The organism is Streptomyces sp. NPDC004561 (genome assembly GCF_053602155.1).
Genome location: NZ_JBSGDB010000015.1, coordinates 1 through 45,211, shown reverse-complemented (window position 1 = coordinate 45,211; position 45,211 = coordinate 1). Strand labels below are relative to the sequence as shown.

The 45,211-nt window shown below is 69.8% G+C and carries 43 protein-coding genes, 1 tRNA gene and 3 pseudogenes; 22 read left to right on the top strand and 25 right to left on the bottom strand.

The window, feature by feature from the left end:
- Together ACWEN3_RS03880 and ACWEN3_RS03875 are read right to left on the bottom strand one after the other, a co-directional pair.
- Window positions 1-270, bottom strand: a 270-nt coding sequence (locus ACWEN3_RS03880) for a zinc ribbon domain-containing protein (protein ID WP_452965280.1), incomplete at its 3' end; no start/stop codon positions are given.
- A gap of 337 nt (window positions 271-607) precedes the next feature.
- Window positions 608-1,144 carry a cysteine hydrolase family protein gene (locus ACWEN3_RS03875; RefSeq protein WP_452965278.1) on the bottom strand — a complete coding sequence of 179 codons (537 nt, stop codon included), beginning with the start codon at window positions 1,142-1,144 and terminating at the stop codon, window positions 608-610.
- Window positions 1,145-1,940: 796 nt separating this feature from the next.
- Between ACWEN3_RS03875 and ACWEN3_RS03870 the strand changes: the two genes are divergently transcribed.
- The gene (locus tag ACWEN3_RS03870) at window positions 1,941-2,327 is read left to right on the top strand and encodes a hypothetical protein (RefSeq protein ID WP_452965286.1); all 387 of its coding nucleotides are present in this window, start codon (window positions 1,941-1,943) and stop codon (window positions 2,325-2,327) included.
- 154 nt (window positions 2,328-2,481) lie between these two features.
- On the opposite strand, the gene tnpA is transcribed toward ACWEN3_RS03870, so the two are convergent.
- The gene (gene tnpA, locus ACWEN3_RS03865; protein WP_452965276.1) at window positions 2,482-2,910 is read right to left on the bottom strand and encodes an IS200/IS605 family transposase; all 429 of its coding nucleotides are present in this window, start codon (window positions 2,908-2,910) and stop codon (window positions 2,482-2,484) included.
- Window positions 2,911-2,959: 49 nt separating this feature from the next.
- Between tnpA and ACWEN3_RS03860 the strand changes: the two genes are divergently transcribed.
- Window positions 2,960-4,159: an RNA-guided endonuclease InsQ/TnpB family protein gene (locus tag ACWEN3_RS03860; RefSeq protein WP_452965273.1), complete on the top strand. Its 1,200-nt coding sequence runs from the start codon at window positions 2,960-2,962 to the stop codon at window positions 4,157-4,159.
- A gap of 440 nt (window positions 4,160-4,599) precedes the next feature.
- Here the strand turns inward: ACWEN3_RS03860 and ACWEN3_RS03855 are convergent, their stop codons facing one another.
- From ACWEN3_RS03855 to ACWEN3_RS03835, 5 genes are all read right to left on the bottom strand, one after another.
- Entirely contained in the window at window positions 4,600-5,292 is a 693-nt protein-coding gene (locus tag ACWEN3_RS03855; RefSeq protein ID WP_452965270.1) for a hypothetical protein, read from the bottom strand.
- Window positions 5,293-5,328: 36 nt separating this feature from the next.
- A complete protein-coding gene (locus ACWEN3_RS03850) occupies window positions 5,329-7,272 on the bottom strand; it encodes a hypothetical protein (RefSeq protein ID WP_452965268.1) in 1,944 nt (647 codons plus the stop codon).
- 362 nt (window positions 7,273-7,634) lie between these two features.
- A complete protein-coding gene (locus tag ACWEN3_RS03845) occupies window positions 7,635-7,847 on the bottom strand; it encodes a hypothetical protein (RefSeq protein WP_452965266.1) in 213 nt (70 codons plus the stop codon).
- Between the two features lie 872 nt (window positions 7,848-8,719).
- Entirely contained in the window at window positions 8,720-8,959 is a 240-nt protein-coding gene (locus tag ACWEN3_RS03840; protein WP_452965263.1) for a hypothetical protein, read from the bottom strand.
- A gap of 387 nt (window positions 8,960-9,346) precedes the next feature.
- On the bottom strand, window positions 9,347-9,955 hold the full coding sequence (locus ACWEN3_RS03835; protein ID WP_452965261.1) for a transcriptional regulator: 609 nt from the start codon (window positions 9,953-9,955) through the stop codon (window positions 9,347-9,349).
- A 191-nt stretch (window positions 9,956-10,146) separates the two neighbouring features.
- Between ACWEN3_RS03835 and ACWEN3_RS03830 the strand changes: the two genes are divergently transcribed.
- From ACWEN3_RS03830 to ACWEN3_RS03820, 3 genes are all read left to right on the top strand, one after another.
- Complete coding sequence (locus ACWEN3_RS03830; RefSeq protein WP_452965259.1) at window positions 10,147-10,368, top strand: helix-turn-helix domain-containing protein; 222 nt, start codon at window positions 10,147-10,149, stop codon at window positions 10,366-10,368.
- Window positions 10,369-10,568: 200 nt separating this feature from the next.
- Window positions 10,569-11,168 (top strand): RNA polymerase sigma factor, encoded by a 600-nt coding sequence (locus ACWEN3_RS03825; protein ID WP_452965256.1) that lies wholly within the window; start codon window positions 10,569-10,571, stop codon window positions 11,166-11,168.
- Window positions 11,165-12,331 (top strand): BN159_2729 family protein, encoded by a 1,167-nt coding sequence (locus ACWEN3_RS03820; RefSeq protein WP_452965254.1) that lies wholly within the window; start codon window positions 11,165-11,167, stop codon window positions 12,329-12,331. Before ACWEN3_RS03825 ends, ACWEN3_RS03820 begins: the two co-directional genes overlap by 4 nt.
- A gap of 40 nt (window positions 12,332-12,371) precedes the next feature.
- Here ACWEN3_RS03820 and ACWEN3_RS03815 read toward each other — a convergent pair whose 3' ends face one another.
- Entirely contained in the window at window positions 12,372-12,506 is a 135-nt protein-coding gene (locus ACWEN3_RS03815) for a hypothetical protein (protein ID WP_452965251.1), read from the bottom strand.
- 453 nt (window positions 12,507-12,959) lie between these two features.
- Here ACWEN3_RS03815 and ACWEN3_RS03810 point away from each other — a divergent pair.
- Window positions 12,960-13,344 (top strand): annotated as a pseudogene (locus ACWEN3_RS03810) (VOC family protein).
- 418 nt (window positions 13,345-13,762) lie between these two features.
- Window positions 13,763-14,134 (top strand): helix-turn-helix domain-containing protein, encoded by a 372-nt coding sequence (locus ACWEN3_RS03805; RefSeq protein WP_452965248.1) that lies wholly within the window; start codon window positions 13,763-13,765, stop codon window positions 14,132-14,134.
- Window positions 14,135-14,169: 35 nt separating this feature from the next.
- Here ACWEN3_RS03805 and ACWEN3_RS03800 read toward each other — a convergent pair whose 3' ends face one another.
- The 4 genes from ACWEN3_RS03800 to ACWEN3_RS03785 form a co-directional block, all read right to left on the bottom strand.
- Window positions 14,170-14,421, bottom strand: coding sequence for a hypothetical protein (locus ACWEN3_RS03800; protein ID WP_452965246.1), 252 nt, complete (start codon window positions 14,419-14,421; stop codon window positions 14,170-14,172).
- A 41-nt stretch (window positions 14,422-14,462) separates the two neighbouring features.
- Window positions 14,463-15,194, bottom strand: coding sequence for an IS3 family transposase (locus ACWEN3_RS03795; RefSeq protein WP_452965245.1), 732 nt, complete (start codon window positions 15,192-15,194; stop codon window positions 14,463-14,465).
- Window positions 15,195-15,202: 8 nt separating this feature from the next.
- A complete protein-coding gene (locus ACWEN3_RS03790; protein ID WP_452965243.1) occupies window positions 15,203-15,460 on the bottom strand; it encodes a transposase in 258 nt (85 codons plus the stop codon).
- Window positions 15,461-15,785: 325 nt separating this feature from the next.
- Window positions 15,786-15,998 carry a hypothetical protein gene (locus tag ACWEN3_RS03785; RefSeq protein WP_452965241.1) on the bottom strand — a complete coding sequence of 71 codons (213 nt, stop codon included), beginning with the start codon at window positions 15,996-15,998 and terminating at the stop codon, window positions 15,786-15,788.
- 1,188 nt (window positions 15,999-17,186) lie between these two features.
- Here ACWEN3_RS03785 and ACWEN3_RS03780 point away from each other — a divergent pair.
- Together ACWEN3_RS03780 and ACWEN3_RS03775 are read left to right on the top strand one after the other, a co-directional pair.
- A complete protein-coding gene (locus ACWEN3_RS03780) occupies window positions 17,187-17,516 on the top strand; it encodes a hypothetical protein (protein WP_452965238.1) in 330 nt (109 codons plus the stop codon).
- A 267-nt stretch (window positions 17,517-17,783) separates the two neighbouring features.
- On the top strand, window positions 17,784-18,281 hold the full coding sequence (locus ACWEN3_RS03775) for a hypothetical protein (RefSeq protein WP_452965235.1): 498 nt from the start codon (window positions 17,784-17,786) through the stop codon (window positions 18,279-18,281).
- Here ACWEN3_RS03775 and ACWEN3_RS03770 read toward each other — a convergent pair.
- Window positions 18,260-19,141 carry a hypothetical protein gene (locus ACWEN3_RS03770; protein ID WP_452965233.1) on the bottom strand — a complete coding sequence of 294 codons (882 nt, stop codon included), beginning with the start codon at window positions 19,139-19,141 and terminating at the stop codon, window positions 18,260-18,262. The two genes, ACWEN3_RS03775 and ACWEN3_RS03770, sit on opposite strands and share 22 nt — an antisense overlap.
- Before the next feature lie 735 nt (window positions 19,142-19,876).
- On the opposite strand from ACWEN3_RS03770, the gene ACWEN3_RS03765 reads away from it, so the two are divergent.
- From ACWEN3_RS03765 to ACWEN3_RS03755, 3 genes are all read left to right on the top strand, one after another.
- Window positions 19,877-20,902, top strand: coding sequence for a NucA/NucB deoxyribonuclease domain-containing protein (locus ACWEN3_RS03765; RefSeq protein WP_452965231.1), 1,026 nt, complete (start codon window positions 19,877-19,879; stop codon window positions 20,900-20,902).
- Between the two features lie 90 nt (window positions 20,903-20,992).
- Window positions 20,993-21,571, top strand: coding sequence for a hypothetical protein (locus tag ACWEN3_RS03760; protein WP_452965228.1), 579 nt, complete (start codon window positions 20,993-20,995; stop codon window positions 21,569-21,571).
- Window positions 21,572-21,799: 228 nt separating this feature from the next.
- The gene (locus ACWEN3_RS03755) at window positions 21,800-22,378 is read left to right on the top strand and encodes a GNAT family N-acetyltransferase (protein ID WP_452965226.1); all 579 of its coding nucleotides are present in this window, start codon (window positions 21,800-21,802) and stop codon (window positions 22,376-22,378) included.
- Between the two features lie 207 nt (window positions 22,379-22,585).
- Here the strand turns inward: ACWEN3_RS03755 and ACWEN3_RS03750 are convergent, their stop codons facing one another.
- The 3 genes from ACWEN3_RS03750 to ACWEN3_RS03740 all read right to left on the bottom strand — a co-directional run bounded on the left by ACWEN3_RS03750 (window position 22,586) and on the right by ACWEN3_RS03740 (window position 27,040).
- Window positions 22,586-22,729, bottom strand: a complete 144-nt coding sequence (locus ACWEN3_RS03750; protein WP_452965224.1) for a hypothetical protein — start codon at window positions 22,727-22,729, stop codon at window positions 22,586-22,588.
- 50 nt (window positions 22,730-22,779) lie between these two features.
- The gene (locus ACWEN3_RS03745) at window positions 22,780-23,157 is read right to left on the bottom strand and encodes a VOC family protein (protein ID WP_452965222.1); all 378 of its coding nucleotides are present in this window, start codon (window positions 23,155-23,157) and stop codon (window positions 22,780-22,782) included.
- Between the two features lie 100 nt (window positions 23,158-23,257).
- Window positions 23,258-27,040, bottom strand: coding sequence for an nSTAND1 domain-containing NTPase (locus ACWEN3_RS03740; protein WP_452965220.1), 3,783 nt, complete (start codon window positions 27,038-27,040; stop codon window positions 23,258-23,260).
- A 489-nt stretch (window positions 27,041-27,529) separates the two neighbouring features.
- Between ACWEN3_RS03740 and ACWEN3_RS03735 the strand changes: the two genes are divergently transcribed.
- Both ACWEN3_RS03735 and ACWEN3_RS03730 read left to right on the top strand, forming a co-directional pair.
- A complete protein-coding gene (locus ACWEN3_RS03735) occupies window positions 27,530-28,759 on the top strand; it encodes a GH25 family lysozyme (RefSeq protein ID WP_452965218.1) in 1,230 nt (409 codons plus the stop codon).
- 74 nt (window positions 28,760-28,833) lie between these two features.
- The gene (locus ACWEN3_RS03730) at window positions 28,834-29,190 is read left to right on the top strand and encodes a peptidoglycan-binding domain-containing protein (RefSeq protein WP_452965216.1); all 357 of its coding nucleotides are present in this window, start codon (window positions 28,834-28,836) and stop codon (window positions 29,188-29,190) included.
- A gap of 439 nt (window positions 29,191-29,629) precedes the next feature.
- Here the strand turns inward: ACWEN3_RS03730 and ACWEN3_RS03725 are convergent, their stop codons facing one another.
- The gene (locus ACWEN3_RS03725; protein ID WP_452965213.1) at window positions 29,630-30,301 is read right to left on the bottom strand and encodes an MBL fold metallo-hydrolase; all 672 of its coding nucleotides are present in this window, start codon (window positions 30,299-30,301) and stop codon (window positions 29,630-29,632) included.
- A gap of 76 nt (window positions 30,302-30,377) precedes the next feature.
- Here ACWEN3_RS03725 and ACWEN3_RS03720 point away from each other — a divergent pair, with 76 nt between their 5' ends.
- Window positions 30,378-30,803 carry a MarR family winged helix-turn-helix transcriptional regulator gene (locus ACWEN3_RS03720; RefSeq protein ID WP_452965211.1) on the top strand — a complete coding sequence of 142 codons (426 nt, stop codon included), beginning with the start codon at window positions 30,378-30,380 and terminating at the stop codon, window positions 30,801-30,803.
- A gap of 328 nt (window positions 30,804-31,131) precedes the next feature.
- On the opposite strand, the gene ACWEN3_RS03715 is transcribed toward ACWEN3_RS03720, so the two are convergent.
- Window positions 31,132-31,518 carry a barstar family protein gene (locus ACWEN3_RS03715; protein WP_452965285.1) on the bottom strand — a complete coding sequence of 129 codons (387 nt, stop codon included), beginning with the start codon at window positions 31,516-31,518 and terminating at the stop codon, window positions 31,132-31,134.
- A 48-nt stretch (window positions 31,519-31,566) separates the two neighbouring features.
- Window positions 31,567-31,647, bottom strand: a pseudogene (locus ACWEN3_RS03710) (transposase family protein); the annotation flags it as partial.
- A gap of 912 nt (window positions 31,648-32,559) precedes the next feature.
- On the opposite strand from ACWEN3_RS03710, the gene ACWEN3_RS03705 reads away from it, so the two are divergent.
- The gene (locus ACWEN3_RS03705) at window positions 32,560-32,820 is read left to right on the top strand and encodes a hypothetical protein (RefSeq protein WP_452965209.1); all 261 of its coding nucleotides are present in this window, start codon (window positions 32,560-32,562) and stop codon (window positions 32,818-32,820) included.
- A gap of 293 nt (window positions 32,821-33,113) precedes the next feature.
- On the opposite strand, the gene ACWEN3_RS03700 is transcribed toward ACWEN3_RS03705, so the two are convergent.
- Window positions 33,114-36,035, bottom strand: coding sequence for a BTAD domain-containing putative transcriptional regulator (locus ACWEN3_RS03700; protein ID WP_452965208.1), 2,922 nt, complete (start codon window positions 36,033-36,035; stop codon window positions 33,114-33,116).
- Between the two features lie 419 nt (window positions 36,036-36,454).
- Between ACWEN3_RS03700 and ACWEN3_RS03695 the strand changes: the two genes are divergently transcribed.
- Window positions 36,455-36,970, top strand: a complete 516-nt coding sequence (locus tag ACWEN3_RS03695) for a hypothetical protein (protein ID WP_452965206.1) — start codon at window positions 36,455-36,457, stop codon at window positions 36,968-36,970.
- A gap of 348 nt (window positions 36,971-37,318) precedes the next feature.
- Here the strand turns inward: ACWEN3_RS03695 and ACWEN3_RS03690 are convergent.
- Window positions 37,319-37,631 (bottom strand): annotated as a pseudogene (locus ACWEN3_RS03690) (AraC family transcriptional regulator); the annotation flags it as partial.
- A 212-nt stretch (window positions 37,632-37,843) separates the two neighbouring features.
- Here ACWEN3_RS03690 and ACWEN3_RS03685 point away from each other — a divergent pair.
- On the top strand, window positions 37,844-38,911 hold the full coding sequence (locus ACWEN3_RS03685; protein WP_452965203.1) for a DNA polymerase III subunit beta family protein: 1,068 nt from the start codon (window positions 37,844-37,846) through the stop codon (window positions 38,909-38,911).
- A 195-nt stretch (window positions 38,912-39,106) separates the two neighbouring features.
- Window positions 39,107-39,175, top strand: a tRNA-Ser gene (locus tag ACWEN3_RS03680).
- Between the two features lie 223 nt (window positions 39,176-39,398).
- Here ACWEN3_RS03680 and ACWEN3_RS03675 read toward each other — a convergent pair.
- Together ACWEN3_RS03675 and ACWEN3_RS03670 are read right to left on the bottom strand one after the other, a co-directional pair.
- The gene (locus ACWEN3_RS03675; protein WP_452965201.1) at window positions 39,399-39,845 is read right to left on the bottom strand and encodes a M91 family zinc metallopeptidase; all 447 of its coding nucleotides are present in this window, start codon (window positions 39,843-39,845) and stop codon (window positions 39,399-39,401) included.
- 318 nt (window positions 39,846-40,163) lie between these two features.
- The gene (locus ACWEN3_RS03670) at window positions 40,164-40,727 is read right to left on the bottom strand and encodes a hypothetical protein (protein WP_452965198.1); all 564 of its coding nucleotides are present in this window, start codon (window positions 40,725-40,727) and stop codon (window positions 40,164-40,166) included.
- A gap of 516 nt (window positions 40,728-41,243) precedes the next feature.
- On the opposite strand from ACWEN3_RS03670, the gene ACWEN3_RS03665 reads away from it, so the two are divergent.
- Both ACWEN3_RS03665 and ACWEN3_RS03660 read left to right on the top strand, forming a co-directional pair.
- Window positions 41,244-41,579, top strand: a complete 336-nt coding sequence (locus ACWEN3_RS03665) for a hypothetical protein (RefSeq protein WP_452965288.1) — start codon at window positions 41,244-41,246, stop codon at window positions 41,577-41,579.
- 149 nt (window positions 41,580-41,728) lie between these two features.
- On the top strand, window positions 41,729-42,364 hold the full coding sequence (locus tag ACWEN3_RS03660) for a hypothetical protein (RefSeq protein WP_452965196.1): 636 nt from the start codon (window positions 41,729-41,731) through the stop codon (window positions 42,362-42,364).
- A 103-nt stretch (window positions 42,365-42,467) separates the two neighbouring features.
- On the opposite strand, the gene ACWEN3_RS03655 is transcribed toward ACWEN3_RS03660, so the two are convergent.
- Window positions 42,468-43,601, bottom strand: a complete 1,134-nt coding sequence (locus ACWEN3_RS03655) for an RNA-guided endonuclease InsQ/TnpB family protein (protein WP_452965193.1) — start codon at window positions 43,599-43,601, stop codon at window positions 42,468-42,470.
- A 393-nt stretch (window positions 43,602-43,994) separates the two neighbouring features.
- Between ACWEN3_RS03655 and ACWEN3_RS03650 the strand changes: the two genes are divergently transcribed.
- Window positions 43,995-45,211: RNA-guided endonuclease InsQ/TnpB family protein (locus tag ACWEN3_RS03650; protein WP_452965282.1), on the top strand; the 1,217-nt coding region annotated here is incomplete at its 3' end.

Genomic DNA, 45,211 nt, shown 5'->3' with positions numbered 1-45,211 from the left:
GGCCCGTAGAACGTTGATGGCGCCCACGGTGTCCGCGTGCGCGTGGTGGCCGCACGAGACGCAGCGGAAGGTCTCCTGTGTGGGCCGGCTCTCCTTGGCGGTGTGTCCGCACGCGGGGCACCGCCGGAGGTGTTGCGGGGATCCACGGCCATCACGGCCCGGCTTCTCGGGGTCCGGCTTGGGATCGGGGGCCTTGCTCATGTTGCGGATCTCGAGGGCTTCGTGCGCGACGAAGTCGTGCCGGCGCACCAGATCAAGCGCGAAGGACACATCGTTGCCCAGAGCCCCTCTTCCGCCTTCTGGGGCACCGGGGAAATGCGCGAGGTGACGGAATCCGCGGGGCGGGTCAGCGACCGGTACGGCCGCCGCGCGGCTGGGAACACGGGACCTCTTCAGGGTCTCGGGGCGCATGTGCGCAGTGCGGGCGCGGGCCGGCCGTTCGGCCCCGGCAGCCTGACGCCGCCGTGCCCCTGCATCGGGCCGGCCGCGCACCCCGGCAGCCGGCCGTACGTCTGCCCGACGGCCGCACGGCTCTCTCGCAGCGTTGGCGGCGCCCCTGGCCGGCTGCGGTGGAGGCACCTGCCCAGGTGACGTCGCGGTGCGGGAGTCATGTCCACAGTTCCCGGCTCGTGCACACGCGTGCACCCATGTTCGTCTCCATCATGCGCAGTGCCGCCTCTGCGAGATCCTCGTGGATGTGTGCCACGGCATCTCGGGGGACGATCACTTCCAGGTGGCGGATGTGGGCGTCGAGTGCGGAGTAGAGCACGCACTGCTCGGTCACCTGGCCACACAGCACCAACTGCTGGATTCCCCGCTGCTGGAGCAGATACGTCAGAGGAGTCTCGTAGAAGATGGAGTGCCTGGCCTTGAGCACGAAAAGGGAGTCGGCGTCGGGTCGCAGCGGCTCGACGAGATCCGCATGGGAACCTGCCAGAGCCTGCTCCAGCAGCTCGCCATGGTGCGAACGCCACTCTCCGAAGTTGTCGTTGACATAGATGACCGGTGCTCCGTGGCATCGCGCACGGCGCAGCAGATCGGTCAGTACGGGCACGACCCTCCGCGCCGAGGGAAGCAGCAGCTCAGCGTCCCGGTGATCGTAAGTGTTGATCATGTCGATGACGGTCAGCGCGGTCTTGCTCATACCGCCAGCGTTCCACTTCCGGGCCTGCACGAAGTCACCCGAACGGGGCTGCCGCCACCACCGCCGCGGCTTACCCCGGCAAGAAAAATGGGGGGACTGACCGGACGGAGTCCGACCGACCGCGACGAGAGCGGATCGAAGACTCCCTGCTGAACGACCCGGCGAGGCGGTCACCGGACGCCGATTCCCGTAGGCGACGGCGGCCCGGGAGCCCAGCTCGGCAACCTGTTCATCCGTCCCAACCTCCAGCAGGATCTCCAAGAGCTGGGCCACTCCCCTTGGGCTGTCGAAGGGAGATGTGGGACGCGGGAACGCGGCGAGCAGGGCGGCAACCTGTTTATCCGCACCGGCCGTCATCGACGCCTGGGGTTCGTGAGTCCGCGCGACGGCCGACGGTTCCGGGCTGCTGCGCGGCGGCCGCCTTCCCGCCATCGCGCAGTCCCTCAGACCTGGCGGCCACGCCACCGGGCACAGGTTCCATGGCGCAGCGCCGGTGCGCTTGCACTGCGATGCGCGCCCGAAGCGGGCTCCCCGGGGGCGGCGAAGACAGCTGCCACCGACGCTACGAGCAGGGCGAGCCCCTCGAGGACCGGGCGTGCAACCCGGGTGCGGTCGAACCGCACGCCGAGGGGCTCGGCGGTTGGCCGGCGCACGCTCCCGCCGCGCCCCGTCGACGCGCTCGGCCGCGCGACCGCCGTACCGGCCCGAGCTGGCGGCCTGCCGTCGCCCGTCAGACAGACTGCGGGTTGGTCGGGTTCGGCCCGTGGCAGGTGATGGGAGGCGCGAGTGCGTCATGATGACCACCGTGGACACCGAGACACTCATCGACGCCTGGCGGCGTCTGCTCACCGGCTCTGGCAAGTCATGGGTGCTGTTCGAACACGGCACCTGCGTGGTGCTTGAACACCCCACCGATGAACCCACCGAGCAGGCCATCGGCATCCTCCGCGAGTTCGGCCCCGTGCACGTCGCGACCTCGGCCGGCGACTTTCGTGTGCTCGAACTCAACACGGGGGAGGGATGGTTGGTGACGAGCCACCATCCGGACGTCGTCACCTTCGTGCCTCGCGACGATCCCGAGGACCCTTCGCACCTGGCCGTCGGCATCCTGGGCAGGTCCCGCCGCGACCGCGACGGCACGGAACTCCGGGTCGTCCATGCCGAGGCGGCGCCCCGCTCCTGAAGCGGGTGTCGCAGGAGCGAGTCCTGCCGAGGCCGCACCACAAAAGGCCGGTTCCCTGATCTTGCAGGGTATCCCCGGTTTTAGCCGGGGAGGGAATGCATCCTCGGGCCGGAGGCGCGCAGCGCCGGAGTTCGCTCCGTCTCCGGGGTGGCGGTCAGACGGGTCGCTTCTGGCTCTCGATGTACTGACGGATCACGGTCAGTGGCGCGCCGCCGCACGAGCCCGCGAAGTAGGAGCGGGACCAAAACACTGACCCCATCCCGATCCGGTTGATGCGGCCGGTGTACTCGGCCCGCAGATAGCGTGAGCTGACGCCTTTGAGGCTGTTGATCAGCTTCGAGAGGGCGACCTTCGGTGGGTAGTGCACGAGTAGATGCACGTGATCGGCTTCACCGTTGAACTCCCGTAGTTCTACCTCGAACTTGCCGCACACCTCCCGCATGATCTCTTCGCACCGCTTCAGCATGGCGTCATCAAAGACACCGCGACGGTACTTCGTGACGAACACCAAATGGGCGTGAAGGTTGTATGCAACGTGACGGCCTGTGCGAATGTTGGGGTTTGGGCTCCAGCGTGGTGACATATGCCAAGCGTAGTAGGATCTTGGATCTGACCAGGAAGGGGGTGGGCCGGTGATCCGTGCGTACAAGTTCCTCATGCGGCCCACCGTGGGCCAGCAGGGCGCGCTTGCCGAGATGCTGCGTGATCACTGCTCGCTCTACAACGGAGCGTTGCAGGAACGCCGGGACGCCTACCGGCACAGCTCGAAGACGAGCATCAAGTACGGGCAGCAGTCCGCGCAGCTCAAGGACATCCGGTCTTTCGACCCCGAACGTCAGGGACGCTGGTCGTTCTCGTCCCAGCAGACGACGTTGCGCCGGCTGGACAAGGCGTTCGCCGCGTTCTTTGGACGCGTGAAGGCCGGGGAAGCTCCCGGCTATCCGCGGTTCCGTTCGGGCAAGCGGTTCGACATCGTGGACTTTCCGAAGGACGGCGACGGCTGCCGCTGGGATGCCACCCCGCACGATCCCGTCACCCGCGTGCGCCTCCAGGGTGTCGGGCACGTCAGGGTGCACCAGCACCGGCCGGTCGTCGGAAAGGTCAAGACGATCTCGGTGAAGCGCGAAGGGCGCCGCTGGTACGTCATCCTGACCGCTGAGCAGACCCAGCCCGAACGGCTTGCGACGACCGGCAGTGTGGTCGGAGTCGACATGGGCATAGCCAACTTCCTCGCCGACTCGAACGGCGAGTTCGTACCCAATCCCCGTCACGGAGCAAGAGCCGCCGCGAGGCTGGAAGCCGCACAGCAGGCCCTGTCCCGGTGCAAGCGTGGCTCGAAGCGACGCCGCAAGGCCGTGGAGAGGGTTGCCCGGCTACACCGCAAGGTACGTCGTCAGCGCCTGGACCACGCGCACAAGACCGCGCTTGGTCTGATCCGTGAGCACGACTTCATCGCGCACGAAGACCTCAAGATCCGCAACATGAGCAAGTCCCCGGCCCCCAAGCCGGACCCCGACCAGCCGGGCAACTGGCTACCGAACGGGGCCACGGCGAAGGCTGGGCTCAACCGCTCGATCGCTGATGCCGGATGGGGGGTGTTCCTCGCGATCCTGGCCGCCAAGGCGGAAGGAGCCGGACGGCAAGTGATAGCGGTGGACCCCCGCAACACCTCCCGGCGGTGCCCCGAATGCAGGCACACCGCCAAGGAGAACCGGCCCACCCAGGAACAGTTCCACTGTGTCTCGTGCGGCCACAACGCGCACGCGGACACGGTGGCCGCGATCAACGTTCTACGGGCCGGGCTGGTCCGTCGCAACGCCAACCCGGCTTAGCGAGAAGCCCCCTCGTTTACGAGGGGGAGGAGTCACCTTCACACCACTGAGCCGCTGCAACCGACGCGATCACCTTCTACCGGGAACGGAGGGAAAAACAGCGCCCTGCGTTCCCTGCCAGGTGCATCACACGCACCTGTGGCCCGCGTCGCAGCCCCTGGTGACGGTGGGGGTATGTAGTGCACCGGCCAGGAGCAGACTGACCATCCGCTCGGCAAGATCCGCGGAGACCGGCCGCCGGCGCACGAGCACGCGGAGCCGGAGTGACCCGGCGAGCGCGTCCACCAGGGGAGCCTGCTGTCCCGATTCCTGTGGCCGCCTGGCGCACGAGTGGACGAACATGGGCCGGGGCGGGCCGCCGTCCGTCCGTGCGCCAGGCGGTCACGCGGGCGGCCGTCGCCTGCGGGGACGCAGGCCGCAGTCAGGGGCGGGGGAGCAGGTCAGCGGACGTAGCGGTGCATCGTCACGGTCGGCATGAAGTCGGTCAGGGGGTCGTTGGCGCCGCTGGTGCGCGGTGCGCGTGCCGCCTCACGGTCGAGGACGGTTTTGACCTGCCGGGCGAGCTCGTCGGCCTGACGTGTGATCTGGTCCATCGGCAGGTGGGACGCCCTGAGAGCGTCCACCTGGCGGTTGATGCTGCTCAGTTCGCTGCGCGCCTGGCGGCTCAGGCTGAACTGCCGGGGTGTGGCCACGATGAATTGGTAGGCGGCGGAGACGGTCTGGCACGCCGGGCAGTGTTCGTTGACGGACCTGCTGATGTTGGTGGCGTTGATCAGGCGCGCGTTCCGGCCGGCCGTGGTGAGGATCTGGTAGGAGAGGGCGACGGAGCGGCAGGGGTTGTTCAGGGAGCATCCCGCCGAGACCGCGGTGGCCCGGTTGTTGGCCGTCACGGCGACGGAGGGGCCGTATTCGTGGATCACGAAGGATTTGTCGAACTGGTTCACGTGAGTCCTGTCTGCGTGGCTGAACGCGGCGTCGACAGCGATGGCGACGTCGTGGGAGATGCCGGAACGGCCGGGGGTGGCGCGGGCCGCGGTGGTGACGGCCGTCAGGGCCAGGCCGGCCGTGACGACGGCGCCGAGGCGGACGGCCGTCTTGGTGGCCTTGGGGGTGGGCGGCTTGCGATGGTGCATGGTCTTCTCCTGCAAAGGGTGCGGTGGTGCGTGGTGTCAGGAATGGCTCGGGGGCGGCGGCGCGGTCGCCGAGGGTGAGGGCGAGGTGGGGGGAGGCTGCGAGGGCGAGGGTGAGGGGGAGTGGGAGGGGGGTTCGGAGGGGGTCTGGCTCGGGGAGGCGCTGGGTGCGGGACTGGTGGGAGTGGTGCCGGCCGACGTGGTGGGGCCGGGGCCCGGTGTGCCGGTGTCGGGCGCCGGGGCCGCCGGGGATGTGGCGGACGGTGTGGCCGCGGGGGTGAGCCGGCTGCTCGCGGTGGGGTGGGGGACTTGCGCAGGGCCGCTCTGCCCCGGGGTGGCGCCGGCGAAGCGGCGGGGGGCCGGGTGTGTCGCCGCGGGGCGTGTGGGGGTGGGGGACGGGGTGCGCGGTGTGGGTTTGCCCGGTTGCAGGGCGGGGGTGACCGGGGCCGCTTCCGGAAGCGGCTGGGGGGTCAGGCCCTGCACCCAGGCCATGGCGAGGACGGCACAGCCCGCGGTGGCCGCGGCGGCCAGCGCCAGACGCACCACCGGCCTTCCTTCACTCGCCCTCGCCGCAGCGCGCCACAGGCGGGCTGCCAGCCGGGCGACGAGGTAGGCGCCTCCCGCCATCGGGCACAGCAGCATGAGCGTGCCGATCACTCCGACCAGCCCGGCCGCCGTGTGCCCGTCGGTGAACGCCGCGAGCGTTCCCAGGCATTGGTCGTGCAGGCCGCGCGCCGCGGTGGCCAGCAGGCGCGGCAGGTTCCACAGGGCGTACGCCGCCTCGGCGAGCAGCAGCGGGACCATGGTCAGGACCCACACCGTCACGATGGTTCGTGCGGAGCGTTTGAGGTCCGCGACCTGCGCGGCGGCCTGGTGGTGCCCGGGCAGCAGGCTCAGCAGGATCGGTTTGACCTTGCCGTACAGGTCGGGGACGCCGGCCAGGTCGCCCAGGATGTAGTAGCCGTCCAGCCGCACCGCCGGTACGAGCTGTTCGAGGACTTCGAAGTGTGCGAGGTACACCGCGGCGAGCAGGAAGGACTGGCCGGTGAGCAGGTAGGTCGCGGTGAGGGCCAGCATGAAGATGACGTTGAAGTAGACGCCGCCCAGTCCGGTGCGCAGGCGGCCGCCTTTCCCGATCCGGTACACGTCGGTGACGTCCGTGTACATGGACGGCCAGATCAGGAAGATGCCGCATCCGATCTTCCCGGGCACTGCTCCGCTGTACCGGCAGGCCGACGCGTGCCCGAACTCGTGGAAGACGAGGGAGGCCACGGTCAGCCCGAAGATGATGAGCATCCACAGCGGCTGTTCGAGCACCTGCAGCACGGGGGTCATGGCGCCGTGGACGGCGAAGAGCCAGACGTCCATGACGACGACGCCCGCCAGCGTCAGCACCACCACCAGGGGCCGGTGCAGCCAAGCGAGCGCGGCGGCGATGCGGGCCACGTGCCCCTCATGGAAGATCACTTTGTGGCCGCGCAGGGCCAGCAGCAGATCGGAGCGGGGAGCGAGGACCTCGCCGGGCTGGTCTCCGAAGGGGACGGTGATGCCGAGCGGGGTGAGCTTGTGCTCCACCAGGTAGACGATGTTCTCCGTGGTGACTTCGGCCCCGTAGCGGCCGCTGACCCGGTGGGAGATCGCCTCGGCGTCGCGGGCGCCGTCGACGCTGCTGACGACGAGGTACAGCAGGCGTGACAGCTGGATCACCTGTCCGTCGCCGCGGCGGACGATGTACCGGCGCTCGTTGAAGCCCGACCCCTTGTACTCACCGAGGGTCTGCAGACCCTGGCTCAGTTGCGGCACGGGCGCGGCGCTCGGGGACGGCGGGATGCCGGCCGTCGTGGCGGGTGCCGGGGGCGCGAGGGGATGGGGCGCGCGGGGATGGGGCGCGAAGGCGGCGGCCGCCTGCCCGGGGGAATGCCCGGGGTGTGGAGCGTGGGCCTGCAGCGTGCTGAGGCTGCTGTTGTCTTCGGACGCCGGCATGGTCTTCTCCTGGGCGCATCTGACGGTTGGACACATGTGCGCGGTGTGCGGCGGATGCCGGTGGGGGTGTCGTTGCATTCCGGCAGCCGCCCAAGAGGGCACGACCCCATGGGGGCGGTCACGGGCGGCGGGTGCGCGGTGAGGTGAGGTGCGAGGAGAGCGGTCCCGGCGCAGACGGCTCGGACACCGAGGCTGGTGCGGCCGGGAGCACACTCGTGGCGTCCACTGCCAACTGCACGGGCAGCGACGGATCTTGGCGCGCCATGAGGGGGAGCGGGCGTGGCGCGACGAGTATCTGCGAGGTGAGTCAGACAGGGCCGGGTCCGCCCGCTCCGCCGGCCCGGCCCTGCCTGGTCCGGGTGTTACTGCTGCACGCTGATGCTCTGCGTGGCCTCGGACTGGGCGACCGCGTACGGCGAGCACTGGTTCAGCGCGGCCGACTCGTTGTGCGCGTCCACGTGCGCCACCTTCTTCGTGACGGTGGTCACCTTGGCGAAGTTGAACGAGAACTTGCCGAGCGCCTCGCGCCCCGGCAGCAGCTCCGCGGTCTCGGCCTCAAGCTGGTCCATGTTCATGAAAAGACTCCTTTCATCCTTCAAGTGGTGTGTGAACAAAACGAGTTCCGGTGGGTTGCGTCCCAACATCTCGTCGGGCCGCTGTCCGGCCTCGTTTCGGCCCTGCCGGCGCGTCCGGCTGACTGTGAGTGAGCAGCTGGTTGTCCGCGCGGCCGCGCCGCAGGATCGGTGGACGGCGAAAATCCCCTTCCTCCGCAGTCGGGTCATGCGGGAAACCCGTCTGCGGAGTCGGGGCAACGGCGGAACTGGGGGAGAGCCGCCGCCGTCCAAAGTCTCCGAACAATTCGTCCGGAGGCTCCGGACAGTAGCCGAAACCTCAGGAAAAGCGCAAACAATCCAAATACGACATTCGTTCAAAGTCGCACTGCTGTTCACTCGCGCGGCATCACCAGGGCCGGCTGCGACGGTGCGGCACCGCGCAGTCGTGGACCAATGGCGGCGGGAGGCGCACCGGTACGGCCAACTGGGCGCGCACGGACCGGCGTGCGGGGAGCGCGGGCATGCGGCGTGCGGGCGCGCGCCTGACGGAAGGAATGGCGCCGTCCTCGCCAACGGATGCCCGGCCTGCGCGCATTGAATAGGTGGCGTTCGCGCGCGTCTGCGGGCGGCGTGCGCGCAGGCGACCACCGCCGGGCCCGGTGCATCGGCGCGGTGTCCTGCACCGGTTGCTCCGGTCCTGTTCAACAGGCCCCGGACATGGGCGGTTTCGCCTGTCCATTGCCCGCGGAGGGCACGGCGCGGAACCAATCCCGAGGGTGGAGGCATGCGTTCGGCGGATACGGGCCGGTCGCCCAGGGCGAGCATCGCCGGGAAGGGCCGGTTACCGCACAATAAAGGGGAGATGAATCGCGTTCGTCGGCCGCACGCGGAACTCAGCTGACGGTCAGTCTGTAGACCGTCAACTCGATTCCTTCGACATGGACATGGAAATCCGGCGGGTCCGTGCCGAGCGTGGGAACGGCGTCGTTGACGGTCTGGAGTTCTGCGGCGCTGAGAACGGCGGCAGCAGCCTTGATCATGTCGGTGAACGTCTTCTCCGGTACCTGCCGGAGTACGTCACCGGAAAGCAGAACAACTGCCTCGCCGGTGCTGCTGCGCACGACAGCGGTCATGGGGGCTCCTTGTACGACAAGCACCTGCTACCCCTCTCGGCGTGGCCTTTCCGACCCGCTGGATGCCGGCACGGCAGGAGGATATCCCTCGCTCTTCCTGTGACCGTGAGTCGTGGTGCAGGCAGTGGATTTCGGGAAGATTCCGCCGAGCTTAGCGGGAGAGTCATTGCCGAGTGGACGGACCTGGAGGGTGTGCATGTGCTCGAATCCCGCGGCCGCAGGTCCGGTGGTACGGCCGGCGAAAGGTGCGCGGCGACCCGCCGGGCCGCCGCGCCGGCCCCCCCCGCCGCAGCACTGGGCCGCCGGCAGAGGCTGGAGCGGATGACGCCCACCGGCCTGCTCGTCGGGCGATGCCGGATCGGCCGGTGACGTCCCTCCTCGGGCACTTCAGTTCATGCCGCGACGGCCGGCATGCGGTGATCCGCGGAAATGGATTCTGGCGGGAGCGGTGTCATCTGCGTGTACGCCACGTGCGCTTGTTTTCCTGCACGGCCCTGGATCTTGGGCCGCATCGATTTCCGCCTGGAGTTCGATCGCGTGGACGATGCTCCCGGTCAGTGTCCTGCGGATGATGGGATCGGTGATTCTCCACGCGGTCATGGCCTCGTCCGGCGAGAGCGTCATCGGGTTCGGCCTCCGTCGTGGTGACTGAGGCCCTCGCTGCTCGGGGATGAGACCGCTCTCCACCAGAATCCCCCGATGATCAAGGTTGAGGACCGTCGCCCACGTCGTCAATTGCGAGGGCAGCGGCAAGGTTTTGCCGTCCAGCGTCCGGCTGATGGTGGTCAGGCTCAGACCGGTCGCGGCCGCCAGTTGCGCCCGGCCGCCCTGCCGCCGACGGACGTCGTATCCGGCTTCCGTCGCAGCACTCGTGAGATACGCGCCGACCCGCTGCGCCTGAGCCTGTCGTTTGACCCGGCTTTCGTGGGGGGAATCTTTCGCACTCCGCATGGTCGGAGGGTAGCGCGCAAGCATGTTGTCCCATGCTAGTTGCACGCGTGCACCTTTGCAGGTCAAAACCTAGATCGGCATTTCTGCAGGCCACATCCCGAATCTCGTATCTGTGTGCGAATCAAAATACTCTTGCGTCACTCATGCCTGGCAACTTGCATATGTTGCGCGCGTGTGGGTTAGCCACACGGGCTGCACGTTGCTGAGGGGGTCTTTCGACCATGCTTCGCCTCCACATGACCACGCTCCTGGTAAAGGCCAGGGAGCTCGGTGACGAAAGCGTCGCCGACATGGCGCAGCGCACCGGTATCAGCAGGTCGACCTTCCACCGGCTTGCGACCGGCACGAAACAGCCGAGCCTGACCACACTCTGGACGCTGCGCGACGCCTACAGCGTCCGGCTCGACGCGCTCGTGTACGACGACCCGGAGACGATGCGGCGCAGCAGCCTTCCCTGACGGCAGCGTGTGCCCGCCCAGGACCGGCACCGCCCGCGGCACGGGGACCGCAACCGGCACGCGGCCGGCCGAGAACCGGCCCGGCCCGCTCGCCGGGTCCGCGGCCCGGAGGCGGCCTGCGCACCACCCCCTCAGTTCTGCCCCCAGCCCCACCTCACTTCTGTCCACTCACTTCTGTCCACGCATGATCGGGAGCACCCTTGACCACGCAGGCTCACGACGCTGCCTCCGACGGCAGCGCCACGGGCGAACTGGCCCTCATCACCCGTGCCCAGCAGGGCGATCGCGAGGCGTTCGCCGAGCTGTACCGGATGCACCACGGCGTCATCGCCACGCTCGTCCGCCAGCGCCTCAGATCGAATTCCGCCCTGGCCGAAGACCTCACCGCGGACGTCTTCATGAAGGCATGGGCCAAGATCTCCACCTTCACATGGAACGGTACGTCGATCCGTGCCTGGCTGTGCACCATCGCACGCAACGCGGTCACCGACCACTTCAAGACCGCCACGACACGCCACCTCACCTTCGTCGGCCAGATCACCCAGGTGGGAGACGCCTGGGCCCCTTTGGTGGGCAACCCCGAAGATACTGTTCTCTCCTCGCTCGAACTCGACGACCTGCATCACGCCCTGTCCGAGATCACCCCCCGTCAGCAGGTCGTCATCCGGCTGCGGTTCCTGGGCGAGATGTCCGTCCGCGAGACCGCCCGCACCATGGGCACCACCGACGCCGCCGTCAAAACGCTCCAGTGGCGCGCGCTCGACTCCCTCCGCAAGGCCTACGTGGGAGCTGTGGCATGACCATCGCCTACGGCAAGGGCACGGACGTCGAACAGGAACTCACCGCGCGGCTCAGCGAACTCGTCCACGCCTTCATCGCCGATCTGCACGCACAGGGCCGCCTGGTGGAGACCGGCGGGGCCGACGCCCTCAGACGACTCAGGGAACAGGACCGGACGCAGCACGGTCTGCCGCAGGCGGAACCCGGCGACGCCGAGGCCACCGAGCCCGCTGCGCATCCCGCAGCGGGCGCCCCAGCCCTGTGGGAGGCGATCGTCGCGCCCCGCGCCGGCGACGACACGCCCGGCGTGCCCAAGACGCCCCGCCCGCTGCGCATCATTGACGTGTCCGAGTTTCGCGAGGCCGCTGCACATCCCGCACTGGGCGCCCCCGCGCTGTGGGAGGCGATCGTCGCGCCCCGCGTGGGCGAGGACATGCCCGGCGTGCCCGAGAGGCCCCGCCCGCTGCGCATCCTTGACGTGTCCGAGCTTCCCCCCACGAGCGCGAACGTGCTCGACTCGTGCGACGCACCGGCCGGCACGCCCGACCCGGCCGACCTGGCCGGCACGCCCGATCCGCCCGATCCGGCCTCCGCCCAGCAGGCCGTCGCGCTCGGACCGGTCACCGGACAGAGCACCGGCGCCCAGGATCCGCGCACGGCCGACGGGGACCAGGCGCAGCACCCGGCCGCCGTCACAGCGGCCAGGCTGCGGGCCGAGAACGCGGGCCGGCTCGAGGTCACACAGATCACCTCGGATCACGAACGCGTCAGCGTCCACATCCACGCCCTGTCGCTGGGCGACTGGGAGTACTGGCTGAACGCGATCGGTGCACCCCTGAACGCGCCGACCCACCGCAGCGGATGGGTCCAGACCGCCACCGGGCACCTCGACGGTGTGGAGGTCCATCTCACCGCGGACGTCGTGCCCCGCCTCCTGGAGGAGGCGGCGCAGAGGGCCACCGAACCCTTCTGCCTGGGGGGCCGCATCTACGACCTCGCCCTCGGCCACACCGACCGCCTTGGTCAGACCTGGCACTACCACGGCCAGCGCCAAGAGGACGACACCCCCCTGTTCACCCTGGGCGGTACCAGCGGCCCGCCCTATTCGCTCACCTCCATCGTGATGGCCAACGGGCCCCTCACCCCCGCCACCGTGAACCCCGACAACCCCGAAACCTGCTGAGCGCGTCGCATCGCGGGCCGTCCCCTGCAGCCACGGGTCCTCAGGCAAGAAGGTCCCAACTGCCGTGCAGCGACAGCCGGCCGCGCAGCGTCTCGGCAAGCGCCGGCCGGCCCTCGCGCGGGGCGAGCAGTGTGCGGGCGTGCGCCCGCGCCTCGGTCAGCGGCATCAACCGCACGGCAGACGACGGCTGCCCAGGCCGCAAGGGGCCATCCCGGCTGCCGGGAGGGCAGTCGTCGGGCGCGCTCTCGTCAGGTCGTGCTCGCCGTCGCAAGGTTGGGGGGACTGCCGACTTCAGCCGGGAGAGCACTTCAACGGCGCCGGCTCGGCATGCATGCGGGCTACGGCGGCGCGTCGCCGAAGGCGAGGGTCCGGGTCCACCGCGGGGGCGGGGCGCGGGGCGGCCAGGGTCCTCGCCGACCGGCACGACCGCCTCGCCCGGGGCTGAACCGCCTGGCCGTCCACGCCGAGGACACTCCACCGTCGAGAGCCCGGTCATCGATGGGCCCCGCGCGGGTGGAGCCTGATGTTGCCGGCGTCGTCGGTGAACTCCTCGGGCCGGAAATGCGATCGCGTGGCGCGTCGAGCTCCCGCGCACGGCCGAGGATCAACTCCCGTGTTGGCTCAGCATATTGGCGCACAGGGCGTCCCGCGTCAGCGAGCTGAAGCCGCCGACGTCGGGCGGCTCGCCGCGTTCTGGAGCGAGGGATTCGGTTGCGTCGAACTCGGCCGTGAGGACGACGGACGCATCGAGATCGGGCCGACCGAGGCCGGCTTCGGGCGGCCCGCAGCCCACGCTCGTCCTCAACCCTGGCAGCGACCCGCGGCCGGGCCAGCTGCACCTGCACATCGACGTCGACGCCACCGACCGTGACAGGAGGCCGAGTTGGAGCGGCTGCTCGCGCTCGGTGCGTCCCGCCGACGTCGGCCGGACCGGCACCGAGAACTGGCGGGCCCTGGCCGACCTGGACGGCAACGAATCCTGGCCCGTGCACGCCCGGCTCCGGCCCCCGTGATCGTATGCGTGGGTGGCGTCAAGCCGCTCGGCCGTTCGCGTGCGGCCGGGGTGCTCGTCGGTCAGCGCTTGAGTTGCGCCCTGTTCATCGACGAGCGGCCGCGGATGCCGCGGCGGCGGACCTGTGCGTGGAGCCGGCCGCGGGTGGGGCGGTCGGCACCCAGGCGGGGACGCCGGCCGGCCGTGCGCTGGAGGACATGACGCGGGGTGGAGGCGCGGTTCGTGGTACGGGACTCGCTGGCGGATGTGCTCTTTGCGCACGATGCCGGCTGCAGTGGTCCGCAGGTGTCGGCCATGACGCGCAGCCGGAGGGCAGCCTAGCGCAGGGCGCCGATGGAAAAGAAGGTGCAGAACGCCCCGGCGGTAGGGCCGTTAGACTCATTGACAGGCGGTCACTCCCTCTCCACAGGAAGCCCGGCGTGCCCAACACACTGCAGGAAATGATCAAGCACAAGTTGGACCAGAACGGCTGGTCCTACAGCGATGTAGCGCGCCGCGGTGGCATCTCCCGTTCGACGGTCCACCATCTGGCGACGTCGGCGCGGCTGGCGCAGATGCCCCAGCAGACCACGCTGGAGGGCTTGGCCAAGGGATTGGGCATCCCGGTGGCGCCGGTGCAGCGGGCCGCCGCCGAGGCCGCGGGCGTCAACCTGTATTTCGAGGACACACCCGAGGCCGCGGATCCCGAGGTGGCGATCCTCATCGCGAGCGTGCACAAGCTGAACCCGACGGACCGCCGTCATGTGGCCGTACTCGTCGAGTCGTTGCTACAGGCGGACGGCACCCGGTAGGAAAGGCGAGCGCTGCGGTCGCACGTCGGGGCCCGTCACTTCGGGTGCGGAAGCGGTGGAAGGGTTCGTGCCGTGCTGATCCAGTCGATGACCGCGTGCACGGTGGCGCAGTCGAGTTCGGCCAGTTGGAAGACGGCCTGGACGTCAACGGCAGCGAGGGGAACGCACAGCCTGTCCAGGGCGCCGTACAGGCGCAGTCGGTGGGCGTGGGCGGTGGAGGTGTCCTGCCCCGCATGAATGCCGGGTCCGAGGCCGCTGATGGCGGGCAGAGGTGGTGTCGTTTCCAATGGGTCCGCCTTGGTGTGGGTGGGCTGGTTGGTCCGGCGGCTCAGGCCTGCCGGGTGAAGCGGTCGAAGGCCTGCCCGAGCCGGTCCTCGAGGGAGTGTGTGTCCGGCCAGGGCGACGCGCCCCGCAGTTCGCGGTGGATGGTGTCCCAGAAGGACCCGACGACCGCGTGGTCGTACCAGTCCGCCACTGTTCCGCAGACGGGCGCGCATTCGAGTACGCCGGCCCGCTCGGTGAAGGAGCAGGCCAGCAGGCCCTTGTACGCGGTCCCGGCGGCCGGTTCGGCGTGGGCGGCGCGGGTGATGGCGGCCATGAGGGCGTGGTGGACGAGGATGCGGTGTGCTGTCGCGGCGGTGCTCCAGCCGATCAGGCAGCGCGATGCGGTGTCCAGGACGACGGCCGTGTACAGGGGGCCCTGGAGTGTGGTGAAGGCGAGGACGTCGACGGTCCAGCACCGGCTGGGCGTGCGGGCGCCTTCCCGCGGGGCCTGTTCGTGCAGCCGTCCCGCTCTGCCGCGGATCCCGGCCCCCTTCATGATGAGCTCCACGGTGGCGTGGCTGATGTCGATGCCGTAGCGGTGGCCGAGTTCCTGCCTCACCCTGCGGTATCCGTAGGCGGAGCCGGACTCCTGGTGGATGTCGAGGATCAGGCGGGTCAGCCAGGCCCGGCGCAGTGCTCGCGGGGAGGGGACGCGGGTGCGCCAGGCGTAGTAGCCGGACTCCGAGACGTTGAGGAGTGCGGCGATCCTGCGTGCCGGGAAACCCTGCGACGCCATGCGGTGGATCACCTCGTAACGTCTTTTGGGGGCATCATCCGCCGCATCGTGGCGATGACTTCGCGGCACTGGAGGACTTCCTGTTCCAGTTCGTCGATGCGGGTGCGGGCCTGTGCCAGGTCCGACCCGGAGGCACGGGAGCGCCGCCAGCGGTAGACGGTCTGCGGGGAGACACCCAGTTGCCGTGCCACTTCCTTCGCCGGGTGCCCTTCGGAGACCAGTTGCTCTGCGCGGGTGCGCAGCGCTGCGGGGTGAGGACTGCTCACGGGATCCCACTCGTTCATGCCGATGCCGGGGGACGGGTGAAAGGGCCTGCGCGGGGGCCGGTCCACTGCCCGGCGTCTGCGGTGGAGGCCGCCGGGAGTCGGCCGTCCACCCGGCGTTCGCGAACCGACTCGCACCGAGGGGTGTGTCTTCCCCCAACTGACAGGCGCCGCAAGGACCCTGGCACCGGCGCAGGCATTGACCGTCCAGTACCTGCACGACACCAGCCGCCGGCCGTGTCCACCACCCCGGCATGCTGTGTGAGCCTCGATCCTTGTGGCGCCGCAGGGGCACGCCCGAGGGCCTGCCCCTGCGCCAGGGGCCGTGCTACTGCCGGACGCTGATGGCCTGGGAGGCCTGGGACTGGGCGAGCGCGAACGGCGAGTTCTGGTTCACCGCCATCGACTCGTTGTGGGCGTCGACGTGCGCGATCTTCTTCGACACGGTCGTCATCTTGGCGAAGCTGAACGAGAACTTGCCCAGCGCCTCGCGGCCGGGCAGCAGTTCGGCGGTCTCGGCCTCAAGCAGGTCGTTGTTCATCAGGAAGCCTTTCGTGAATGAAGGGATGTACGCGAAACAGGAGCCGGGCCAGGCGGCAAGCGGACCAACTGCTGCCGTCGGCTGTGCTCCACCCCCGGTCGACGCCGCCGGCCACCGGGCCGCCGGCCACCGCAGGAGCCGTAGACCGGGTGCGACGGCGTCGCACGGATCCCGGACGGAGGCTGACGCCCTGGGCGGTCGGGTCGGGAACGCGCAGGCATGCGCCAACCCCGCCGTCCGGAGTCTCTGGACGATTCGTCCAGAGAGCTTGGACGGTAGCCGAAAAGAATCAGTCAACGCAAACCGTCTATTTCCGACATTCGTTCATAAGCGCGCGTCTGTTCCATTCCTGGACCCTGGGCTTCAACTGCACGCCCCATACCGCGCGTTGCGGCCGCCGCCGCTCCCCCTGTCGGCTGTCGACGGCGTGCACAGGTACGAGTCCGGCACCGACGGGCCGGTCGCCCCCCTTGCCTTGCCGAGGCGTCGAGAACGCTCCCGTCCGGGAAGCGGCAGTCGCAGCCGGCCGCGGACAGTGTCATGAGGGCTTCGGCGGGCCCCGGTTGATCTCCACTCGAGGGCGCGCCGCTGCACGCCGCCGCCGAAGTTCCCCTTCGGGAGCCCCGACTGGCGGCCCTGGACTGTCATCTCCCCTGTGCCGGACGGCGCGCCGCACCGCCCGGGAGATGCCCCGGGCGACCCTCGCCTCTGCGCGGCCGCCGTGCGGCCGGCAGAAGGCGACACGCAAGGAGTTCGGCGTGGCCTTTCGTCCGCGGACAGCCGGCAGGCGTCTTTCAGTGAGAAATGCACTCCGCAAAAGTCGGGGCAGCGCCGAAACCCGCCTCAGCGGCTTCTCCGTCAGGTCGCCGCACGTTTTCTCATGGCGCGACTCCGAAAAACACAGGGCATTTCAAGCGGTGTATTCACACCGCCGGGCTCAATCTGTCGCCCACTTGCGAACTGGCCTCGCCGACCAGCAAGTTCACCTGGTCGGGTGCCTTTTCCAGGCGTGGCGCAGATTTCCGCAAAGGGTCCGGTGCGATACCGCTGAGCTGCCATTTCCGGTATCTCGCCTGGAGCGCCGATGATTTGCCGGGGACTTGGTCCGCAATGAATTGGGAGTTATTTGATGTAGCGTCAGGCTCAGCACCAGGGCGAAACCGGCCCTGATGTCTGAAAGGAGATCAGGTGAAGACCATTGCTAAGGCAGTAGCGGGCACGCTTTTGGCGGCCGGCGCTGTCATGGCGCCTCTCTCGATGGAGGCATCCGCTGCCCCGGCGGCGGTTTCTGTGGCGGCGGTGGCGCCCTCGTTCCACTCCGCGCCCTCGTACCACTCGGGCTACGACTACGGCTACGGCTACCGCAACGGCGGTGACCTGCGGCGGTACTGCGACGACGACCGCTACGACGGCTGGCGTCACCGCAACCACTGCCGCGACGACCGCTGGGACCGCTGGGGCCAGTACAGGCACGGCCACCACCACCGTGGCTCCTACTGGGACTGGGACTGCGACTGACGTCGTCAGCCCGGACGACATCCGCGCCGCCCGCGGTCAGGAACCCTGACCGCGGGCGGCCGCGTTGTGACAGGGGAGGAACACACCGGCGCGGTCCGGCCGGGGGCATACCTTGCGGAAGGCGTACACGGTGCAGCAGGAGCAGCCGGCCGCGGGCAGTTGCCACAACCGCTACGAGCACGGGGAGCCGCTGGAGGACCATGACGTGCGTGGAGCCCGCCGGCGTGGGGGAGGATCCGTTCCGATGCCGTTGCAGGGGGACCACCGATGGATCTCGATGAGTTCGCCAGGCGGTTTCGGGCGGACGTCCGGCCGCAGCTCGACTGGGCGCGGCTGGCCGGGGCGCAGGCCGAGGCCGGGGTGGAGACCCTGGACGGGGACGCGGGCAGGCGGCGGCTGGCGGAGCTGTTCACCGTCTGGTACGCCGATGGGACCGGGACCGCGAGCAGGTGGGACGCCCCGGGGAGCCGACCGCTGCGCGTTGCGACGGCCGAGCGGAGCCTGCCCACTTGGCCCGAGGACCGAAGGCGCGCCGTCGCCTCGCTGAAGCGGTCCTTCGCGGCGGGACGCGGGCCTTTGGCGCTCACCCTCCCGGCCTACCGGGTGGGCGAGGGCCGCCACGTCTTGCTCGACGGGAATCACCGCGCGGTGGCCGCACACCTGACGGCCGGTCGGGACGTACGGCTGACGTTGTGGTCACTGTCCGGGCCCGTGTGCGAGGGCATCCTGCCGGATCTGCGCCACTACGCCGCTCCGCTCGGCTGAACGTCCCCGGCGGAGCCGGTGGGTGCCGCCGGGGACGGATCGGCGGCCGAGTCGGCGGTCGCCGGCAGCCGGTCGGCGGCCAGCCGCATCTCGTGGTCCTCCACAAGGTTGCGCAGCGCCTCCCAGCATTCGATGCGGCGCAGACGCAGCAACTGGGCGAAGGTGAGGGCGGTCACGGCCCCGGCGACCAGCGCGGTCGCCATGGCGACGGTGATGCCCAGAGGTGCCAGGACGATGAGGGTCCAGGCACCGAGGACGATCGGCATCAGGGTGGAGAGCAGCACGTTGATCTCCGCCTCGATGGCGTCCGGCGCGAGCCCGGGGCTGTGCGTGCGCAGCCAGGACTTGGCATAGTTGAACGCCTCGTAGGCGTTGCCCACGCGCAGCGCGCCGCCCGGCTGCCGCATGTTCTGAGAGGGCGTGGCGTTGTGGCCGGCCGCGTTCAGCAGGTGGCCCAACAAGGGATGGGTGCTCAGGCAGCGGCGCAACGCCGGTGCCCCGTAGACGGCTTCGAGTTCGGTGCGCAGCGCACCCAGCGCGGCCCGGCGCCGACGGCTGAGCCGCTCCGCGATGCCGAGCACGCGGAACGCCAGTTCCCGGCCGACGTACCCGATCACGTACGCGGCGGCCAGCCAGGACACATCGACGAGAATCATGGCCGGTCCGTGCAGCGTGCGTACGGCGCTCTCGACGGCCCGCCCGAGATGCTGCGGATGGCGGGCGTGCAGCAGAAGCGCGGTCAGGCAGGTCACGGCGACCAGGCCGGGTACCAGGACGGAGGTCAGCTGCACGGAGAGGTAGAACGCGAACCGGCGCCCCGCCGCGGCTCGGCCCGCACTTATCGCCGTCAACGGATCCATGGTTCCCCCACCCCCGTCCCGGCCGCCCACCAGCCCCCCAGTGGGTACGACCGCCCCCCAACTGCCCTCACCCTTGCGGGAAAACGCTACCGAGCGGCCGGGGGGTGGGCCATAGGGATGCATGCGGACGGAGCCGGGGCTCCTCTATGCCTTGGCCATGCCGCGGCGGGCACCTCTACGGCTGCCCCACTGCACCGCCCTGAGACCGGGCACCGGCTCGGCTTCCAGACCGAGGTCCCGCACCGGCTTGCCAACACCGGCTGCTTGCACCCCGTTTGTTCCACCAGGAGGGTGTGAAGCCGCCTGCACCCATCCAGTTTCGGCGACACCGCTGAACCGGGCCCTCGCGAGGGATCGCACATCCGCTGAGGGGAGCGGATGCTCATGGCGTGATGTCATCCACGGCCGAGATGGCCGTGCGGCCGGATTCCGCCAATCGGAGAGCGTGAGGCATGCACCCGGTGGCTCAGGTTCCGCTCGTCCACCCGCCGATCCGGCCGCGACAGAGCTGCGCGTACGGGCATTCCGCTCACGCGTGAAGATCATCTACCGCAACTCGGTTGTCGCCATCAGTGCACGTGCGAACTGGCCGGAAGTCGCTTCCGGAACGTACCAACCGCAGCAACCCGGGTGTCTGCCCGGGAGTGCCGTGCTTGGATGCCGCCAACGCGACGAGATGACACGTCTGTTCGAGTCGTCATTTCCCGCGTCCGTAGTCAACTCAGGGGGAAAAGAATGAAGTTGAGACGGACCATAACTGCCGGTGCTGTCGCCGTGGCCGCGCTGGCGGTCGGCGCCGCCACACCCGCATCCGCCCATCAGCAGGACAGCGGTGCCCTGCGCGTCACGATCAGCCGTACAACGCAGGCGTCGTCGACGGCGGCTGAGAAGGCCGGCGCCTCCTGCACCATCAACCGCATCACGATCAACCGGTACAGCGAGTGCGAGTGGGTGGCCATCCACGTCAACGTCATCAAGGTGATCGACGGGGAGCCCGTCCTCGAAGGCACCGTCGACTTCGACGTCAAGCACCAGATGACGCTGAACGCGAAGAGCGCCAACTGGTCGGAGAAGTTCGCCCTGTCGAAGGCGAGGACGACGGGTGCGGGCAAGGGCGTGGAGGTGATCATCGGCGCCGCCTCGCAGAGCGGCACGAGGGCTACGGTCCACTACGCGCAGGGGCACGTCCTGGACACCGCCTCCAGCGGCAGCGTCGGCTACGCGACCGGCCCCATCACGAAGGGGCACATCAACGCCAAGGCGAAGACCAGCTACAGGTACACCTTCACCAAGCCCGGCTACACCCCCGGCACCGTCTCCTACGACTCCGCCGTCTACCGGTGCGACAACTACTACGGCACGACCGGCTGCGCCTTCCCCGACGCGCCGACCGGCGTCAGCATGATCAACCAGCCGCGTATCGACGAGGGCATCCGCAAGCTCCGCGCCCGCGGCGGCCACTACGGCGACCCCAACGGCGGCAAGCCGCTGCACTGGATGATCAACGACAAGCAGAAGGCCAAGAACCGGGCCGCCGTCTGCCCCAGGACCCCGCCCGCGGACATGAAGCGCGCCGGCCGGACCTCCTGCGACGAGTACCCCTTCGCCTCGACCTACGAGGGCGGCACCCACCTCGCGGCCAAGGAGCGCACGATCACGTGGGTGAAGAAGGCCGAGAACGACAGCCAGGGCGCGACCATCACCAACTGGCGCCGCGCCTTCCACGTCATGGACCACGACCCCTTCTACGTGATCGTCTGAACCGCCGCACGACCCTGTGCCAGACCAAAGGTGCCCGTGGCTGCCTCGGCGGCGACGGGCACCTGTACTGCGTGAATCCCGGGAGCCCTCATGCTGGTGCACGAAACAGAGTTCACCGTCGACCTCGGTGAGAGCGGCTACCTCATCGGCTTCACCGAGCACGACGACTTCCCGGACGAGATGCCCTACGGGTGGCGCTGCGGCCCCGCCGGAACCACCAGCGCCGTCGTCCTGACCACCACCGACACCGGCCCCCTGCGACTCACCCTCCAGATCCACGACGGCCCCCCGCCGCCCGAGACCGCCAAGACCTGGGAACCCGCGGAAGAGATCAGCCTCCGAACCGAGACCGACCGCATCCACCTCGCCACTCTCGACCCCGGCGACGTCACCGACGCGTGGCCGGAGGCGGAACCACCGCTCGGCATGCCGGCCGCTGCCGAACCGGGCCAGTGGGTGCGGCTCCGCCTGTACTGCCACGCCGACGATCCCGAGCCCGGCATCGGCGACCACGGAGAACGCCACCTCATCCAGCTCTGGCAGGCACCCGCCTCCGCTCCGGTGCACCCGGCTCTCGGCGAAGAGGACCGGCAGGCACGCGCGGAGTACGCCGCGAGCCACGACGGCGCCATGGAGGAGTACACCATCGAGCTGCCGTCCCAGCAGTGATCCGCCCCGCCATCCCTGTCGCGTTCACGCCCGTGGGTGCCGTGTCCGGCCTGGGCGGTCGGCTGTCCCACACGCTGAGGTCTGGTCTCGTCTGCTGCGCTGGTGGCAGTCATGAAGGTCAGGGCAGACCTGTGGTCAGGTCTGCCCTGAGCGGTTGGGTGTTGTGGTTCAGCCGGAGCCTCGCACTGTTGGCCAGGTAGCGAGACTCGCCTGGGCGGCAATAGCGTGGTGGCCGAAGATCTGCTGGGGCGAGAGGGCGGCATGGCAGGGATGGATCTGCGGTTCGCCGCCTACGTGCCGCATCCGGTCCAGCGGCACGCCCCGGCGTCCGCGGTGGTGGCGGAGGCGGCAGCGGACGAAGTGCCGGCGCTGGCTGTGTTGCAGGCCAGGGCGCGCGGTGGTTCGGCGCGCGAATGGGCGGACCGCATCCATCGGGCGCGCTGCAGCGAGCGCAGCCTGGTGCTCACTGCGAAGGTATCTGGTGAAGCCGTCGGGTACGCGAACGTGGCGTTCCTTCCTGAGCACCCTGTGGACCATGCCCCGGCCGGCTACTACCTGACCGGCGTCACGGTGGATCCTGCCTGGCGGCGTCGCGGCATAGCGAGGCTGCTGACCCGGCAGCGCATGGACTGGGTTTGGGAACGGGACTCGGCAGTCTGGTGCTTCATCTCCGCCAGGAACCGCGCCTCGCTCGACCTGCACCGAGAACTCGGGTTCGATCACGTGCTGATCGGTGCCTCGTTCCAAGGCGTCGAGTTCACCGGCGGTGAGGGTTGGCTTCTGCGAGCGGACCCGCCGCAATCGTGACGGCAGGGGTGCGTGGATTCCGGACGGGCTCAGCCGCACGCGGGGGCACTGGATTTGCGATGCCACTGGCCCAGCATGCCCAGGGCGGTGTCGGGCCGGCAGTGGATGCAGGGCGCGACCTGGCTGCGGTGCGGCTGGTCGGCGTATCTCACCGATGTCCTGCTGTGACTGGGCATGTTGCCGTGGAACATGTCGCCTCACAGTTGATCACGGCTGCTGTCGGCCTGCACTCGGCGCGGCCGACCGTCGACCCCATGGCTTGAAGACGGACAGGATGACGTTGGCGAGATACAGCAGGAGCGCGACGGCCGGGACGATCACCATGTTGTAGCGGATGAATCCCAGATCCATGGCTGAGATGGGGCCCACCGGATGCCGTGCCAGGGTCGCCTCCCGCGGTCTCAGTGACGGACCAGGCAGAACGGATGACCTGCGGGGTCGCTGTATATCCGCCAACTCCGCCCGTCCGCACCGTCGTCCAGCACCCTGGCGCCCTGGGCCAGCACCTGTTCTTGAGCGCGCTCCAGGTCGGCGACACCGAAATCCAGGTGGAACTGCTGTGGCCGGCTCGGGTCCGGCCACAGCGGCGGCTGATACTCCGCTACCCGCTGGAAGGCCAGGACGAGGCCGGACGCCGTATGCAACGTGGCCCAGTCCTCGCTGAGCGCCCATCGCCGATCCGGCTGGTTGACGGTGCCGCCGAGAAGCGACTCGTAGAACTCTGCGAGTTCACCGGGGTCGGAGCAGTCCAGCACCACGCACTGCAGATCAGCGATCACGGGAGTGGATCCTAGGCTGCTACCCGCTTGCCCGACCAGGTGGTGGACGAGGCCGGGGGAGAGGTCTTCGACTGCGAGGGCCACAGCGGCGAAGCGCTCGTCATTCGGGGCACGGCGCGGTGTAGGCGAGTTCCGGTATGTAGTCCGGCCATTGTGCGGGGGTGAGTGAACCGGCGGTGGTTGCGCAGATCCGCCGGATCGCCTGGTCGAGGCCGAGAGGGGTGAGCGCGATGGTCCCGTCCGGCCCCGCTGTGGCCAGGAGTTGCCCGTCCGGGCGGTACGCGGCCGTCTCGATCGCGTCCGTGTGCCCGGCGGTGATCCCCCTGCCCCATGCGGCCGGTCGGGCGGGATCGGTCAGGTCCCACAGCAGGGCGGTCCGGTCCTCGCCGGCGGAGGCCAGGGTGTGACCGTCCGGGCTGAAGCCCACCCAGGTCACCCGGCTGGTGTGACCGGTCAGCGATGTGCCGAGGGGCGTGGCGTGAGCGGGGTGGGAGACATTCCACAGGCGTACGTCGTGGCCGACGCCGGCGGTGGCCAGCAGCCGTCCGTCGGGGCTGAACGCGCCCCACAGGGTGCCACCGGTGTCGCCGGTGCGGATGTCCGGCAGGGCCCGGGGACGTACCGGATCGCGGATGTCCCACAGCCGGACCTTGTCGTCCTCGCTGGTGCTGGCCAGGGTGTGGCCGTCCGTGCTGATGGCCGCCCAGCGGACGAGGCTGATGTGCCCGGTGAGCGGGGTGCCGAGGGCGGCGGGGCGTGCGGGGTCGGTGACGTTCCACAGCCGCAGGCTGTACTGCGGGCCGCCGGTGACCAGTACGCGTCCGTCGGGTGTGAAGGCCAGCACGCCGTCGGCCTGGCCGGCGCCGCCGGTGCGGATGGTGCCGGCCGGCCGGGGGCGGGCCGGGGCGGAGGCGTCCCAGAGCCGGACGGTGCCGTCGCTGTCGGCGCTCGCCAGCAGCCTGCCTCGCGGCTGGAACTCCACCCGGGTGGCGAGGTGTTCGCCCGGCAGTTCGCTCAGCCGTCCGGCCCGCGCCGGTGCGCGGACGTCCCACAGGCGTACGGCCCCGGCGTCCGCGCAGGCCAGGCTGCGGCCGTCGGGGCTGAACGCGACGCTGGTGACGTTGCCGAGGTGGCCGGTCACAACGGTGTTCGGCAGATGCCACAGTCGTACGGTGTGGTCGTCGCTCGCGCTGGCCAAGGAGCGCCCGTCGGGGCTGAACGCGATCCAGTTGACGAATCCGGCGTGGCCGATCAGCGGCTCCCCGAGAGCGGTCGGATGCGCCGGGTCGGAGACGTCCCACAGCCGGATGGTGTGGTCCGCGCCGCCGGTGGCCAGGATCCGGCCGTCCGGCGAGAACGCCACCGCCAGCAGGGTGTCGCCGTGGCCGGTCAGCGGCTCGCCCAGGGGTTTGGTGCGCGCCGGGTCGGAGACGTCCCACAGCCTGACTTTGCGGTCGTTGCCCACGCTGGCCATCAGCCGGCTGTCCCGGCGGAACGCGACCGCGTAGACGACGTCCGGGGCGCTCAGCGGCTTGACCCACAGCCTCGGGCGCGTTCGGTCGGTGACATTCCACAGACGGATCACATGATCGTGGCCGGGGGCTGCCACCGTACGTCCGTCCGGGCTGAAGGCGGCCGAGGCGACGGCCGCGCTCGCCCCGGTGAGTGGGCGGCCGACCGCCCTGGCGTGCGCGGGGTCGGAGACGTCCCACAGCCGCACGGTGCGGTCCTGGCCGGCGGTGGCCAGGGTGCGCCCGTCGGGGCTGAACGACACGGAGAAGACATAGTCGCGGTGCCCGGTCAGCGGCCTGCCGAGAGCTCTTCGGTGCAGCGGATCCCGGATGTCCCAGAGCCGTACCGTGCGGTCCCGGCTCGCGCTGGCCAGAGTTCGGCCGTCCGGTGAGAACTGCAGCCAGTACACCCAGCTGGTGTGGCCGGTCAGCGGCGTGCCCAGCGGGACGGGGTGCGCGGGGTCGGCCAGGCTCCACAACCGGATGGTGTCGTCACCGGCTCCCGTCGCGAGGGTGTGCCCGTCCGGTGAGAACGCGACGGCATAGACCGCCTGGCTGTGCCCGGTGAGCACGGAGGACAGGGCGACGTTCTGGGTGTCCAGGAGGCCCGCGGCGGCTTCGCGGTCCGGCCGCAGCCGATGTGCCGCCACGTACATCCGCGCCGCCAGCGACGGATCGGTCGCATGGAGCTGGCCCGCCCTGGCCACCACCTGCTCGGCCACGGCCAGGTCGCGGCCGGCGCGGGCGAGCGAGCGCTGCTGGAAGGCGATGACGGCGGCCGACGAGGCGAGCACGAGCAGGGCGGTCACCGCGGACAGCAGTGACCGGAAGCGCCGGGCGGTGCGAGCCGCCGCCCGCCGTTCCTGTTCCCGGGTGGCGATGCTGGCGTCGAGGAACGCGCACTCGACCGGTGTGAGGTCCGCGCGGTGTCCGGTGAGGAGTTCCTCGGCCGTGGCGAGGCGGGTGCCGCGGTGCAGGGCCCCGGGCTCCCGGTCGAGTGCGTCCCAGGTGCGGGCCGCCTCGGTGAGCTGCCGGTGGACACGCAGGCGGTCGCGGGCGCCGTCGATCCAGGACTGCAGGCGCGGCCATGCGGTGATCAGTGCTTCGTGCGCCAGGTGCACCGTTTCACCGTCGAGCGTGATCAGCCGCGCGCGGGCCAGTCGTTCCAGCACCGACGCGGTGTCCGCGGGCCGGCCGGTGGCGCTGTGCGCCCGCAGTTCCGCGTGGTCGGCGGGGCGACTGGTGTCCTGGGCTCCTTCACCGGGCGTGATCAGCCGCAGCAGGATGCGCCGGGCGGTCTCGGCCTGGTTCGTGGAGAGCCCGCGGTAAAGCTCCTCGGCCGTACGGGTCAGAGCACCGTGGACACCGCCGGCCGCCTCGTACGCGGCCAAGGCGAGGGTTCGGCCCTTGCGGCGGCGCCAGGTCTCCAGCAGGGCGTGGGACATCATCGGAAGTCCGCCGGGTTCCTCGACGACGTCCTCGACGATCCGGGCGGTCAACGCGCGTTCGACGATCAGCCCCGCGGCCGCGGCGGGCTTGACGATGGCCTCCCGCAGCTCGTCCGGTCCCATGGGGCCGACGAGGAGGGTGGCGTCCCGCAGGGCCGCGGCGAGGGCACGGTGCTCGGCGCACCGGCCGAGGAAGTCCGCTCGTACCGCGATCACCACCCGCAGCCTGCTGCCCGGTTCCGCCGTGCAGGCCAGAGCGTGGAGGAAGGCGGCGCGCTCGGCCGGATCCGCGCAGAGGGTGAAGAGCTCCTCGAACTGGTCGACCACGACGACCGTGTCACCGGGTTCCCGGCTCGCCGTCAACGCGTCCGCGTGCGTGGAGAACGGACGCGAGCCGGGGGTGAGGATCCGGATGGCCGCCGGCCGGCACTCCGGCAACCCCTCGGCGCGCAGGGCCGGGATGAGCCCCGCGCGCAGCAGCGAGGACTTGCCGCTGCCGGACGCGCCCACCACCGCGACCATGCGGCGGGTGCGGACACGGTCGGTCAGTTGCGCCACAAGCTGGTCGCGTCCGAAGAACAGATCCCGGTCTCCGGGTTCGAAGCGGGCCAGCCCCCGGTAGGGGGAGTCCGCGTCGCCGGCGTCGTCCGGCTCGGCAGCCACGTCCCGGGCCGCCGCCTTCCAGCGCCGCTCCCACTCCCCAGGATCCGCGCCGCAAGCGCGCACATAGGCCAGCACCACCGGCAAGGACGGCAGTTGCTCACCCGCGGCCGCCCTCGACAACGTGGCGACCGAGTAGTCGGTGCGCTGCGCCATGGCCCGGTAGGTCAGGCCTCCCGCGTCCTGGCGCAGCTTGCGTAATGCGAACGCGAAACGCTGGACCGGCCCGGACGCCGGATCCAGCGGGCCCTCACGACGCCCCATCCCATCCCCATGGTCAGTGCGGACAGCGAGGGACAACCTTGGCACCGTCTGCCCGCGGTCGCATCCGTGAGCAGCATGTTTTGGCCGATCGGCTCCGGCGAGACGGCCGCCGGGAGTTTTGTTTCATGCGGCGATCCATGGGTGCGCAACAACGAGCCGGCCCGAAAGCATGTGACGGGTCGGCGGCGCAGGCACCTCGCCGGGTGCGTACCGCTGCCGTACGGCGTGGCCGGGACGCGGCCGCGTCCACCACTCACGGGGGAGCCGTCGTCCCGGGTCCGCGGTCCGGGGCCGGGACGACGGCGTGGCCGTGACGACCAGGCCGGAAACGGCGGCAAAAGGGGGCGTGCGGCCGCGATGTTCCCCAGACCCCCAGAGCGAGTCGGGGAGGCGGCTGTCGGCCGCGTGCCCGTGACGGCCGCACATCCGTGGCGGCAGCGCGACGTCATGACCACCGCCGAACGGGCGGACGAGCGAAAGGAACCACCGATGGCGCATCCTCTCCGGCTCCGGCGGCAGCGTCAGGGGGCTTCCGCCCGCACGAGACGCGGCACGCGGACGGGGGTCCTCGGCGCGCTGGCCGCGGTGACCGTCACGACCACGCTGCTCGCCACCGCGGCATCGGCGACGGCCCAGGCGCCACGGCCGCGGCAGGCAGCGGACACCTTTGTCCGAGGACTCGACGTCAGCGCCTACCAGGAGAGCGTGGACTGGCCGTCGGTGGCCGCCGCCGGAGCCTCGTTCGCCTACGTCAAGGCGACCGAGGGCACCTCGTACATCAGCTCCCGCTTCTCCCAGCAGTACGACGGTGCGGCGCAGGCCGGCCTGATGCGCGGTGCCTACCACTTCGCCAGGCCGGACAAGTCCTCCGGCACCGCCCAGGCCGACTACTTCGTGGATCACGGAGGCGCCTGGCGGCCCGACGGCAAAACCCTGCCCGGCGTGCTGGACGTCGAGCCCACACCCGGCACGCCCACCTGCTACGGGGTCAGCCCCAGCGCGACGGTCGGCTGGATCGCCGCCTTCGACGACGAGTACCGGCGTCGCACCGGACGCCATCCGGTGATCAACACCAACGCGTCGTGGTGGTCACAGTGCACCGACAACTCCTCCGCCTTCGCCGCCACCAACCTGCTCTGGATCGGCAGCTACACCGGCACCCCGCACCCCCTGCCCAACGGCTGGTCCACCTACGCCATGTGGCAGACCGCCGACTCCGGAACCCTTCCAGGCGACCAGGACGTGTTCAACGGCACCGCGCAGGACCTGCGGAACCTCGCCGCCGACGGCTCGTACACACCGCCCCCGCCGCCACCGGTGAGCGCATGGCCGATCGTCCAGCAGGGCTACCGCGGCCGCCAGGTGGCCACCATCCAGTACCTGCTCGACGCCCACGGCGCGGCACTGTCGGCCGACGGCTCCTTCGGTCCCGCCACCCGGGACGCCGTGGCCGCCTTCCAGACCCGCAGCCACCTCACCGCCGACGGCGTCGTGGGCCCCAACACCTGGAAGGCGCTGATCACCACCGTCCAGCAGGGCGACCAGGGGCCGGCCGTCACAGCGGTGCAGGCCGAACTCGACGCCCACGGCGCGACGCTGTCGGCCGACGGCTCCTTCGGTCCCGCCACCCGGGACGCCGTCGTCGCCTTCCAGACCCGCAGCCACCTCACCGCCGACGGCGTCGTAGGCCCCAACACCTGGCTGGCGCTCGTGAATTGACCACTGAGGCGCAGGCCGTTCCGGCACCGCCTCAGCCCGCAGAGGAACAACGGATCAACCCGATTGGAGTCACCGTGTCACACAACAAGCTCGTCCGGGCCCTGGGAGTCCTCGCCGTCACGGCGAGCGTGCTCGGCACCGCGGCCACCGGCGTCGCGGCCGCAGCTCCCACCGCGTCCTCCAGCGCCATGGCGCCGGCGGTGCACGGCTGCAACTACACCACGTCCCAGCCCCTCCTGCGCCCCGGTTCCTCCGGCAGCGCCGTCAAGGAGCTTCAGTGCCTGCTGAAGTACTGGGGCTTCGACCCCGGCGCCGTCGACGGCATCTTCGGCAGCGGCACCGAGAAGGCGGTCAAGCAGTTCCAGGCCTGGTGGCCGCTCGCCGTTGACGGCGTCGTCGGCCCCGACACCTGGACCGCCCTGAAGAGCTGACCGCACACACCACCGGAGCGGCAGGGCACGCCCGGGCACGACAGGCCGGGCGCGCCCTGCCGCCAGACGTCCCGGTGGGGGAGGGCCTCACCCGGGATGAGCCGGTGGCCACGACCGCGGTCACCGGCCTGCCGCGCCCGGCCGGACGTCGCGCTCACGGCGCGGCAACCTGCACGCCTCCACCTGCGCCGTGTACCAGGAGATCCTGCGGCTGCGGACCGACCACGTCGACGGGGACCTCGTGTTGGTCGAGGGCGTCGGCCCTGGATGCGACCCGCGTGAGCGTGCGGCGAAACTGCGGGCGGAGACGACCGAGGAGCAGGCCTGGCACGCTGTTACAGGCTTTGCCGAGCGGCTTGTCTTCACGCCTCTGGTGGGACTCCACCAGGTCTGTGCCTTCCGGGCCGAGGTGTCTCCTGCGCCTCGGCCCGGTCGGCCGTCAGGTCCGAGGAACCGCCTGGCCGGAGGAGCCGCCGGCGCCGGGCAGGCCGACTCTGTCCCCTGCGGACCAGGTGCGGACGGCGGGGCCGTGCGGTCCGCCGACCAGGCTGCTCAGGATCTGAGCGTGGGCGCTCAGCGCCGGGGGGCTGAGCACCGCGTCGTGAACGAGGAAGACCTCGCCGGGTCCGACCTCCCTGACGTAGTCGACGACCTCGGCCAGCTTCACCCACGGCGCACCGGCCGGCGCGAGGAGCGTGCGCACCTCCTCCTCCGGGACGGTGAGCGCGTCGCCCGGGTGGAAGAGCCCGTCGACCAGGAAGCCGACGTTGTCGAACTCGGCGAAGTCGCGGTGGATGGTGGCGTGCTTCTCCCCGTACACGTGGAATTCCAGGGGGCCGACGTCGAAAGCGTCGCCGTGCCGGACGGTGTGGACGCGGCCGCCGAGGTCGGTGAGGTGGCGGGCGACCGCCGGGTTGGTCCAGATCTCGATGTCGCCGCCGGCCTCCCGCAGCCGGTCGGGGACGAAGTGGTCCACGTGCTCATGCGTGATGAGCACCGCGTCGGCTCCCTCCAGTGCGTCCGGGTCGCTGAAGCAGCCGGGGTCGATGACGACGGTGCAGCCCTCGTGCTGCAGCCGTATGCAGGAATGCCCCAGTGAGGTGATCTGCATGGCTGATCTCCCTTCCATTTATACAGCAGGACTGTACAGTATTGCTGTACATCTGTGCTGCGGGTACGGTGATGCCGTGAACGAGCAGGAGATCGCGAGCGACTTGCGAGCCGTCGTCGGAAACCTGGTGCGGCGCGCGCGGGCCACCGATGCCATGCCGCAGGCGCAGGCCGCGGTGCTGGGTTTCCTCGACCGCGAAGGGCCCATGACCACCAGCGAGCTCGCGGCCCGGCAGCAGGTCCGCCACCAGTCGGCGGCGCGGGTCGTCGGCCAGCTCGTGGAACTGGGCCTCGTCCGCCAGAAGCCTCATCCGGACGACGGGCGCAAGGTCCTCGTCGTACTGACCGATCCAGGCATGCAGGCACTCCAGGCACGTCGCGGCCGCCGGGCCGACTGGCTCGCCGAGGCCATCAGCGAAGAGCTGTCCCCCGCCGAACAGCAACAGCTCGCGGAGTCCGTCTCGCTCCTCAAGCGGCTGGCCGGGCACGGCGATCGCGGCTGAGTGCCCCGCCGCCGATCAGGCGGTGCCTCCCGCAAAGGCGGTCGGGTTCCGCTCTGTTTGGGGGACTGCGGTCACGCGGCGAGTGCGAGTGGCTCTGTCGAAGGCTGCGGGAGGCATTTGTTGCTGGGTTCGGACGGCACCTGTGGATCGGGAGGCCGGGAAGTGTCGTTGAGTCTTGATGTCGCCGAGCGGTCGACTGGCGGGTGGTGACTGCTGGGGGCCGGGATTCGGCTCGGCCTCGGCAGGGTTACTGTCCGGGGATCACGGCTGACGCGAGTGGTGCGGGCTGCGACTGCTGGATGAGGGGGGCCGGTGCCGGCATCCACCGTCACTGAAGTTGCAGGACACCAGGTGCTCTGTCTTCGAAGATCTCGGTCAACCAGTCGAAGACGGTTGATCCGCGCTCTTCACGCGCCGCGGCCAGATCGGCACTGACCGCTGGGCGGTTCGTGGGGTGGCAGCGCGACAGGCGGATCTCCAACTGCCGAGCAGTCTCTGGATAGCTCAAATACTCGCGAGACGCCTGATGGTCCCGCCACTCAACCACGTAGTCATCGTCGTCGGGCGTCCCGAACCCACCGCTGAGGCAGTCGGCGAAAGCGTCGAGATTTCTGCCGAAGTAGCCACCGGGACCGTTGATCGTCTCGCCGATGACTCGCCAGAAGTCTTCCAGCGTCCTGATCTGGGTGCCGTCCAGCACGTATATCGCGGTCACAGCCCGCAGGATACGTGCGGCTCCGTGACGTGCCCCTCCATTTTGAACCCGTGAGACGCCGAACGACGGGCCCAGCTGTCGCATGGTCAAGTTCGTGCGGTAGTACACCGCGACCAGCAGCACCCGCTCAGCACATAACACCCCAGCCATACACAGGAGATGCCCAACTCGCGGCCTTGGGGAGGGGAACACGGTGTGGAGAGTTGACCAGTTCCCGGCACGATGACGTTTTCCCGGCGCGGGGGCGGGGTTGATCGGGCGGCGGGTGGGCGCGTCGCCGGGCCTTGGGGAGCTTGTGGCGCTGCTGTCGCCACCGTCGCCGGGGCGCGGATGGTTGTTACTCACTTTCGGGTGTCGGCTGGGTGGTGGGACGGGCCGCGGAGCGGCGTTCGTGGCGTGGTACGGCTTGATGGGGTGTCAAAGGGAGCATTCCACGCATTGATGGAGCATGCAGGTAAGAGTCACGGAATTATGGGCGATATGTAACATCGCCCGTGTATTGCGCGTACTTGGCGTGTCGGCGGGGAGGGTGCGGTGTGCGGCCAGCCGGCCGTCACCGCCTTCGCGTAAGCCCTGCTCACGGCCTGCGGCCGCGGGAGGGTTGCGTCGACACCCTGCAGGGAGAGCCTGTGTGCGTTTCCGCTGTCGTGCCCGATGCCGGTAGAACTCCGGGTGCGTGTAACGCTTTGCCGACGAACGCCGGTCACCGGGCCTCGGTGACCGGCGAGGCGGAGGGCCCGCACCGGTGACGCCTCCAAAGCGTCGGCGTCGGCTGAATCGTCCCCTTCCGGCGACGGCTGGGTTCTTCGTCACCGGTCCACTTGTCAGCCGTCGCCGGTCGGCGGACGCCTACCGCCTCGATGGCGACCGCCACGAGGGCCGGGCGGAAGCGGACTGTCCGTGGTGCCGATCACTGCACCGGGGCGAAGAAGCGGCGACCGCGCGAGCAGGCCAGGACCGGTAGCGAACCAAGTACACAGCACACTCGGCCCCGGGGGCGCGAGGTGTGCGAACGAAGCATAGGCAGAACGGAGCGAGATCATGCAGACCACCACCGCATCGACCGATCGAGCGTGGGATCATGCCCCGGCGGAGGACTTCTTGCTGGCGCCGCCCAAGCCCGCGGACCGTATTGCCTGCCGTGTCGATCCTCGCGACCTGCGGCGCCTGAACCTGTACGCCGTGCTGACCACGGCTGGGATCGCTCCTTGGCCAGGAGACCGGGAAGCGATCGAGAAGCTCAGCGCACTGCCCGACAGCGTGCACGAAGCCCTGCTCCACTGGCTCAGCTCCGGCAGGTGACGCTGCACGCCAGCACAGCGCGTCCCGGGGGCCGCATGCGGGGCAGGAAGGCCTGGTTCAATGCGCGGGCGCTGCATGCCTTCGCCGGCATCGCAGCGGCTCCCAGCTGCCGGCGGCGTCGGGGCGCCGCCGGCCTCCAGCGCGCCCGGCTGACCGGCATCTGCCTCAAGGGCGAGGACCTCATCCGCGGAAAGCATCCCGCAGCAAAAGAAGCGCAGCATCCGGTCGTACCCGAGGAAGCCTTCGAAGCTCTCGGGCAGCGCACGCGAGACGGCACGGCGAACCCGGCCGGGTCACGGCGACGACGGTGGCGCTGGAGCCTTCGTCTGGTGCATGTCACCGATCGTCTGCCATAACCGCAGCGCCCGCCCGTGGTGCTCGCGCGCCAGGTCATGGACGCCGGCGGCGGCGTCCAGGTCGCCGATCAGCTGCCAGCAGGCGGCCTCGTCATGGCGGTCGCCGTGCCGGTGGAACAGGTCCGCCGCGCGTTCCAGCGCCGGGGCCGCCCGGTCCCGGTCGTGCTGACCGGCGTAGACGCGGCCGACTTCCAGCAGCGTGTACGCGGCGCACCGCTCGTCGGCCAGTTCTTCGAAGGTGGCCAACGCCTGCCACAGGCAGCGCAGCGCCTCGTCCGGGTCACCCCGGCGGTCGTGGAGCCGGCTGAAGCGCCGCAGCACGACCGCCACCCGATGTCCGTCGTCGAGAGCCCTGGCCTGGCGCAGGGCCTCGCCGAACCAGGACTCCGCCACGTCGAGCTCGCCCTGCATGAGCCGCATCACGGCCATCGAACAGGACAGCTGCGCTTCGAGGTGCCGGTCGCCCTCACCGACCGCGATGGCCAGCGCCTGCTCGACACGGTCGGCGGCTTCGCCGTAACGGCCCTGCACCCGGCTGACCGTGCCGAGCATCGCCACCGACAGCGCCTCTCCGCGCTTGTCCCCGCCGTCCTGGCACAGCCCGATGGAGGACTCCAAGGTATGGGTCGCCCCGTCGAACTCGTCTCGGTAGATGTGCAGTTGGCCCAGTCCGCGCAGCAGCACCGATGCGCCGCGCACGTTGCCGGCGGCCTCGGCCGCGTCCAACGCGAGCCGGTGCCCGTGCTCCCAGTCCTGATACAGGCACCGGTGGTCGTAGTAGGTCACCGTGCCGGCCGTCAGCTCCCAGGCCAACTCGTCCAGTCCCCAGTCCACGGCCAGTTTCACCGCGCCGAGCAGGTTTTCGCGTTCCACGTCGAACCAGCCGACCGGGTCGGCCATCAGCCGGTTCACGACCGCGTCGGGCAGCGACCGGCGCGGCGCCGAACCGGGCTCGCCGACCAGCAGCCCGGCCGGCAGCCGATCGGTGCCGCGGCCGGCCAGATCGAGCCAGGTGGACAGCACCCGGACCATCGCGTCCCTCTTGTCCGCGGCCGGCAGTTGGGCGGCGATCTCCACGGCACAGGTCCTGATCAGGTCGTGCAGCCGGTAGCGCGGCTGGCCGATGGCGTCGGTGGCGGTGAGCCGTACCAGACTGGCGTCGACGAGGGTGTCCAGCACCTCCTCGGCGTCCGGGCGGTCCAGCAGTGGGCCGAACACCCAGCCGGGCAGGGTGTAGGCGCCGAGCAGACCCAGCAGGCTCAGCGCGCGCACCGCGTCGGCCGGCAGCAGCCGTAAGCTCAGTTCGACGCTGGCTCGCACGCTGAGGTCCCCGATCCTCAGCTCGGCCAGCCGCCGGGACTCGTCCTCGATCCGTTCCCGCAGCACCCGCAGTGACCAGGCCGGGCGGCCGGTGAGCTTGGCGCTGGCGATCCGGATCGCCAGCGGCAGGTTGCCGCAGCAGTCGAGGATCGCGTCGGCCTCCGCCGGTTCCCGCTCGACGCGCCGCCGCCCGACGATGCCGGTGAACAACTCCCGCGCCTCTGCGGGCCTCAGCACGTCCAGGTCGATGTGCCGGGCGCCGGGAAGTTGCGTCAGCAGAGTGCGGCTGGTGATCAACACGGCACAGCCGTCGGCCCCCGGTAACAGCGGCAGCACCTGATCGGCGTGACCGGCGTCGTCCAGCACCACCAGCATCCGGCGGTCGGCCAGCAACGACCGGTAGAGCGCGGCCCGTTCGGACAGGCCGTTGGGAATCGCGCTGCCGGCGATCGAGAGTGCCCGTAGCGCCTCGGCCAGCATCAGCGCCGGGTCCCGCGGCTCGTCCGACGTCCCGGCGAGGTTGAGGTAGAGCTGCCCGTCGGGGAAGGCGGCGCTCGCCAGCCGCGCGGCGTGCGTCACCAGACAGGACTTGCCGACACCGGGACCGCCCACGATGACGGCCACCGGGGCCCGGTCCGGCGCCGACGCGTCGAGTAATCGGTCGACCTCGGCCAGCGCGTCGGCTCGGCCCACGAAATCCGTTACATCGAGCGGCAGTTGGCGCACCGGCATCGCCATGACCGGTTCGGCGGCCGCCGCGCCGGGACTTTCCGGTCGTGGGTCCGAGGGACCGCTCGCAGGGGCAGAGGCCGCCAGGGCGGGATCGGCGACCAGGATGCGCCGATGCAGCGCCTGGATCGGCGGGGTGGGGTCGACGCCGAGTTCGCCTGCCAGCGTCCGGCGCAGCCGCTCGTACACCTGCAGCGCCTCGCCCTGTCGCTGGCACCGGTAGAGGGCGACCATCAGGAGTTCGGCGACGTGCTCGTCGTAGGGGTGCTCGCGCAGCAGGGCGGTCAGCTCCTCCATGACCTCACGATGACGCCCCAGGTCGAGTTCGATGCCCAGACACAGTGTGTGCGTGGCTGCGCGCTTCTCGTTCAGCCGTGCCGCATCGACCTCCAGGGCCCGGCTGGCGATGTCGACCAGGGCGTCACCGCGCCAGCAGGCCAGCGCGCGCCGCAGCGCGACAGCTGTCTCGAACGGGGCCTTGTGTCGTTCGGCGAGGTGCCGCTCGTGGTCGAACTCCAGGAGGTCGAGCTGATCCGGGGCCAGGTGAATCTGGTAGCCGCCGCGCCGCGTGCTGATCAGGGAGCCGGGTGCTCCGCACGCGGCAAGGTTGCGGCGCAGCCCGGAGAGAGCGTCCTGGACCTGACGGACCGCGGTGGCGGGTGCTTCCCCGTCCCACATCACGGCGACGAGCCGTGATGTGGCGACGACGTCGTTGGCGTCGACCAGAAGCGCGGCCAGCATCTTGGCCTGCCGTGGTCCGTCGAGCCGGACCTCGCGCCCCTCGATCTGGGCCTGTAACGGCCCCAGCACACCGAACCTCATGTTTCCCCCAGCACTTCGCGATCAGCGCCGCTTCCCCCGGCTGACCTGGCATTAGGACGAACCTAGGACGGCCGACGGAGGCATGTCCATAGCGTCACCCAGGGCCACTCAGCCATTCCTGCGCAACGAAAGGAACAGCGACGAAACCCTCGGTCAAGGCAGCGGTGGTGGCCGCGACGACGGCCGTCGCCACTGTCACCACGACCGGAGTGGCCCAGGCCCATGGCCGACCCGATGGGTCGGTCGGACCGCAGCTTTCACCGGCCGAGCGGCCACGCCCAGCCGAGGCAGCACGGTCGATCCGAGCCGAAGTTCGTCACCGACGCAGGAACGCGCCGGATGAGGAACGAGGCCCACGCTCATCGGTCTCGCGAACCACGCGAAAGCGTCGACACTGGAAGGTACACATGAGTTTCAAGAAGGCACTCACCGTCTCGGCGGCCGTTGCGGCCTCTCTGGCCGGCAGCCTCCTCACCGCGTCCGGCGCCCACGCCGCCACCCCGTCGTCCAGCACCCACGTCGTCTCCCCGGCGTACAGCGCCCACGCGTGCCGGTCCTGGACCACGCACGACTACGCGTACGTCACCGACAACATCTGGATCGACTCCTGCTACTACGTCGAGAACAACGGCTACACCGTCTCCGCCACGATCCCGTTCGAGAACTACTCCGGCAACACCGCCGAGTACTGCGCGCACGCGATCGACGTCAACACCGGCCGCTGGGCCCACGACTTCGGTTGCGACTACCCGACCAACGCCTCGTCCGGTACGGCCTACCCCGGCAGGTACGGTGGAGCGCCCGGGTACAGCCAGTACTGGAACGCGCCCGCGGGCACCTACGTGGTCTCGGCCGGGTTCTGGCTGAACGGCCACTACTACGGCGACGTACAGAGCCCGAGGACCACCATCGGAGCGCACTAGCGAGCGGCCGCCGTCGCGAGGCACAAAGCTGGTGGCCGCCCGCCCGCTCGGCAAAGGGTCCTGGCCTGAAGACGCCGTCCAGGCGCCGCCGGCGAGGCGATCGGCGAGAACCTCCACACGTGTGGCGTAGCTGTAGCGCTGCTTCATGGCGAGGCGGGCGAGTACCAACTCGCGCAAGCCGGAGGTGACACGGGGCGGCTCAGTCCGAGCAGGGCGGCGATCTCGTTCCGGCCCATCCCTACACACGACGCCGGGCCCGCCACCGCCTACGGGCTCGGCCTGAGCCGCCTGACAGCCCCCAGGCCCAGCTGCGAGTCACCTGGAGTACGTACCCGGCGTATGCCCGAACAGGGCGTGGTGAAGGCGCAACTGGGTGCGCCACCGGGGAAAAGTCATGCCGAGGCCACTGTGGAACAGCCGGGACGGTGTGCGGTTGCTCGCCCCGACCTCGCGCCCGAGTCCGGTGAGCGTGCGGTTGTCCGCGGGGTCCGAGCGCAGGATGTCGCACACCGTCCGCAACAGGGGAGTGGTCGGTGTGGGCAGATGCAGTGGCTGAGCGTGGCAGCGGACTGACGGAGAGCACGGTGGGGGTGTCCAGGCGGAGGGGGTTCTCCTGTGCGGGCAGCCCCACCAGGTGGAGTTCGAGTTCGGACACGGCCTTGACGCCGGTGGGCCGTACGTCCGCTACGACGGGGCGAGCGGGGAGCGTCGGTCGATCCGATGGACCACTGGGGGACAGCCTCCTCTGCCCACAGTCGCACCTCAGTGCCGTCGGCCCGCAGCACCTGTCTTCCGCTGTCGCGAGATCCGCTCCCGAGCCGGGTTGACCCTCGACCTTGTACAGGGCCCAGAGTGCTGGGTGTGGAGAACGACATGCACAGCATTGGCGAGATGGCCCGCGACAGCGGTCTGGGCGTGAGCGCCCTGCGGTTCTACGACCGTGCCGGTGTGCTGGTCCCGGCCTGGGTGGATCCGGTGAGCGGGTACCGCTGGTACGAACCCGAGCAGCTCGAAGAGGCCCGGCTGCTGGCCCGCTTGCGCCGGGCCGGGATGCCGCTGCCGGACATCCGGCTGGTGCTGGCCAGTTGGTCCGGCGCGGACACCGATCTGGTCCGAAAACTGCTCAAGGCGCACCTGTGCCGCCTCGAACAGGGGCTGTCCGATGCCCGCAGCGAGTTCTCCGCGCTCCGAGCAGTACTCGATCACCGGGAGAATGCCATGACTTCGCTCCGCATCGCCACCGTCCGGCTGTCCAGCGCCGCGCCCGAGCTGGCAGCCGCGCTGGACGCGGTCCGTTTCGCGGCGAGCACCGACCCTGAGCTGCCGATGCTCGGCGGGGTCCTGTTCGACATCGAGGGCGAGAGCCTCCACGTCGTGGCCACCGACCGGTACCGATTGGCTGTCGCGCAGGCCGGCATCGCCGGGCACGAGGGGAGCCGAGTGCAGGTCATCGTTCCCACCCCGCTGGCCGACGCGATGCGGGCGCTGTTGGACAGCGAGGGACCCGTGCGGCTGTCTGTCGACGGTGACCGCGTGACGCTGGAGGTGGGGGACAGGCAGGCAGCCGGTCAGCGCCTCGACCACGACTTCCCCGACTACCGTCGTCTTCTCCCCCAGGCCGCAGGGCGCCGCGCCGTCGTCGAGGCGGCGGCCTTCCAGGAGGCCCTGGAGACCGGTCCTGTCCGTTCCGGAGAGGCCGGAGCGCCCGAGCTCAGCGTGCTCAGGGTGGAGGATGGCGGCACGGTGACCCTCTGCACTGACGGTGACGAAGAGCCGAACCGCGTCGCCGTCAACCGTGAGTTCCTGCTGGACGCGCTGGCCGCCGGGGCCCGGGACCGACTGATTCTGGAGGTCGGCACCCCCACAGTGCCGATCGCGATCCGCCGGCCCGACGACGAGGGCTCCTTCTCGATCCTGATGCCGGTCCGCCTGGAGGACTGACGGTCCACTCACCCTGATCCGGCCCGCCCCGGACCCATCGGACGCGGCCGGATCAGGGTGCTGGGGAACCCCCTTGCGTTGCCGGACCGTGCCGAACTCAACGTCCAGCTGAACGGCTACTACGCCGTCACCGCCCGGCTGACCAGGAAACCCAGGTGCGCACCGCCCGGGACGCCCGCTACTGTCTCGTCTCGTGCAGGTGCGCAGGCAGCGGCTACTTCTCCTGTCAAGAGAGCAACGCAGGTTCGAATCCTGTCGCCGGCGTCGAGCCGGTGTCGTCCAGCGGCCCAGGACGCTTACGTTGCCGCAGCCGATCTCGATCTCTGCACACTCAGGCACGAGCCGCCCGCCACGGGGGAGTACAGGCGGGCGGCTTCGTCATACCTCAGGCCACCAGGGCGCCGGCCTGCTCTTCCGGTTCCTGTGACGGCCTGGCACATGAGTGGACGAATACCTTCCCCCTGACACACCGATCACCGGTGCAGTATCAGCAGTCGTCCACGGAGTCCGGTAGCTGCGCTGGGCCGGACTCGGTGCCGTACGCGGTACGTACGGGCAGGCCCCGGTACGAGCGGTACGCGTTCTCCGCGAAGACGGCTACGACCTCGTCGGTCCGTATGCGCGGGGCTCCACGGCACCAATGCAGGTTGAGGGTGCCACGCGACATGTCCAGTGCGTGAGCCATCTCGTGATACAGCGCCGCGCACGGATCGTTCGGAGTGCCGTCGCTCAGCGGCCCGGTGTTCGTGCTGTTCCACGCGATGATGCTGTCGGTGCCCGTCCCGTTCTGCGCGTCGTCCCAGCGGTCGTCGGCCGGCATCGTGCCTGTGTCGCCGTTGCTGAGGACGATCGACGCCTTGTGCGAGGAGAACGTGAGGTACCGCACGATATTGGCGGGGTCGCCGCTGTCGTCCTCGGCTCGGTACTTGGTCATGCACCTGTTGAAAGCCGAAGCCGCCTCGGGGCTCACACTGATCTCGGCCTGGGCTTGTGGAGCGGTACCCAGCATCAGGGCGGCGACGGAGAGGGCCGTCGTCAGCGCGAAGCGTGCCGATGACGGGGGTCTGCGCCGGGAACGGAATGCCGAAGCAACGACTGCAGCACCATGACGCTTGAGGGCACTTCCCATGACTTCGCCCTCCTTTGGCATCCGAGTTCGGTACGACGACTGTCAGCATCCCGCTTTGGGGCGTTGCTGTGCTGGACGCTGCCTTCAGGGGCTGACCGCACCACAGCCGCCCCTTCACGCGAATCAGGCGCCCACGACCGCGAGGACCGTCATGACGTAAGGGATGGCGTCCTTCGCCGTCTTGACTGTGCCGTCAACGTCGAGACCGGCTCGCGCCGAACACTTCGACCTGTAGCCCGAGGCCTCGTTCCACACCCGGGGAAGAGTCCGCAGCTGCCCATCCCTCTGCCAGTTGAAGTCGCGGGACCCGCCGAAGATTCCGCCCATGGTTCCACCGACGTCGAAGATGTAGGTCTCGCCCGTTTCGAAGCGGACAACACAGGCCTCGCTGAAGCCGTATCCGACGCCGCCTGAATTGCGCACGTGCCCGGCCCAGTTGTACGTCCCGTCGGAGTGCAGGGTCAGCGCTGACCAGCCGCCGACCGGGACGCCGCCGCTGAATCTGATGTCGCGGCTGACGGTGAAATTGTCGGTGTATTGGGGGAGGGTGACCGACCCTGCCAGGGTGGTCGGCTTCCTCGACAGGCCTGGATCGACCGCGGTCGCCGTGGTCGGCAGGCCGATGCTCCCTGCCAACAGCACTGAGGCAAAAGCGGTTCCGCCATAACGCTTGAGAGTGCTCATCATGGCTACGCACTTCCTGATTACCATTGTTGACCGAGCTTGCGTCGCCTGGAAGGGCGGCTGTCCGGCTTGGCGGAAACGACGCGCCGGATTGGCATCATGCCCCTCGGGGCTGTTCTCGGTTCCGCCCGCACTGGGCCGCGTCCCCATACCGCAGTCCTATGCTGTCGGGAATTGGGGTGGCGTTGCTGTGCATGCGGGGGACCCCCAGCCATGCGAACGCCTGCACCTCCCGGGTTAATCACCCATATCCAGGTAACCCCCAACGATTTGGTTTCGCAACCCCCGCCCCGCAAAAGAAGTTGAACCCTCGATAGTAAACGAATCCACTGTTGAACCGCCACGTCGCATGTCCTATCGAGGCGCGATTCAGCTGCGCGCCAAAGGGGCAACGAATTTATGTCGAGTCTCTGGCGGGTGTGCAGGCTCCGCGACGAGGCCGGGCAGCACCTGGCGCGGATCCCTTCCCTTGTATGGATCTCCGCCACGGGATCCCGGTCCGCTGAGGTCCTCGGCGACGTGAAGGTCCGCTCGGCCGGGTGCAGCGGCAGTACTCCGGCGGTGCGGGGGCCTGTATTCGAATTACCGCTCGGTGCGCGGGTGTTGGTGTTCGATCAGTTTCTTCCTCATCTGGATGAGCGGCGCCGTCGGATCTACCTGGCCGGCGAGGCCGCCGCGCTTGGCCACGGCGGCCTCGGGGCAGCGATGCCGGCCCTGTTCGGCGCGATCCGCGCCCCGTCCACGCCGGGGACGTTCCTGCGCGCGTTCGCCCACGGCCACGCGCTCCAACTCCACGCCGTGCACCGCCGGTTCCTGGCCGGGCTGCCGTCCGGGCGCACGACGTCGCGGCGATGACTCCGGACGCTTGGCGGTCTTGCGGGTGGCCGACTCGGGTGGCGTCGCACGGTGAGGCCTGACCGGACTTGGACCCGCAGGATTTGATGATTCCAAAACGAAAGCGGACGATAAAGCCATAGCGACCTCGGAACTGTGGAGGTATGACTATGTTCAGGCGATTTACGGCCTCGGTGATGGCGGTTGCCGCCGGCATCGGCGGCGGGCTGATCGCACCGTCGGCCGCCGACGCTCAGGACTACGGGCCCAACACCTGCAGACAGGGATATGTCTGGCGGGTCGCGCGTGCCAGCGATCTCGTGTGCGTCACACCGCAGACGCGTACGGACACCGCCAACGACAACGCTCTGGCCCCCGGCCGGACCCTTCCGAACGGCTACTGCGAGCAGGGCTATGTCTGGCGTGGGGCATGGGGCCCCGGCGACCTCACCTGCGTGACCCCGCGGACCCGCGCGCAGGCGCGCTACGACAACAGTCAGGCCGATGACCGGCGGTTGGCGGTGCGGCTGTGGATCACTTCGCGAAACGGCACCCTCAAGGTCAGCGGCGACCACTTCAACGTGAACAGCCCGGTCCGCATCGTGTTCTCCGGCGCGGTCAGCAAGTCCTCGACGGTCACGGCCGCCAGGCACTCCGGACTCGCCGGCGGGAGCTTCGGTTTCGTCCCCGGCTTCCCTGGACGGTGCGCTCCCGGAAACCCGAACTCCCAGATTCGCGCGGTCGATCTGACGTCGGGTCGAAGCACGGTCAGCGTCCCGTTCGTCTACTGCGTCAGGATCGACTGAAGCCCGTTGGGGCCGGGTACTGGCCGCCCCTTGGGTGACCCTCGGGTCCGTTCGCTGCGCGGCTTCGTGACTCCTCCCCCTCATGAATGAGGGTGGCTTCTCGCTATGCCGGTTGGGCTTGGCGACGGGCCAGCCCGGCCCGCAGAACGTTGACGGCGCCCACCGTGTCCGCGTGCGCGGTGTGGCCGCACGAGACGCAGTGGAAGGTCTCCTGTGTGGGCCGGTTCTCCTTGGCGGTGTGCCCGCACGCGGGACACCGCCGGGAGGTGTCGCGGGGATCCACGGCCATCACTTCCCGTCCGGCGCATGCTGCCTTGGCGGTGAGGATCGTCAGGAACACCCCCCATCTGGCATCGGCGATCGAACGGTTCAGCCCGGCCTTGGCGCCGGCCCCGTTGGGCAGGAAGCCGCCCGGCTGCTCGGGGTCCGGCTTGGGGGCGGGGGCCTTGCTCATGTTGCGGATCTTGAGGTCTTCGTGCGCGACGAAGTCGTGCCCACGCACGAGGTCGAGCGCGGTCTTGTGTGCGTGGTCCAGGCGCTGTCGGCGGACCTTGCGGTGCAGCCGGGCCACCGTCTCGACTGCCTTGCGACGCCGTTTCGAACCGCGCTTGCACCGGGCGAGAGCCTGCTGCGCGGCCTGCAGCTTCGCGGCCGCCTTCGCGCCGTGGCGGGGATTGGGCACGAACCCGCCGCCCGAGTCGGCGAGGAAGTTGGCTACGCCCATGTCGATGCCGACCACGCTGCCCGTCGCGGGCAGCGGCTCGGGCTGAGTCTGCTCGGCGGTCAGGATCAGATACCAGCGCCTGCCCTCGCGCTTGACCGAGATCGTTTTGACCTTGCCGGCCACTACCCGGTGCTGGTGGACCTTGACGTGTCCGACGCCTTGGAGGCGGACGCGGGTGACGGGGTCGTGCGGGGTGGCGTCCCAGCGGCAGCCGTCGCCGTCCTTGGGGAACTCCACCGTGTCTAACCGCTTGGACGACCTGAAACGCGGATACCCCGGCGCCTCCCCCGCTTTCACGCGGCGGAAGAACGCGGTGAACGCTTTGTCCAGCCGGCGCAGCGTGGCCTGCTGGGAGGAGAAGGACCAGCGGCCCTGACGCTCGGGGTCGAAGGCGCGGATGTCCTTGAGCTGGGCGGACTGCCGGCCGTATCGCACGGTCGTCTTGGAGGCGTGCCGCCGGGCGTCGCGGCGTTCCTGCAACGCGGCGTTGTACAGCGAGCAGATCCAGCCCACCCCCCTCGGTCCTTGTCGCCAACATAGAGCAGGCCACTGACAACGCAGCGAACTTTGGCGCTGCGCGCCCTTGGGACGAGGATGCGTTTCCCTCCCCGGCTGAAGCCGGGGATACGGCTTCGAGGCGCTGTCTCCGCCTCCGAAGAGGCCGGTTGGCACCACGCCGTAGGCGCATTAGTGCGCGCGAGTGAGAAGTGGCGGCACGTCGTTCGCGTCAGGGCATCCGGCACTCCTGATGTGCAAAGTTGGTTGACCGGATCTCTTGAGCGCAAGCCCCGTCCTTCAGGGCAGGGTTGGCTCATCCTTGGAGCGGAGCCGCGCAGCGGCTCAGTTCTCTGCGTTGTCAGTGGCGTGCACTAGGTTGATCACGTCAGCCGAAGAGGGGGTGTGCTCATGCTGTCCGGTCGCCGTTACCTGCTCGACCTGTTGCCCGAACAACGGCAGATGTGCGAGGAGTTCGGCGACGTCTGCCGGTCGGTGTGGAACACCGCTTTGGAGCAGCGCCGGGAATACCGCCGACGCGGGGCGTGGATGAACTACGCGCCGCAGTGCGCCGAGCTGGCCGATGCCAAGCGTGAGTATCCGTGGTTGAAGGCGGCACCGTCACACGCGTTGCAGCAGACCCTGCGTGATCTGGACCGGGCCTGTCGGGAGCACGGCACGTTCACGGTGCGGTGGCGGTCGAAGGCACGCTGGTCGCCGTCGTTCAGGTTCCCCGACGCCCAGCAGATCAGCGTGGAGCGGCTGGGGCGCAAGTGGGGTCGGGTCAGGCTGCCGAAGCTGGGCTGGGTCCGCTTTCGCTGGTCGCGTCCGCTCGGTGGTGAGATTCGTTCTGCGACCGTGTCCCGCAAGGGCGGCCGATGGTTCGTGTCGTTCCTCGTGGACGACCACGCCGCCACTCCCGAACGGCACGTCATGCCGGGCTCGGCCGTGGGCATCGACCGCGGGGTCAAGACCGCTGTGGTCACCTCGGACGGCGACTTTAACGACCGGGCTTTCATCACCGCCGGCGAGGCGGTCCGCTACCGGCGTCTGCAACAGCGCCTGGCCCGTTCCAGGCGCGGCAGCGCGGGGCGGCGCAAGACGACCTGGGCCATGGGCCGGATCACGTCCCGAGTCTCCAACCGGCGTGGGGACTTCTGCGCGCAGATAGCCGCCCGGATCGTGGCGAAGAACGCCCTGGTGGTCCTCGAAGACCTGCGGATCAAGAACATGTCCGCCAGTGCGTCGGGCACGGTGGCCGAGCCCGGTCGCCACGTCCGGCAGAAAGCCGGGCTCAACCGGGCCATCCTGGACAAGGGGTGGCACCGCCTCGAGATCGCCCTCACCAACGCCGCCCGGTACACGGGCACACGCGTGGTGAAAGTCAACCCCGCCTACACGTCGCAGCGGTGCTCCGCCTGCGGTTTCGTCACCGAGGGAAACCGAGAGAGCCAATCGGTCTTCGCGTGCAAAGCCCCAGGCTGCGGGCACCGCGCTCACGCCGACGTGAACGCGGCGATCAACATCAAACACGCGGCAGGACATGTCGTGTCAGCCTGTGGAGACCTCGACACCGGTCGGTCCGTGAAGCAGGAACCCCAAAGCCGGGCGACCGGCCCAACCCCCGC

Coding starts and splice junctions, on each gene's coding strand:
- ACWEN3_RS03875 (WP_452965278.1), bottom strand. CDS start 1,144: ATGAGCAAGACCGCGCTGACCGTCATCGACATGATCAACACTTACGAT.
- ACWEN3_RS03870 (WP_452965286.1), top strand. CDS start 1,941: ATGACCACCGTGGACACCGAGACACTCATCGACGCCTGGCGGCGTCTG.
- tnpA (WP_452965276.1), bottom strand. CDS start 2,910: ATGTCACCACGCTGGAGCCCAAACCCCAACATTCGCACAGGCCGTCAC.
- ACWEN3_RS03855 (WP_452965270.1), bottom strand. CDS start 5,292: ATGCACCATCGCAAGCCGCCCACCCCCAAGGCCACCAAGACGGCCGTC.
- ACWEN3_RS03850 (WP_452965268.1), bottom strand. CDS start 7,272: ATGCCGGCGTCCGAAGACAACAGCAGCCTCAGCACGCTGCAGGCCCAC.
- ACWEN3_RS03845 (WP_452965266.1), bottom strand. CDS start 7,847: ATGAACATGGACCAGCTTGAGGCCGAGACCGCGGAGCTGCTGCCGGGG.
- ACWEN3_RS03840 (WP_452965263.1), bottom strand. CDS start 8,959: ATGACCGCTGTCGTGCGCAGCAGCACCGGCGAGGCAGTTGTTCTGCTT.
- ACWEN3_RS03830 (WP_452965259.1), top strand. CDS start 10,147: ATGACCACGCTCCTGGTAAAGGCCAGGGAGCTCGGTGACGAAAGCGTC.
- ACWEN3_RS03820 (WP_452965254.1), top strand. CDS start 11,165: ATGACCATCGCCTACGGCAAGGGCACGGACGTCGAACAGGAACTCACC.
- ACWEN3_RS03795 (WP_452965245.1), bottom strand. CDS start 15,194: ATGGCGTCGCAGGGTTTCCCGGCACGCAGGATCGCCGCACTCCTCAAC.
- ACWEN3_RS03785 (WP_452965241.1), bottom strand. CDS start 15,998: ATGAACAACGACCTGCTTGAGGCCGAGACCGCCGAACTGCTGCCCGGC.
- ACWEN3_RS03775 (WP_452965235.1), top strand. CDS start 17,784: ATGGATCTCGATGAGTTCGCCAGGCGGTTTCGGGCGGACGTCCGGCCG.
- ACWEN3_RS03770 (WP_452965233.1), bottom strand. CDS start 19,141: ATGGATCCGTTGACGGCGATAAGTGCGGGCCGAGCCGCGGCGGGGCGC.
- ACWEN3_RS03765 (WP_452965231.1), top strand. CDS start 19,877: ATGAAGTTGAGACGGACCATAACTGCCGGTGCTGTCGCCGTGGCCGCG.
- ACWEN3_RS03760 (WP_452965228.1), top strand. CDS start 20,993: ATGCTGGTGCACGAAACAGAGTTCACCGTCGACCTCGGTGAGAGCGGC.
- ACWEN3_RS03750 (WP_452965224.1), bottom strand. CDS start 22,729: ATGGATCTGGGATTCATCCGCTACAACATGGTGATCGTCCCGGCCGTC.
- ACWEN3_RS03740 (WP_452965220.1), bottom strand. CDS start 27,040: ATGGGGCGTCGTGAGGGCCCGCTGGATCCGGCGTCCGGGCCGGTCCAG.
- ACWEN3_RS03735 (WP_452965218.1), top strand. CDS start 27,530: ATGGCGCATCCTCTCCGGCTCCGGCGGCAGCGTCAGGGGGCTTCCGCC.
- ACWEN3_RS03725 (WP_452965213.1), bottom strand. CDS start 30,301: ATGCAGATCACCTCACTGGGGCATTCCTGCATACGGCTGCAGCACGAG.
- ACWEN3_RS03705 (WP_452965209.1), top strand. CDS start 32,560: ATGCAGACCACCACCGCATCGACCGATCGAGCGTGGGATCATGCCCCG.
- ACWEN3_RS03695 (WP_452965206.1), top strand. CDS start 36,455: ATGAGTTTCAAGAAGGCACTCACCGTCTCGGCGGCCGTTGCGGCCTCT.
- ACWEN3_RS03685 (WP_452965203.1), top strand. CDS start 37,844: ATGCACAGCATTGGCGAGATGGCCCGCGACAGCGGTCTGGGCGTGAGC.
- ACWEN3_RS03675 (WP_452965201.1), bottom strand. CDS start 39,845: ATGACCAAGTACCGAGCCGAGGACGACAGCGGCGACCCCGCCAATATC.
- ACWEN3_RS03670 (WP_452965198.1), bottom strand. CDS start 40,727: ATGATGAGCACTCTCAAGCGTTATGGCGGAACCGCTTTTGCCTCAGTG.
- ACWEN3_RS03660 (WP_452965196.1), top strand. CDS start 41,729: ATGTTCAGGCGATTTACGGCCTCGGTGATGGCGGTTGCCGCCGGCATC.